The following is a 57,379-nucleotide window of genomic DNA, read 5'->3' as shown; positions in this document are numbered from 1 at the left end:
TCGACGCTGACCGCTTCTGGGACCTCGTCATCGATGCCGTGCGTGCCCTGGGAGAAGAGACGGCATGAGCGCGGCGCTACACATCCTCGATCGTTTTGATCCGCGCGGCGGCCTCGTCGGTGTCGTCGGTTCGATGAACGCCGACTACACGGTGGACACGGCGCGCCTGCCCGGTCCCGGCGAGACAGTTCCCGGCGGCCCCCTGCGGATCCTGCCGGGTGGCAAATCGGGAAACCAGGCCGCGCAGGCCGCCAAGGTCGGTGCCGAGGTGCGGCTGTTTGGCGCGCTCGGGAGGGACGACAACGCGGTATTTTTGCGCCGCTGCCTCGCCGAGGCCGGTGTCGATACCTCGGCGATCCACGAGGTTCCCGGGCCCTCGGGGACGACGATCATCACCGTGGATGAGGCGGGGGAGAACACAATCGTCTATTCGGCAGGGGCAAACGCCGCGCTCGATCTCGACTGGGTCGACTCGATCGCCGATCAGCTGCGAGCGCTCAGCGTGTTGGGGCTGTGCCTGGAGTCTCCCCTCGACGTCGTCACCGCGTGCGCGAGGATCGTCCACGAGGCCGGCGGGCTGGTGGTCCTCAACGATTCGCCGTTCCTCGCCCAACTGCCGCGCGAGTTGATCGACGTCTCCGACTTGTTGCTCGTCAACGAACACGAGGCCGGCCAATTGCTCGGCCTCACCATCACGGCCGAGACGGATTTCGGCGATGTCGCTCGGGAGATGAGCGCGTTCGGCTACGATCGCTCGGTCATCACGCTGGGCGCGCGCGGCTCTGTCGTCATCGACTCCGGCGAGGTCGTGCGCATCGACCCGGTCGCCGTGAGCGCGCGCGACACGACCGGGTGCGGCGACGCCTTCATGGGGACGATCCTCGCCGGACTGGCGGCGGGAGCCTCCCTCGAGGAAGCTGCGCGTCTGGGCACGGTGACCTCGGCCTATGCCGCCACGCGAGCGGGCGCGCAGGCGTCCTATGGGACGCTCGAGGAGGTGCGGGGCTATTTCGCGAATTAGCCTCTAGCGCAGGACGCGGGAGACATCGCGAGCCCCACCCTTGTCGGCGCTCATTGCGCAGGCGGCGTAGAGCTTGAGGGCATCAGAGACCTCGCGCTGCCGCGTCGCCGGCGTGTACGGGTGCTCGCGCTGTTCCTGGGCGGCGCGGCGACGAGCCAGCTCCTCCTCGGCGACGTCCAGCGTCAGCTCGGCCTTCTCGACGTCGATGATGATGCGGTCACCGTCCTCGATGAGCGCGATCAGGCCGCCGTTCGCGGCCTCGGGCGAGATATGGCCGACCGAGATCCCCGATGTGCCACCCGAGAAACGTCCGTCGGTGATGAGCGCGCACGCCTTACCCAGACCGCGGCCCTTGAGGAAGGACGTCGGGTAGAGCATCTCCTGCATTCCCGGCCCGCCCGCGGGACCCTCGTAGCGAATGACGACGACGTGGCCGGGCTGGACCGTCTTATCGAGGATCTTCTCGATGGCCTCGTCCTGTGACTCCATGACGATGGCCTCGCCGACGAAGTGGAAGAGATCGGGCGAGATCCCCGCGGCCTTGATGATGGCACCGTCGGGGGCGAGATTTCCCGTGAGCACGGTGAGGCCGCCGTTGGCCGTGTAGGCGTGGGCGACGTCGCGGATGCAGCCGTTTTCGGCATCGGTGTCGAGTTCGGCCCAGCGCGCGTCCTGGCTCATCGCCTGCGTCGTCCGGCGGCCCCCGGGGGCAGCGGAGAAGAGGGCCCGGGCGCGCTCGCTCGGTTCCTCGCCGCGAATATCCCACGTGCGCAGCCAGGTATCGAGGTCGGGGGAGTGGATCGACCACACCTCGCGCGTGAGCAATCCGGCCCGGTCGAGTTCACCCAGCAGCGCGGGGATGCCGCCGGCGCGGTGGACATCCTCCATGTGGTAGTCGTTGTGATTCGGGGCAACCTTGGACAGGCACGGCACCGTGTGCCCGAGCTCGGCAATGTCGTCGATGCCGAAGTCCACCCCGGCCTCGTGGGCAACCGCGAGCAGGTGCAAGACAGTGTTGGAGGAGCCGCCCATCGCCATGTCGAGGGTCATCGCGTTGACGAAGGCATCGCGCGAGGCGATGCTGCGCGGCAGCACTGTGTCGTCGTCGCCGTCGTAATAGCGCGTGGCGAGCGAGACAGCCAGGCGGCCGGCCTCGGCGAACAGATCGCGCCGGGCCACGTGAGTCGCCAGGGTCGACCCATTGCCGGGCAGCGACAGCCCGAGGGCCTCGGTCAGACAGTTCATGGAATTCGCCGTGAACATCCCCGAACACGATCCGCACGTCGGGCACGACAGGCGCTCGATCTCGTCGAGTTCGGCGTCGGAGATTTCGTCGTTGGCGGTGGCGTTCATGACGGTGATGAGGTTGCCGTGCCCGGTTTCGGCGTCGCCGACGATCGCGCTCGGGTCGATACCACGGCCTGCCTCCATCGGCCCGCCCGAGACGAACACCGTGGGAATGTTGAGCCGCATGGCGGCAATGAGCATGCCCGGGGTGATCTTGTCGCAGTTCGAGATGCACACGAGGGCGTCGGCGCAGTGGGCGTTCACCATGTATTCGACCGAGTCGGCGATCACCTCGCGCGAGGGCAGCGAGTACAGCATCCCCGCGTGCCCCATCGCGATCCCGTCGTCGACGGCAATCGTGTTGAATTCCTTGGACACCCCGCCGGCCTCGGCGATGGCGTCAGCGACGATAGGCGAGACGGTGTCGAGGTGGACGTGACCGGGCACGAACTGAGTGAAGGAGTTGGCGATGGCGATGATGGGCTTGCCGAAATCATCGTCGCCCATGCCCGTCGCGCGCCACAGGGCGCGGGCCCCCGCCATGTGACGGCCGGCCGTCGAGGTCCGTGAACGCAGGGGACGGGGCATGAGACTCTCCTCGCTAGTGGGTACGCGATCAGCCTAAAGACTGAGGCGGCGGCGGGGCGAGAGGTATTGAGATACGGACAGCCTTCAGTGCCGGTCGGTGAACCCGAAATAGCGGGTCCCCGGCGTCATGTCATCGCCAAACATTTGGGGGATGGTGACGAAGTGATAGCCGCGCTGGGTGAAGAAGTCGATGATCTCGCCCGTGGCCTCGGGGCCGTAGGAATGGGAGTCGTGCATGAGGATGATCTGGCCGGCGTGAGGATTCGCCGTGGCGCGTGCCAGCACCGTGCGCGAGTTCTTGTTGCGCCAGTCCTCGGTGTCGACGTTCCACAAGATGATGCCCTGGCCCAGGTTCTTCAACTGGCCGATCACGCGGTCGTTGACCGAGCCGTAGGGCGGGCGAGTGATCGAGGGACGAGTTCCGGTGAGCGAGGCAATCTTATCGGCTGTTGACGTGATCTCCTGTGCGATCTGGGGGTCGGACACCTTGGTCAGATCGGGGTGAGTCCACGTGTGGATGCCGACCGCGTGACCCTCGGCGGCCTCGCGCTTGAGCGCATCGGGGTGGGCCTCGATCTGGCGACCGATCGTGAAGAACGTCGCGTGGACGTCGTGGGCGTGCAAGACATCGAGCAGCTGTGGCGTGTACTCGCTCGGACCGTCGTCGTAGGTCAGGGCGACGCACGGGACGGCCGAGCAATCGACGGCGTCGTCAGCGGCCGGGCGCGGGGCGCGCACGGCCGGGACGGCGCCGTTCGTCAGGCCGGCAAACGAGGCCGGGGCCGCGGCGGCCGTCTCGCCGTTTTTGTCGGCTTTGGACAGGGCGGGCAGACCGGCGACGATGCGTTTCCCGTCGGCAGACAGCGCGGGTTCCACCAGCGCTGCCGGGATCGACACGGCGACCGACTTCTTCGGCGTCAGCGGCGCCGCGTCGGGGGTAATGACGGCGATTGCCTCGTGCTTAGGGGTGAGGATGATGTCGGTGAAGGCCTTGTCGGCGTCGACGCTCGCGTCCTCATCGAGTACCGACTTCTCGCGCAGCGCATCGGTGATGTGGTTGGCCAGCGCGGCGCGGTGCGCCGGCGCGATGAGGTCGGTGGAGGCCACAGTGACGTCGGAGGTGGTCAACGTGTAGAAGGTCTGGGTCTCGTGTGCCGTCGTCTTATCGGCGGCGGTGGCGTCGGCGCTCAGCCGGATCGCCAGTACCTGCCCGGTGGCCGCGGGGATGGACCACGCGAGGTGAAATTCGGTTGTATTGGGGGCGTCATCGACGTGGCGCGTGACGAGGTCGGTGCCGGCGTGTTGCAGCGCCTCGTTGAAGCCGTTGTGGCCGGGCACGGCGACCATCTGGGTCTCCCACGTCAGTGCGGCGGGGCGCTTGGGCGGGGCCGCTGGCACGGTCCCATGCCGGCTGTCGTGACCCAGGCCGGTGACGGTTGCGGTATCGACGGGGCGCGGCATCGAGGCCACCGTGGCTGTCGGGTCGGCGGCGTCGTTCGTGCTGAGCGTACATGCCGAGCACATGAGCGGGACGGAGACGGCACATGCGGCGATCGCGGCGAGGATGCGCCGGTGCGCGCGGGCGTGGCGGATAGTTGAGCGGTGTGTCACGGGCGCTCCCTAGGACCGAGAATGGCTTGACCGATACGAACGATAGTGGCGCCCTCGGCGATCGCGAGGGCGAAGTCGCCCGACATACCCATCGACAGCTCGACGCAGTCGGGGTGGTCGGGATGCAGGCGCGCGCGCAGCTCGCGCAGGGCGGCATAAGAGCGGCGAACAGTAGCTTCGTCGTCGCTGAGCGCCCCAACTGTCATGAGTCCGCGCAGCCGCATATTCGCTACCTCGGCGATGGCGTCGGCAAGCGCGGGCGCCTCGGCGGGACTGATGCCGGACTTTGTGGCCTCGCCTGACGTGTTGACCTGCATGAAGACGTCGAGGCTGCGCTGCGGATCTAGGCGAGCCGCGATCTTGTCGACGAGCCGGACCGAATCGATCGTGTCGATGGCATCGACGTGGGCGAGAGCGAGAGGAATCTTGTTCGTCTGCAGATGGCCGATGAGGTGGATGCTTGTGCCGGGAATCCCCGCGGCACGCACGCTCGGGGAGGTATCGCGCGCCTCTTGGACGTGGTTGTGGCCGAGCAGAACCTGCCGACCAGCGGCCTGGAGGGCGCGTGCAGCCTCGACGCATTCGGCACCGCTGCGTCGTTTCACCGCAAGCATGAGCGCCACGGGACCCGCGCCGTAGCGCGACCGCGCGTCCTCAATTCTCGCCCCGACCTCAGCAAGTCGCTGCGCTACCGAACCTGTCACGCCTCCATCTTAGAACACTGATATGTCCCTAGAACATGCCCACTGGGGCGAGTGCGAGTGTGTGGACGATCGCATGGGACGCGCGCTGTGAGGCCGCGACGTCGACGAGGGCACTCAACTGCCACACGGCCTCCCCCTCGCTATCGAGGATCTGTTGGCGCGCGAGCCAGACGTCGCCGGTGACGAGATCGCCAACGCTCGGATCGGTCACGTCGACGCCGGCCTCGTCCCAGTCGGCGGCCTCGGGTGAGGCGATAATGGTGACGAGCGCGGGCGAGCGCGCGGCCTGATCGATGGCGATGTCGTCGATATCGGCGTAGAGGTCGTCGGCGGCTTCATCCCACGCGGCTGCGTCCCAGCCGGGGTCTCCGAGGTCGGCGAGCGCGTCGATGCGGTCGGTGGCCAGCAGCTCGACGCGACGGAACAGCTCGGTACGCACCTGCGCGCTCAACTGATAGGTGGTGAGCGCCGGCGTCTCTTGATCCGAGTCCTGACCAAAGGCGCGCTCGGCAACGGCGACGTCGTCGCTTGTCTGTGCGCGCTTGCCCTCTGCCAGCGCAGCCCATTCGTCAAGCAGGGAGGAGTCAACGGCGCGCACGAGGTCACCGAGCCACGTGACGATCGCGGTGACCTCGTCGGTCTTGACCGAGGGGGGAAGCACCTGGCGCAGCGCCCGGTAGGCGTCGGTGAGGTAGCGCAAGATGACGCCTTCACAATGGGCGAGATCGAGGCGGGAGACGAGAGAGGAGAACGTATCGGCGTTCTCGATCATCGCGCGCACGACCGATTTGGGGGCCAGCTCGAGGCCGGCGATCCACGGATTCGACGTGCGATAGGTGGCAAAGGCCGGCTCGAGGAGTTCGGCGAGCGGGCGCGGCCACGTGATCTCGTCGAGAGCATCCTTGCGTTCGTCGTAGGGAACCCCCTCGGCGCGCAGGCGCTGATAGGCGGCGTCGCGCAACTCCTTGCGCTGGGCCAGCAGGAGCGGCATCGGGTCGTCGAGAGTCGCCTCGATAATCGAGATGACGTCGAGCGGATACGTCGGCGAGCCGGGATCGAGCAGATCGAGGGCTGCCAGCGCAAACGGTGACAGCGGCTGATTGAGGGCGAAGTCCTCGGGCAGGTCGGCGACGAGTTCGAGGCGACCGGTGGAGCCTGCGCGCCGTGACGGGACGTAGCGCACGACGTCGGCCGTTCGCAGCGAGGTGACGATGTCGGCCAGTTGGCGCAGGGGGGCGTGCTTTGCGGGGGGTGCGGATCGCACGCGCGGGCGAGCCAGACGAGATGCTCGGCAGCGTCGCGCGTGCCCGACAAGACGTTGAGGACCATCGCGTGGGTGAAACGGAAGTGGCTGCGCAGCGGTTCGGGATCGGCCTCGACCAAGCGGGTGAAGGTGGCTTCGGTCCACGAGACCTCGCCGGCGGGGCGTGGGGCCTTCTTCTTGGGCGCCCGCTTGCCGGCGTTGGCCGCCTTGGCTGCGGCTTTGGCCGCCTCGATCGCGTGTTCGGGGGCTTGAACCTCGACGAAGCCGACGGTATCGAAACCCGCGCGTCCGGCCCGCCCGGCGATTTGGTGGAATTCGCGGGCCGAGAGGTGGCGCATCCGGCGTCCGTCGTATTTGACCAACGAGGTGAAGACGACTGTGCGGATCGGCACGTTGATCCCGACCCCGAGGGTATCGGTGCCACAGATGACGGCGAGGAGACCGCGCTGGGTGAGCTGTTCGACGAGGCGCCGGTAGCGCGGGAGCATGCCGGCGTGGTGGACGCCGATCCCGGCCAGCAACAGCTTTTTGAGGATCTGCCCGAATCCTCGCCCGAAGGAGAACCCGCTGATCGCCTCGGCAACCTGGGCGCGGTGATCGTGCTCGACGACGCCGGTGTTGGCGAGGATCTGGGCGCGCGAGAGCGCTTCCTTCTGGGCGAAGTGAACGAGATAAATCGGCCAGCGCCCTGCCCGCAGCAGCCGCGTCAGCAGACGCGGGGTGTCCTCGACGGCGTAGGAGAACTCGAGCGGGACCGGGCGCTCGGCATTGTCGACGAGGACGACCTCGCGACCGGTTGCCTCACCCAGCCGAGCCCGCAAGCCAGAGACGTCACCCAGGGTCGCCGACATGAGGACCATCTGGGTGCGGGTAAGCTCCAGCAGCGGCACCTGCCAGGCCCAGCCGCGTTGGGGATCGGCATAGAAGTGAAACTCGTCCATGACGACGAGTCCCGCATCGAGGTCGGCCCCCTCGCGCAGCGCGAGGTTCGCGAGGATCTCGGCCGTGCAACAGATAATGGGTGCCTCGGCGTTGACGGCGACGTCGCCCGTGACCATGCCAACGTTGTGGGCGCCAAACAGATCCACGAGGTCGAAGAACTTCTCCGACACCAACGCCTTCAGCGGCGCCGTGTAGTACGAGCGCTCCTCGCGCGAGAGGGCATACAGGTGCGCCGCAAGCGCGATCATCGACTTTCCCGACCCCGTCGGCGTCGCCGCGATCACGTGGGAGCCACAAAAGATGTGCTCCGCCGCTTCCTCCTGGTGGGGATACAGTGCCCGCCCAGATGACTCCGCCCACTCGGCAAACCCCGTCAGCACAGCCGCGGGATCGTCCAGGCGTCCCGCATCGGCGAGATCGTCGAGAAGCAGATTGAGGGCAGGAGAACTCATAGGGCCATGCTAGGGCCAACGCGTCCGGCACCCGATGCGCAGGCCCCTTCCGCGATGTGGGCGCCACCGCAGCCGGTGCCTAGCGAGATGACACCATCAACCGATAACCCATCGCATCGATTGACACTTAAGGACTATCCGCGACATGTTCGCCGACCTCGCTAACTCGATCCTCGCTGTCGCCGACTGGATCACCCTCCACATAACCATGTGGATCCTCTTAGGACTTGGCCTCTTCTTCACCGTCGTCACCCGCGGCGTCCAAGTTCGCCTCTTCGCCCACATGTGGCGCGTCGTCTTCTCCTCGCGCCAGGGCGCCAACGGCGGCGTCTCGAGCTTCCAGGCCTTCACCATCTCGCTGGCCGCGCGCGTCGGCATCGGCAACGTCTTCGGCGTCGCAGCCGCCCTCCTCATGGGTGGGCCCGGCGCCCTCGTGTGGATGTGGATCGTCGCCCTCATCGGCATGGCGACATCATTCATGGAATCGACGCTCGCCCAGATCTTCAAGCAAGACAACGGAGACGGGACCTTCCGCGGCGGCCCCGCCTACTACATGTGGCTCGGCCTCAAAGCCCGCTGGCTCGGCGCGATCTTCTCGATCATCGCCATCATCACCTGCGGCTTCGTCATCACCTCGGTCCAATCCAACGCCATCGCCCAAACCGTCTCCTTCGCGGGCAACGTCCGCCCCGGCGTCATCGCGGGCCTCCTCTTCGTCTTCTCCGCCCCCGTCATCCTCGGTGGCATCCGCTCCGTCGCCCGCATCACCGAGATCATGGCCCCGGCAATGGCCCTCGTCTACGTCGTCCTCGCCGCCATCATCCTCATCCTCCACGCCGGCGAGATCCCCGGCATTCTCCTCACCGTCTTCCGCTCCGCCTTCAGCGGCGAAGCCCTCGGCGGAGGAGTCGGCGGCGGCATCCTCGCCGCCATCATCAACGGCACCAAACGCGGCCTCTTCTCCAACGAGGCCGGCCAAGGCACCGCCCCCAACGCCGCAGCTACCGCCACCGTCGCCCATCCTGTGCGCCAAGGGGCCGTCCAATCCCTCGGTGTCTTCGTCGACACCGTCATCGTGTGCACCGCCACGGCCGTCATCATCATCCTCGCCGGACCCGAAGTCTGGGGAGCCGACGACGTCAACCCCGCCACACTCACCACCCGCGCCGTCATGGCCCACCTCGGCGACTGGTCGCTCATCCCCATGACCGTCCTCATCGGCATCCTCGCCTTCTCCTCGATCATCGCCGCCTACGTCTACTCCGACGTCAACATGGCCTTCGCGACCTCCCACCCCGCAGGCACCTGGATCGTCCGCGTCGTCTCGGTCTTCTCCGTCGTCCTCGGCGCCCTCGTCGCCCTCGACGTCGTCTGGAACGCCGTCGACATCGCCATGGCCGTCATGACGATCACCAACCTCATCGCGCTCGCGGCGTTGTGGAAGTGGGGAGTCGGTGCGTTGCGCGACTACGAGGCCCAGCGTCGCGGCGGGTCAGAGCCCGTCTTCGTCGGCCGCGACAATCCCCATCTGCCCGGTGACGTCCCCGGCGACGTCTGGGCGCGGACCCGCTGAGTGGACAAGGAGAACGCTATGACAGCTATCTACACCGCCATTTCGAGCGCACTCGCCACCGTTACGGACTTCCTCTATTCGTGGGGACTCGTCTTCCTCCTCATCTGCGTTGGCATCGGTCTGACCGTGTATCTGGGCGCGCCGCAGCTGCGTCACGCCAAAGCGGTATTCACCTCGATGAAGGGATCGCGCCACGGCGCGGGCACGGGAATCTCGGCATTCCAGGCCTTCGCCATGGGCGTTGCTACACGCGTGGGCATCGGCAATATCGGCGGCGTCGCCCTCGCCCTCATTCTCGGCGGTCCCGGGGCGATCTTCTGGATGTGGATCGTCGCGCTCATCGGGATGGCGACGGCGTTTGCCGAGTCCACGCTGGCGCAGCTGTTTAAGACCCGTCACGCCGACGGGACGTTCCGCGGCGGCCCCGCCTACTATCTGGCCCACGGTGCCGGGTGGAAGAAGATGGGCTGGCTGTTTGCCCTGTTCACGATCTTTGCCTCGGGCATGACCGTCCCCATGGTGCAGATCAACACGGTTTCCGCGACCGCTGCGGCGGCCCATGGGATCCCGACGTGGGTCTCGGCCCTCGTCATCGTCGTCCTCATCGCCCCGGTCATCATCGGCGGCGTGCGCGGGGTCGCGCGCGTGGCCGAACTGCTCGGGCCGGTCCTCGCCGGCGTCTACATTCTCACCACCCTCGTCGTCATCGTCACCTGCCTGTTCAGCGCCCCCGAGCGCATCGGCAACGCCCTGGCCTCCATCGTCACCAACGCGTTCGGCCTTCACGCCGGGGTCGGTGGCGTTGCCGGGGCTATCTTCAACGCCGTCATCATGGGCGGGCGCCGCGGCCTGTTTTCCAACGAGGCCGGCCTGGGGACCGCTCCGAACGCCGCCGGCGCGGCCACGGTCGCGCACCCCGTCTCGCAGGGCTTTATCCAGTCCCTTGGCGTATTCATCGACACGATCGTCGTGTGCACGTGCACGGCGCTGCTCATCCTCATCGCCCACCCGAGCCTGCCCACCGATCCGGGCGCGGCCGGATCGCTGACGGCGTCGTCGGTGGCGGCCGAGCTGGGCGGATGGACCGCCCCGCTGATGACGTTCATCATCTTTATCTTCGGCTATACCTCGGCCTTCGGCGCCTATTCGTACGGCCAGGTCTGCCTCGATCACGTGACCAAGAGTCCGGCCGTTTCGTTGGCCTATCGCATCGTCGTGACGTTGCTGTGTGGAGTCGGCGCTATGGCGGAGTTGACCTTCGTGTGGGCACTGTCCGACCTGATGTTGGGGCTCGCCGGCATCATCAACATGATCGGACTTATCGCATTGGCCCGCTGGGTCAAGGCGGCCTTGGCCGACTGGACGAGTCAGCGACGCGCGGGCGCGCGCGTGCCCGTGTTCGTCGGCCGCGACAACCCGCTCCTGCCTGGCGATATCGTCTCCGGAGTCTGGGATCCGGGGGAGGCCGAGAAGGTCGCGTCGGGCGGACGCTAGCCAGACGCCCTTGTCCGTCACGCGCATCCCGCGCACGCCAACCGCGAGGTGGTGTGCGCGGGATGAACTTTAATCCTTTTTCTCAAGCGTTGAGGAATACCTATGGTAGGTTTGCGTCTATTGGTTCTGACTTTCCCCAGTCTCACACACGGAGCAGCGATGGTAACGGTACCCTTCAGCCCGGCTTCTCAGGCGCCGAGCGCATTTGACCGCTGGAACGATGCGATGTCGAGCGGACTCGACACGGCCTATTCCCATTCGATCGCCTGGGTCCTCATCGTCGTGCTGCTGGGAGCGGGGCTCTACTTCACCGTGACGACGTGCGCACTCCAGGTGCGTATGTTCCCGCGGATGCTCCGGCTCATTTTCTCCTCGCGCCAGGGTTCGCGCGGCGGTATCTCGTCCTTCCAGGCCTTTGCCATCGGCGTTGCCGATCGCGTCGGAACCGGCAACATCGCCGGGGTGGCGCTGGCAATTGTCGCCGGTGGCGCCGGAGCGGTGTTCTGGATGTGGGTCGTCGCCATCTTGGGGATGGCCACAGCATTCATCGAATCGACGCTCGCGCAGGTGTTCAAGATTCGCAACACCGACGGCACATTCCGCGGTGGACCGGCCTTTTACATTCAACGCGGACTCGGCTCGCGCGCCGGCGGGATCATTTTCGCCGTGCTCCTCATCTTTGCCTACGGCTTCTCCTTCCAGATGATCCAGGCCAACACGTTGGCCCAGGTCGCCCAGACGTCGTTCAACGTGGCCCCGTGGGTCAGCGCCGTCGTCCTGCTCATGCTCACCGTCCCGTTCTTCATTGGCGGTGTGCGCCCGGTCGCTCGTCTCGCCGAGTTCCTCGCGCCGCTCATGGCCTGCGCCTACCTGCTCCTCGCGATCGCCGTCGTCGCCATGCACATCGACCAGGTCGGCGCCGTGTTCTCGTCGATCTTCGCCGAGGCGTTCGGGTTGCGCGAGGCGGTCGGCGGAACGGCCGGAGGTCTCTTCGTCGCACTGGAACAGGGCACGAAGCGGGGGCTGTTCTCGAACGAGGCCGGCATGGGCTCGGCACCGAATGCCGCGGCGACGGCCACCGTCAAGCATCCGGTTGCCCAGGGACTCGTCCAGTCGCTCGGCGTGTTCGTCGACACGATCGTCGTGTGCTCGTGCACGGCCTTCATCGTCCTCGTCGGTGGCGTCTATCAGCCGGGAGAAGAAACGCAGATGTCGGGTGCGGCCCTGACGACGGCTTCGGTGGGCGTGCTGGGAACGTGGACGCCGGCGATCATGTTCATCATCATTGCCTCGTTTGCCTACTCGACGCTGCTGGGCAACTACACCTACGCCGAGGCAAACATTAAGTACCTCCTTGGCGTGGGAAACAACGCCGCCATTATTAAGATCTTGTGCATCATCTCGGTCGGACTCGGCGCGATGGTGCCGTTGAAGGTCGCGTGGTCGATTGCCGACTGGGCCACAGCCTTCATGGCGATCGTCAACATCGTCGCGATTTGCCTGCTGGGCAAGTGGGCGATCGGGGCGTTGCGGGACTACGAGGCCCAGGGCGGCAAGCTCGACGACGTCTATTTCTGCTCCACCGATAACCCGCACCTGCCGCGAGCTCTCGACACCGAGGTGTGGAACGCCTCCGCGGTCGCGGAGGCCAAGGAGGCGGACCGGGCCTGGGAGGCTGCACCTCACGAGCACACGGACATTACCGAGGTTCTCGTTACGCACTAGTACAACCGGAAAGAAGGCGATATATGCACGTGCCAGCATCACCATCTACCTTTGAACAGCTGAACTCGAGTATCGGCGGTTTCCTCGCGGACGCGTATTCATCCACGATGGCGTGGGTCATTCTCGCGGTTCTGCTCGCCGGCGGGATCGTTTTGACGCTCACCTCCGGCGGCGTGCAGCTGCGTTATTTCGCTCATATGCTCAAGACTGTCCTCGGCTCGCGCAAGGGGGCCGGCGCCGATGGCATCTCGAGTTTCCAGGCATTCGCCCTGGGCCTGGCCGATCGTGTCGGCACGGGCAACATCGCCGGTGTCGCCATTGCGTTGAGCCTGGGTGGCCCGGGCGCGATCTTCTGGATGTGGGTCGTCGCCTTCCTCGGAATGTCGACGGCGTTCCTCGAGTCGACGCTGGCCCAGATCTATAAGGTGCGCAACCCCGATGGGACGTTCCGCGGCGGACCTGCGTTCTATCTTCGCGACGGGTTGGGGCTGAAGAAACTCGCGACGGTGTTCGCCGTGTGCCTGATCCTTACCAAGGGCTTCGCCTTTGAAATGCTCCAGGCCAACACGGTGGCGACGGTGGCCTCCGACGTCTACGACGTCCCCAAGTGGACGATGGCGCTCATCCTCTTCCTCTTCTCGGCTCCGTTCATCATCGGCGGGGTGAAGCCGGTCGCGCGTCTGACCGAGTTCCTCGCCCCCGTCATGGCAGTCGCGTACCTGTTGCTGGCCGTGGCGATGCTTATCGCCCACGCCTCGATGATCCCGACGGTCATCGGCTGGATCTTCACCTACGCCTTCGGCATCCACTCGATCACCGGCGGCGTTATCGGCGGCATTGTCGCCGCTCTCGTCCAAGGCACACGACGGGGCCTGCTGTCCAACGAGGCCGGCATGGGCACCGTTCCCAACGCCGCTGCCACCGCGACGGTCAATCACCCCGCCAAGCAGGGATTCATTCAGTCGCTCGGCGTCTTCGCCGACACGATGGTCGTGTGCACGTGCACGGCGTTCATCATCATGGTCTCCGGCCTCTACACACCTGGTGCCGAGTCGACGGGCGCCGATGGGGCGACGATGACGCTTCAGGCAGTCGGGACGCTGGGGGAGTGGACGACCCCCCTCATGCTCGTCATCATCATCGTCTTCGGCTATTCGACGATGATCGGCAACTACGCCTATGCCGAGGGAAACATCAAGTTCCTCTTCGGGATCGACTGCCGCTGCCGCAGCCTGAAAACTCTCGTGTTGGCCGGCATCGTCGTCGGCTCGATCATCGAGCTTGATGTCGTGTGGGCCATCGCCGACTGGATGTCCGCGATCTGCGCGATCATGAACATCTACGCCGTCGTTCGCCTCTCCAAGTGGGCGATCGGAGCGCTGCGGGACTATCAGGCCCAGCTGCGCGGCGGAACTCCTATCGACGACATCACGTTCATTGCGCGCGACAATCCCCACCTGCCGGGCAACCTCGCCGGTGACGTGTGGTCACGCGAATCGTGGGCGGCTAGTGTCGATGCGCGGGCGAAAGACGCGCCCGCCGATCACGAGGACTTTCTCGCCTGGCTCGTGCGCCAGCGCGACTGAGAGAGGGGCGACATGCGCATCGTCAGGGTTTCGGCCAGCGATCATCCGACCTACGGCATTCTCGAGGACGCCGGCTCACGGATCATCGGTCTCACCGGGGACCCGCTGTTCCAGCAGGTCGAGCATTCGGGGGCGTTTTTCACCCTCGGCGAGGAGCGTCTGCTCGCCGGTGTTGCCGCGCTCGAAGATGCTCGTCCTCGATGCGCCCGGCTTGGCCGGACCGATCGGTGCCCAGCGCGTCGATATCGTGCCGAACACGGCGATCGCCGGCCCTGACGATCCCGTCGTCGCGCCGTCATGGGCGGGGAAGATCCAGGTTGAGGCGGGGATCGCCATCGTCGTCAAGACGATCCTCAAGGATGTCGCCGCTGAGGCTGCTCGCGACCTAGCGCTGGGGACGTGTCTGGCGGCGCGCTTCACCGCCGCCGATGTCGATCGGGGAGTGGCGAGCACATGGGATCGCGCCTGCCCCATCGGCCCGTGGATCGAGGTCATGTCGCAGGCCGATCCCCACACCGATGCCGTGACGATTGAGGCGGGCGAGACCGTCCGTGAGGTCGAGCCCACGCCGTTCCGTCTCGAGGATGCTCTGGCGCGCGCCAGCGCGATCGCCACGTTGCTGCCCGGTGACATCGTCATGGTTCCGTGGCCGGCACGCGTCGACGTGGCCGCGGGCGAGCACGTGACGATAAGCCACGCGCTGCTCGGCGATCTCCACGCGGTTATTCGAGCGAACTGAGAGCGAGTGAGAGTGAGACCGCCCCTCATAGGGGCGGTCTCACCGTGTCCGCCACTCGGGCGCGGGATCGGTGGGCGTGATGCCTGCGCTAGCGTCGTCCACGCTCATCCCCATGCGTTGAAGAGGTCTCCATGTCCGCATTCACCGATGCCGTCGCCGCGATCGAGGGCTTTATCTCGACGAACATCCTCATCTACATCCTCGTCGGATTGGGACTCGTCTTCACCATTGCCACGCGTGGGGTCCAGCTGCGTCACCTGGGAACGGCCCTGCGACTCATGGTGCATTCGCGGCGAGGCTCGGGCGAGTCGCTCTCGTCGTTCCAAGCTTTCACCGTCGGGCTGGCCTCGCGGGTGGGGACGGGCAACATCGCCGGCGTTGCCCTCGCTCTCATCGTTGGTGGCCCGGGCGCGCTGTTGTGGATGTGGATCGTCGCCCTGCTCGGCATGGCGACGTCGTTCATGGAATCGACGCTCGCCCAGGTGTTCAAGGTGCGCTGGGGCGATCGGATTTACCGCGGGGGACCGGCCTACTACATCGAACGGGGGCTGGGTTCGCGCACGTGGGGCGTCATCTTTGCCGTCCTCCTCGTCTTTTCTTACGGACTTATCTTCCCGATGGTCCAGTCGAACACGATCGCCGTCCAGTTCCACTCGGCGATGGGTCTGTCGCCGTGGGCGACCGCCGTCATCCTCGTGCTCATTTCCGTCCCCATCATGCTCAAGGGGCTGCGCGTCGTCGCACGCGTGACCGAGCTCATCGTTCCTTTCATGGCGATCATTTACCTGGCGATCGCCGTCGTCATCATCGCCGTTAATATCACCGAGCTGCCCGGCGTGCTCTCCGAGGTGTTTCGGGGCGCGTTCGGACTGGATTCCGCGCTCTCGGGGACGGCCGGGGGCGTGTTCGCGACAATCCTCAATGGTGCCAAGCGCGGCCTATTCTCCAACGAGGCGGGGCAGGGATCGATGCCCAACGGCGCCGCCACCGCCGAGGTCGCTCACCCCGTGCAGCAGGGGCTCATCCAGGCGCTGGGAACGTTCGTCGACACGATCCTCGTGTGTTCGGCCACCGGCTTCATGATCTTGCTTGCAGGGCCGACAGTGTATCGACCCGGACAGGAGCTCGACGACTCCCTACTCGCCCAGAGCGCGCTGACCTATCACCTCGACTATGGCACGGGATGGACGATCGGGTTCATGACTCTCATCGTGTTCCTGTTCGCCTACTCCTCGACGCTCGGCTACTCCGTCTTCGCCGAAATCAACATCGACTACCTGGGTGGTGGCAAACGCTCGACTGTGGGGCTGCACGTGCTCATGATCGTCGCCGTGGGTCTGGGTGCTCTGGCCAAGATCGAACTCGCGTGGACGCTTGCCGACCTCGCGCTCGCACTCATGACGATCGTCAACATGTGCGCGCTGTTCCTCCTCATGCGTTACGGCGTGGGCGCGCTTCGCGATTATGACCGCCAGCGTCGGGCGGGAATCGCCCAGCCGATCTTCGTCTCAGCGAGGGTCGGATACGCCCGTGACGTTCCCGACAGCGTATGGACCGAGGAACACGCCGAGGTCTCCAGGCGCCTCAATGCGACTCGGTGAGCGCCTCGATCACGCGGGCGGCGATATCGCGCGCGGGGGCGCGCCCCGTGCCGAAGTTTAGGCGCAGATAGGATTCGTAGCCTCTCCCCACGCCGGCCCCGTCGTTACCCATGACACCGTGGTCCAAGGCCGCGGCAAAGGGGGCATCAGCGCGCGCGGTGTCGCGGCAATCCCACAGGGAGATGTAGGTTGCCTCGGGAACGTCCATGACGATTCCGCTGTCGTCACCAATACTGTCGCGGACCTCGCTCATGACGTCGTCGATGTAGCGACAGGCGGCGTCGAGCCACATCACTCCTTCGGCGTACACGCGCTCGGTGGCGACGATCCCCGGCGTCGAGGCCCCGCCGGCGTACCGGGCGAGGGGATCGCTCATGAGCGCGGCGACGTCGCGGTCTTCGATAATCGCCTGAGCACAGCGCAGTCCGGGCGTGTTGAAGGCCTTCGACGCCGCCATCGCCACCACCGTGCGACCGGCGACGTCGCGGTCGATCGTAGTGAAGGGGACATGGGTGTGACCGGGCAGGGTCAGGGGTGCATGAATTTCGTCGGCGAAGACCCACGCCCCGCGCGCTACCGTCGCATCGGCAAAGGCCTCGAGCTCGGGGTGCGAGAGCACGCGGCCGGTCGGGTTCCACGGGTTGCACAGGATGACGAGACGAGCCCCGGCGTCGACCTCGCGCGCGATCCGATCGGTGTCGAGAACCCAGCGACCACCTTGGCGCAGGCTCGGCACCTCAACGAGGCGCCGATCGAGTTTCTCCGGGATCGTCCGAAACACCCAGTACGCCGGGGTCGGAACGACGATCGCGTCGCCGGGATTCGTCACGGTGAGGATCTGGGCGCGCAGGATCGACAGCACATCGCCCGTGAGCGTCACGGCCTCGGGCGCGACGGTCCACCCGTAGCGAGTAGCGGCAAACCCGCAGAAGGCCTCGATCGCGGCGTCTGCCAATCCCGGCGGGGGATAACCGAGGGTGCCATCCTCGACGAGGCGGTGCAGCGCGACGCGAACCGCCGCGGGAAGGCCCAGGTCGTGCTCGGCAACCCCGGCCCCCAACACGACCTCGCCGGTGTCGGGGTGGCGCTGACTCCACTTGCAGCCCCCACGCGCGTACATGTCAGTGACAGTTAGGCGGTCCCAGGTGGCGACGAGATCGGCGGGGTTATCGGTAGGCGTCATGGTGGTCATTATGCCGCCCCGCGATAGGCTGTGCGGGTGAGTGACACGACTGCTGCTTCCCCGATCCGCGTCCGCTTCTGCCCCTCGCCGACGGGGACCCCTCACGTCGGCATGGTGAGAACCTGCCTGTTCAACTGGGCCTATGCTCGCCATACCGGGGGGACATTCGTCTTTCGCATTGAAGACACCGACGCCAAGCGCGACTCGGAAGAATCCTTCGAGCAGATCCTCGACTCGCTGCGCTGGCTGGGACTGGATTGGGACGAAGGCGTAGGCAAAGGCGGCGACTACGGCCCCTATCGCCAGAGTGAACGCATGGACATCTACGCCGACGTCGCCCGCCGCCTCGTCGAGGGGGGCTATGCCTACGAGTCGTACTCGACGCCCGAGGAAATCCGGGCGCGCCACGAGGCCAACGGCCGTAACCCCAACCTCGGCTACGACGGTTTCGATCGCGACCTCAGTGAGGAACAGAAAGCGGCCTACCGCGCGCAGGGGCGCGAGCCCGTGCTGCGAATGCGCATGCCCGACGACGACATCACCTTCACCGACCTCGTCCGCGGCGAGATCACGTTCAAGGCGGGGTCGGTCCCCGATTACGTCATCGTTCGCGGCAACGGCGACCCGCTCTACACGCTTGTCAACCCCGTTGACGACGCGATGATGCGGATCACCCACGTCTTGCGTGGCGAAGACCTGCTGTCGTCGACCCCGCGCCAGATTGTCCTCTATCGTGCCCTCATCGAATTGGGCATCGCTGAGGCCATGCCCGAGTTTGGTCACCTGCCCTACGTCATGGGGGAGGGGAATAAGAAGCTGTCCAAACGCGACCCTGAATCGAACCTCCTGCTTCACCGCGAGGCCGGGATGATCCCTGAGGGTCTGCTGAACTACCTCGCGCTGCTCGGGTGGTCGATCGCCCCCGACCGCGACGTCTTCAGCGCGGCAGAGCTCATCGAGGCCTTCGACATCACCGACGTCAACCCGAACCCGGCACGCTTTGACCAGAAGAAATGCTTGGCCATCAACGCCGAACAGCTGCGCCTGCTCGACCCGGAGGACTTCGTCGCTCGCTGCACGCCCTATCTGCGCGCTGCCGGCCTCATCGAGGCCGATAGCCTCGACGAGGTTCCCGAGGATGCGCGCCACATGCTCACCGCCGCGGCTAAGCTTGCCCAGACCCGCGTCAAGGTGCTGGGCGAGGTGCCCCAGATGATCGGCTTCCTGCTCGCCGATGACGATGCCGTGACGTACGAGGACAAGCCGGTGGCGAAGCTGCGCGACTCGGCCCCAGACGTCTTGCGCGCGGCCCGCGAGCTCGCCGAGGGCGACGGCCCCTGGGAGGCGGACGCCATCAAGGAAGCCATGCTGGAGCGCGCCGAGGAATTGGGCATCAAGCCGCGCATCGCGTTTGCGCCCCTGTTCGTCGCCATCACGGGAACGAACGTGTCGATCCCCGTCTTCAACTCGATGGAGTTGCTCGGACGCGAGCGCACGGCGACCCGGCTGGCGGCGCTGGAGCGGCACCTACAGGCGTGATGTGTTGCATAAGCGAGGGATTTGGCAACACTGAAAGCCTCCGCTACAGTTGTTGTCTGTGCCCGGAACGGCGAGGAATCGCCGGGGCGCAAACCCTATGGGGTATGGTGTAATTGGCAACACAGCTGATTCTGGTTCAGCCATTCTAGGTTCGAGTCCTGGTACCCCAGCCAGTTCCGTTCGCGAACTGATTTATGAATAACGCGATCTGCCCCTATCGTCTAGAGGCCTAGGACGCCGCCCTCTCACGGCGGTAACGCCGGTTCGAATCCGGCTAGGGGTACAGTGATCGTTGTCCGGCCCCCATCGTCTAGAGGTCTAGGACGCCGCCCTCTCACGGCGGTAACGCCGGTTCGAATCCGACTGGGGGTACACAGGAAACCGCACCTTCGAGTGCGGTTTTTGCATATGTGGCGAGCTGCGTGGCTGCGCCCGATAGCGAAGGAGGCCGCATGCGCATCGCGATGATCTCGGATTGCTATCCACCCCACATGGGCGGCATTGAATCGCAGGTCGCCGGACTTGCGACGCGTCTTGGCGGTGTCGGTCACACGATTGAGGTCGTCACGGCCTCACCCGGTCCCGCCCGCAAGCGCGGCGGTATGGGGGCGGGCGTGCACGTCACGCGTGCCGCCCTGCCGCTTCCCGGCTTTGTTCCCGTCAATCCTTTCGCCGGTCCCACGCTCGCCGCCGCGCTGCGCCGCGCCGACGTTGCCCACATCCACATGGGAGTTGTCTCGCCACTGGCTCTCCAGGCGCTCGCCCGCGTCAAACGTCATCGCTGCCCGTGCGTCGTGACCTTCCATTGCATGCTCGACGGGTGGAAGACGGTGTTTCGGACAACCGGGCTCTACGGAAAGTTGCCCGACCATATCGTGCTTAGCGCCGTCTCGACGACACTCGCCGCGCAGGTCTGCGAGGTCGCCGGTGGCGCGCACGTCGACGTCATTCCGAACGGCGTTGAGCTCTCACGCTGGCGCCACATCGCCGCGTGCCGCCCAACCCCGCCCTCGCCGAATCGCCCACTGCATCTCGTCACCGCCTTGCGCTTCATGCCGCGCAAACGGCCTCTCGCGCTCGTCGCCATCATGGCGCGACTGCGCGCCCGCCTGGGCGAGGACTGCCCGCGGCTCACCATGTATGGCGAGGGAGCGCAGCTGCGGGCGGTGCGCGGCGCCATCCGGGCGGCTCGCCTTGGCGACGTCGTCACGTGCCCGGGGCGCCTGGATGAGGCGGGGCTACAGATGGCGTATCTGGGTGCCGATGCGTTTGTCCTGGCCTCGACGCACGAGTCGTTTGGGATCGCCGCGCTCGAGGCGCGCGCCGCGGGCCTGCCCGTTCTCGCTCGTGCGGGCACCGGGATCACGGATTTCATCACCGATGGCACCGACGGGATCCTTGCTCATTCCGATCGCGAGCTCGCCCGCGTCATCGAGGCGCTCGTGCGCGACGAGCAGCGAGTGATCGGGCTACAGGCAGCGGCACAGGAAAGGGTGTCGCTCAGCTGGAAGGCGAGCATCGATGCCGCGCAGTCTGCCTACGCTCGCGCGGGCGCGCGAGGCTAGGGGAGGGCGTTAGCTCGCGGGGGCGTGATCGGCCTGATCGACCCGGCGCATGAACTCGGTCAGCCGGTTACCGGCTGCCACCAGGGACGGACCGAACATCCGGCCCGGTTGGCGACCCATGCGCTCGATCGGCCCCGAGATGGAGACCGCGGCGACAACCGCACCCGCTCCTGAACGTACGGGAGCCGAGACCGAGGCGACGCCCTGCTCGCGTTCGGATACGGATTGGGCCCAGCCGCGGCGGCGAACCTGAGCGAGTTGGGTTGCGTTAAATGAGGCCCCCTGCAAGCCCAGGTGCATCCGGTCGGGTTCCTCCCACGCGAGCAGCACCTGCGCGGCCGATCCGGCCTTCATCGACAACGTTGCCCCGACGGGAATGGAATCGCGCAGGCCCATGGGAGGTTCGGCCGAGGCCACGCACACGCGGTGCTCGCCCTGGCGCCGGTACAGCTGTGCCGATTCTTTCGTGTGATCGCGCAGAGCTTTGAGGACGGGCAGCGCGGCGGAGAGCAGCTTGTCCTCGCCAACGGCCGAGGCCAGTTCGGCCAGGCGCGGGCCCAGAACGAAGTGTCCCTGCATGTCGCGACTGACGAAGCGCAGGTGCTCGAGGGCGACGGCAAGGCGGTGGGCTGTCGGGCGGGCGAGCCCGGTGGCGTGCACGAGCTGGGCCAGCGTTGCCGGTCCGGACTCGAGCGCGGACAAGACCGCTGCGGCCTTGTCGAGAACGCCCACACCCGAGCTCTCGTTCGGGTTGTCCATAGGCTGATATTCTCATCTCGCCTAGTGAGAATGCAAGTTAGGCTGTCCCGAGCTCAAGACGTTTCGGGAGGAGTCATCGCATGGCCGCAACGCTCGCTGAGAAGGTGTGGGCGGATCACGTCGTCACAAAGGGGCGCGACGGAGAACCCGACCTGCTGTATATCGACCTGCATCTGTGCCACGAGGTGACCTCCCCGCAGGCGTTCGACGGTCTGCGCCTCGCCGGGCGCGCTGTCGCCCGTCCCGACCTCACCATCGCCACCGAGGACCACAACACGCCCACGTGCGACATCGACCAGCCGATCGCGGATGCCGTCTCGGCCGAGCAGATCAACACGCTGCGCGCCAACGCGAAGGAATTTGGGATTCGCCTGCACTCCCTCGGCGACGCCGACCAGGGCATCGTCCACGTCGTCGGCCCGCAGCTCGGCCTGACCCAGCCCGGTATGACGATCGTGTGCGGCGACTCGCACACGGCGACGCACGGCGCATTTGGTGCCCTCGCGTTCGGCATCGGCACGTCTCAGGTCGAGCACGTCTTGGCAACCCAAACCCTTCCGATGGCCCCGTTCAAGACGATGGCCGTCACCATCGAGGGTGATCTCCCGCCGGGTGCGGGGGCGAAGGACATCATTTTGGCCATCATCGCCAAGATCGGCACGGGAGGCGGCGCCGGCTACGTCATCGAATACCGCGGCAAGGCCATCCGCGAGCTGTCGATGGAAGGGCGCATGACGATCTGCAACATGTCGATCGAGGCCGGCGCCCGTGCCGGCATGGTCGCGCCCGATGAGACGACGTTCGCCTACGTCAAGGATCGCCCGCACGCGCCCCAGGGCGAGGACTGGGATCGTGCCGTCGAGTACTGGCGCACCCTCTACACCGACGACGACGCGACGTTCGATCGCGAGGTCGTCATCGACGCCGCCGAGATCGAACCTTTCGTCACGTGGGGGACCAACCCCGGTCAGGGGGTCGCGCTCTCGGGTGAAGTGCCCGACCCGCAGGACATGGCTTCCGACACCGAGCGTGCGGCCGCCGAGCGGGCCCTCGACTATATGGGGCTGGAACCGGGCACGAAGATGCGCGACATCGCCGTCGACGCCGTCTTCATCGGCTCGTGCACGAACGGGCGCATCGAGGACCTGCGCGCGGTGGCCGAAATCATTCGCGGCCGCCGCAAAGCCGACGGCGTGCGCGTGCTCGTTGTCCCCGGCTCGGCCCGGGTGCGTCTTGAGGCAGAGGCCGAGGGGCTGGACAAGGTCTTCCGCGACTTCGGCGCGGAGTGGCGCAACGCCGGCTGTTCGATGTGCCTGGGTATGAACCCGGACAAGCTGGAGCCGGGACAACGCTCGGCCTCGACGTCAAACCGCAATTTCGAGGGCCGTCAGGGCAAGGGGTCGCGAACCCATCTCGTCTCGCCGCCCGTCGCCGCCGCCACCGCGATTCGCGGCACCCTCTCGACGCCCGCCGATCTCGAGCCGATTGCCTAAAGGAGCACCAGCATGGAGAAGTTCACCGTTCACACCGGCACCGGTGCGCCCCTGCGACGCTCGAATGTCGACACCGACCAGATCATTCCCGCCGTCTACCTCAAGCGCGTCACGCGCACGGGATTCGAGGACGGACTTTTTGCCGCGTGGCGGAAGGAAGGCGACTTCGTTCTCAACCAACCGGCCTATCGCGAGGCTTCGGTGCTGATTGCAGGACCCGACTTCGGGACGGGATCCTCGCGCGAACACGCCGTGTGGGCGCTCATGGACTATGGCTTCCGCGTCGTGCTGTCGCCGAAGTTCGCCGACATCTTCCGCGGTAACTCCTCGAAGGCGGGCCTGGTGGCCGGGGAAATCAGCGACGAGGACTGCCACGTGCTGTGGAAGCTCCTCGAGACGACGCCTGGCGCGCAGGTGCGCGTCGACCTCGTCGAGCGCCTCGTCACGTGTGAGGGCTTTACCTGCGCCTTCGACCTCGACGATTACACTCGCTGGCGCCTGCTCGAGGGCCTCGACGACATCGCGCTGACCCTGCGCAAGAGTGACGATATCGCGGCTTTCGAAGCCTCGCGCCCGAGCTTTAAGCCGACGACACTGCCGGCCAAGCACTTGCCCAAGCAGCCCGTCGTCTCGGCGCGCAGTGTCGACCTGCCGATGCCGACGCGTCGCCGGGCCGACTGAGCCGAATGCGGGGTGAGGCCAACGCCTCATGCCTGCCCGCTCGCCGCTATGCCGACACGGGTAGAGTAGGAGCCGATTAGGTCGACAACCAAGGGGTGAGCATGCGAGACGCCGTGCAGGAGACGGTCCGCAAGGGTGCGATTTTGCAGGTGGACGGTGGTCGCCCGCTGACCGGTGAGGTCGAGGTTCGCGGAGCGAAGAACTTCGTGCCCAAAGCCATGGTCGCGGCCCTGCTTGCCGACACCCCCTCGGAACTGCGCAACGTGCCGCAGATTGCCGACGTCGACATCGTCTCGGACATGCTGCGCCTGCACGGGGCCAGTGTGGACTACGACGTCGAGCAGGGGATTTTGCGCATCGATCCGGCGCACGTGTCTTCGCCGACCGTCGAAGCGATGGGAAAGCAGGCGGGCCAGTCACGCATTCCCATCCTGTTCTGTGGCCCCCTGCTGCACCGACTGGGAACGGCGATGATCCCCGATCTTGGCGGCTGCGAAATCGGCGGACGCCCCATCGACTATCACCTGTCGATGCTGCGGTCCTTCGGTGCCGAGGTTGAGAAGGTCACCGACGGCATCCGCATCAGTGCCCCGCGCGGACTCAAGGGGACCCGGTTCACGTTGGAATACCCCTCGGTCGGGGCCACCGAGCAGATGCTGCTCTCGGCCGTGCGCGCCGAGGGCAAGACCGAGCTGCGTGGTGCCGCGATCGAACCCGAGATCATGGACCTCATCAACGTCTTGCAGAAGATGGGTGCCATCATCTCCGTCGACACCGATCGCACGATCCGCATCGAGGGCGTGGAGCAGCTGCGCGGCTACGTTCACCGCTCCCTTCCCGACCGAATCGAGGCGGCCAGTTGGGCCTCGGCGGCGCTGGCGACGGGCGGCGACATCTACGTCAAGGGCGCGATTCAGCCGGATATGACGACGTTCCTCAACGTCTTTCGCAAAGTTGGGGGCGAGTTCGAGGTCCATCACGACGGCATTCGCTTCTACCATCCCGGCGGCGACCTCCATTCGCTGGCCCTGGAAACGAACGTTCATCCGGGATTTATGACGGATTGGCAGCAGCCGCTCGTCGTCGCCCTCACCCAGGCCACGGGAATCTCGATCGTGCACGAGACGGTGTACGAAAAGCGCTTTGGTTTCACCACGGCTCTGAACAAGATGGGCGCGCAAATTCAGGTCTATGCCGAATGTCTCGGTGGCCTGGAGTGCCGCTTTTGGCAGGACAACCACAAGCACTCGGCCGTAATTCTCGGCCCGACTCCGCTTTCGGGTGCCGAAATTACGATTCCCGACTTGCGCGGCGGGTTCTCTCACCTCATCGCCGCGTTGTCGGCATCGGGAACATCGACCGTGTGCGGGGTACACATCATCTTGCGTGGCTACGAAAATTTTATTGGCAAGCTACGCGGTCTGGGAGCCCAGATTCGCATCATCGATAATCCTGCTGGCGCGTAACGAGAAAGGACTCACTGTGGCGCGTACGTTCTCCTGGCCGTATCGAGTGGCGAAAGATATCGCCCGCATTCCCGCGCTGGCCATCACCCGGCGCCATTGGGAGGGCGCGGATAATCTCCCGCACGAGGGCGGATTCATCGCGGCGGCGAATCACATCTCGGAGTTCGACGCGATCACGTTCATGCATTTCCTCGTCGACAACGGCATCCCCGTGCGGATGATGGCGAAGAAAGAACTCTTTGGCGTGCCGGGTCTGGGCTGGCTCATGACTCAGGCCGGTCAGGTTCCCGTTGATCGGTCGAAAGGTAAGGGCGGTGGTGCCCTTGACGCCGCCGAGGAGGCTCTGCGAAACGGCGAGTGCTTGGGGATTTACCCCGAGGGCACGGTGACGCGCGATTCGGAGTCGTGGCCGATGCGCGGTAAGACGGGCGCGGCCCGCCTGGCTCTGCGCACGCGCGTGCCTGTCGTCCCCGTCGCCCAGTGGGGTGCGCAGGACGTCCTCGGTCGCTACCAGCGGGTGCCGAACCTCGCCGGGCGTAAGGACGTGTGGGTGCGCGCGGGCGCGCCCATCGACCTGTCCGACCTCTACGATCGCGCCGACGACCCAGCCGCCTGGCGCGAGGCCACCGACCGCATCATGAGCGAGATCATCTCGATGGTCGAGGACATGCGCGGGGCGACGATGACACACGAACCAATCGCGCTGGATTCGCCCCACGCCCTGACGAAGGCTGACGTCAAGAAGCTCGAGGCGACCCGGCGCTCGATCGACGGCACGGCGCCGTCACGTCGCAAGCCCTTCCCCTCGAGGCACTGACGTGAGCGCGCGGCGGGTATGCGTCCTCGGCGGCGGAGCCTGGGGGAGCGTCTTCGCTCTCATCTGCCGTGACGCCGGAAATGACGTGACCGTGTGGGCGCGCCGCGCCGAGCAGGTCGACGAGATCAACGCCGGGACGAACCGGGCCTATGTTGGCGACGTTCGCCTCGACGGGATTCGGGCGACGACGTCGCTTGAGGACGCCGTGAGTGGCGCCGATCTCGTTGCGGTGGCTGTGCCCTCGGGGAGCGTGCGCGAGTGCGCCGCGGCGTTCGCGCCCTATCTGCGCATGGACGCCTCGGTCCTCTCCCTGGTCAAGGGCGTTGAGGCCGGAACACTGTCGTTCATGACCGATGTGCTCGTCGATGCCCTGGGCTGCTCGCCGCAGCGGGTCCTCGCCGTGTCAGGACCCAACCTGTCCGCCGAGATCGCTCGCCACCAGCCGACGGGAACGGTCGTTGCCGGCAGCGATGCTGAGCGCGCCGGCTACGTCGCGTCGCGTATTCACACGGCCTACTTTCGCCCCTATGTCGGCTCCGACATCATCGGCGCCGAGGTTGGGGGAGTCGTCAAGAACATCGTGGCGATGGCCGTGGGCGCGTGCACGGGGATGAAGCTCGGGGTCAACACGCGCTCCTTCATCATCAACCGCGGCCTCACCGAGATGGCGCGGCTGGGCGTTGCCCTGGGCGCGCGCTCGGAAACGTTCCTTGGGCTGGCCGGCCTCGGAGATCTCGTCGCGACGTGCTCATCAGAGTTGTCGCGCAATTTCTCGTTCGGATACCGCCTGGGGCAGGGCATGAACGTGAGCGAGGCGCTCGAGGCCTCGGCCGGCACGGTCGAAGGTGCGACGTCATGCCCGCACGTTCTCGCCCTGGCGGGTCGTCTCGGGGTAGACATGCCGATTGCCCAGGCGACCCAGGACGTCCTTGATGGTCACGTCGATGTGGAAACCGCTGCGTTGCGGGTCTTTCGTTCTCCGCGCGTGACCGACGGAGTCGATGCGCGCGCCGTGTAAGACCCGGGCGGTGACGTGGCTACACTGGCAGGGATGAGTGAGCATGTGACGTCTTCGCGCCCTCGAGTTCTCGTTCTCTTCGGCGGCCAGAGCGGCGAGCACGGCATTTCGTGCGCCACGGCCGCCGGCGTCCTCGCGGCGATCGACCGCGACCGCTACGACGTCGTGCCCGTCGGCATCGCCCGCTCGGGGGAGTGGGTGCTCATGCCAGATGACCCGCAGCGCTATCGGCTGCGCGGCGAACACGCCTACGAGGTGGTGGCGGACGGGCCCTGCGTCAGCATCGCGCCGGGTGGGCGAGTGAAGGTGAACGACCCGGCTGACGGGTCGGTGAGCGATCTCGGCCGGATCGACGTCGCCTTTCCGCTGCTGCATGGTCCCTTCGGCGAAGACGGGACCATTCAGGGATTGCTCGAGTTGGCGGGAGTCCCGTACGTCGGCTGCGGGGTGCTCGCGTCGGCTGCGGGAATGGATAAGCACGTGACCAATGCGTTGCTTACGCAGGCGGGGCTGCCCGCCGGTGACTGGGAACTCATCACCACGAGGGACTGGATGGGCGATCGCGAGGCCGTGTGTGAGCGCATCGCTCGGCTTGGCTCGCCCGTCTTCGTCAAGCCGTGTCGGGCCGGTTCGTCGCTAGGGATCGCCCGGGTGAGCGATCCTGCCGATCTTGTACCAGCGATCGAGGCCGCGCGCGCTCACGACCCCCGCGTCGTCGTCGAGGCCGAACTGCACGGCCTTGAGGTCGAGTGTGCCGTGCTCGGCGGCGGGGCGGACGCGGCGCCGCGCTGTTCCAGCCTCGGACTCATTGCGGTCAGTGACGCGGCCGAGTTCTACGACTACGAAACGAAGTACGTCGACCACGACGCCGTCGCGCTGACGATACCGGCGCCGCTGCCGCCGCGGCTGGCGGCGCGGGCGCGTGAATTGGCGGGACAGGCATTCGAGGCTCTGGGATGCGAGGGATTGGCGCGCGTTGACTTCTTCGTCGACGTTGACGCGGAGCTGGTGACGATCAACGAGATCAACACGATGCCGGGCTTTACCCCCTATTCCATGTACCCGGCCCTGTGGGATGCCGAGGGTGTGAGCTATACCGACCTCGTCAGCGAGCTGATTGAGCTGGCACTCACGCGCCCGGGGGCCTGCGCTAGCTCTTCGTCACGTAGGGTGGTGAACATGACTAAACCCCGCGTCACTCTGGTGACTAGCCGTGATTATCCCGAGCTCGAAGAGGACGAGCGCGGTTTGCCCGACGCCCTGGCCGAGCGTGGGATGGATCCGCGCATCGCCGTGTGGGATGACCCGGATGTCGATTGGGACGAGGCCAACGTGTGCATCGTGCGCTCGGTGCGTGACTACGCGCGCCGGCGCAAGCAGTTCGTCGAGTGGGCGCACTCCGTCCCGAAGCTGCTCAATCCTGCCGATGTTATCGAGTGGGCCTCGGACAAGCACTATATGCGCGATCTCGCCGACCTGGGAATGCCGGTCGTGCCGACGACGTGGCTGGAACCCGAGCAGGGGTTGAGCAAGCATCAGGTGCACACCCGGTTCCCCGCGCTTGGCGATTTCGTCGTCAAGCCGGCGGTGTCCTCCGGTGGCCGCGAAATGGGGCGCTACACGGCGAACTCGGGGGAGTCACGGATGCGCGCGATCCTGCGTGCCATGAGTCTGCTCGACGACGAACGCGCCGTCATGGTTCAGCGCTACCTCAACCAGGTGGACGAATTCGGCGAGATTTCGCTCGTGTACTTCAACGGGATCCTCTCGCACGCTGTCCAGAAGTCGGCGATGCTCCAGCCTGCGAGGAAACGGGGCAGAGCCTGCAAGACGAGGTCGTCGAGTCGCACGAGCCGACGGCACAGGAGTGGGAGTGGGGAGAGCAGGCGCGCCGGGCCATCCACACCATATTTTCAACCGCGTCAATCACGATCAGCTGTTGCTCTATTGCCGAGTCGACATCGTCGAAGACGGCGAAGGCGGCTGCTACGTCATGGAGATCTCGCCGGTGGATGCGAATCTCTTCCTCACCGAGACCCCCGGGGCGCTCGACCGCTTCGCCGAGGCCATTGCCTCGCGCGTCCTGTGGTGAGGCTCGGCCTTATTCGCGTCGGTCCTGTGTGAGCCACCGCATAGCGGGGCGATTTGAGGGCCGGCGAGTAGGTGGGATACAGTGGCACTCGCCTACGCAATGGTGGCTGTAGCTCAGTCGGTAGAGCGCCTGGTTGTGGTCCAGGAGGTCGCGAGTTCAAGCCTCGTCAGCCACCCGGAGTTCCGCCCCTCGCAGATCCTGCGAGGGGCGGATTGTTTTACTTGGCCTCGGCTCCCAGCCCGGCGGCGAGAGCGCGCGCAGCGGCCTCCTGGCACTCGCGCGACGAGGGACCCTCGTCGTGGGGGAACAGCACATCGCGGTAGTAGCGCAGCTCCTGGATGGACTCGCGGATGTCGGCAAGCGCGCGGTGGCCGCCGTGCTTGGCGGGGGCGTGGTAGAACGTGCGGGGGAACCACCGCTTCGCCAGTTCCTTCACCGAGGACACGTCGATGACGCGGTAATGGAGGTGCTCCATGAGGGCGGGCATGTACTTTTCCAGGAACATCTTGTCGGTGCCGATCGAGTTCCCGGCAATGAGCCCCTTGCGAGCCTCGGGGATAAAGCCCTTGACGTAGTCGAGGATGCGTCGCTCGGCCTCGGCAAGGTCGAGGCCTCCCTCGGCAATGGCATCGAGCAGACCCGAATCCGTGTGCATTTTGGTGACGAAGTCGTTCATGTTCTCCAGCGCCCCGGGCAGGGGAGCGATGATGAGGTCGATGCCGTCGTCGAGGAGGTTGAGCTGGGCATCGGTGACGATGACGGCGACCTCGACCAGGCAATCGCGGTCGAGATCGAGGCCCGTCATCTCACAGTCGATCCACACGAGGGCGTCTTTCGCAGCAGTCATGGCTCCCAGCCTAGTCTTTCCACGCAGTGACCATCCGGGCCGGTGGAGGAGGCCAGGCGAGATAATGGGCTAACCTGCGACTTCTCAGGAGGCCCTCCCATGTCCCTTCCCGTGACCGCGCGCGACGTTGATCGCGCCTCCGCCGTGCTCGCCGACGTCGTGCGCCACACGCCGTTGGAGCTGTCGGATCGGCTGAGCGAAGAGGTCGGTCAGCCGGTCTACCTCAAGCGCGAGGATCTGCAGGTGTGCCGATCGTTCAAGGTCCGCGGCGCCTACACGAAGATGTCGGGCCTGACCGAAGCCGAACGGGCGGGCGGGGTCGTCGCCGCCTCGGCGGGCAATCACGCCCAGGGGGTCGCCTATGCGTGCGCGCGCCTGAACATTTCGGGCACGATCTTTTTGCCAGCCTCGACGCCGCGGCAGAAGCGTCGGCGGATCGCGACGATCGGCGGGACATGGGTCACCCAGGTCATCGTCGCCGGCAACTTCGACGAGACGAACCGCGTGGCCCAGCAACATGCCCGCGACCACGGCTGCGTCTACGTTCACCCCTACGACGACGCCGACGTCATCGCCGGGCAGGGCAGCGTTGCCGTCCAGCTGGGACAGCAGATGCCCGAGGCCACCGACACCGTCATGATTCCCGTGGGCGGTGGCGGTCTCATTTCGGGAATGGCTGTGTGGCTGAAGGAGCATCGGCCCGGCGTGCGGATCGTCGGCGTCGAATCCGAGGGCGCCGCTTCCATGCGCCAGGCGCTGTCGGCGGGCCGGCCGGTGAGCCTGGAGCGCGTCAATTCCTTCGTCGATGGCACGGCCGTGGGGTGCGCGGGAGAGACGACGTTCGCGCTCGTGCGCGACATCGTCGACGACATCGTCGTCGTTCCCGAGGGCGCCGTGTGCACGGAAATGCTCGACCTCTATCACTCTGAGGGCATCATCGCCGAGCCTGCGGGTGCGCTGGCGTCGGCGGCCGCGCGCCGCTACCTGCCCCACATCCCCAATGGTCCACTCGTCTGCGTCATCTCCGGCGGCAACAACGACCTCTCGCGCTACGCCGAGGTGCTCGAGCGCTCGGCGCGTCACGAGGGGCTGCGGCATTACTTCCTCGTGCGCTTCAATCAGGAGCCGGGGGCGTTGCGTGCCTTCCTCAACGACGTCCTCATCGACGGCGAAGACATCGTTCACTTCCAGTACACGAAGAAGAACAATCGCGACACGGGTCCGGCGCTTGTCGGCATCGAGCTGCCCGATCCCCACGAAATCCGCGATCTACGCCGGCGCCTGGCCTCCTCGCCCCTCACGGTCGAGGAGGTGTCGCCGGATTCGGCGATCTTCAACCTTCTCGTCTGAGATGCGCGTGATATCGCGGAATGTGTGTCGTGATGGCCTCGACGCATGAGCGCGGTGAGTGACTAGAGACAACTTCTCGCGCTAGCGATTGCGAGGGGTGCCATGCCGTGATGGACTCATGCGCGACAGAATTACTGACGCACGTAAGGAGCGCCATTTATGGTTATGGACCTGCCCCTCCACCCTCTCGTTGTTCACGCCGTCGTTGTGTTCGTACCGGTGTTCTTCATCGGCATGGTTGCCGTCATGGCGGTTGCACGTTGGCGTGAACGGTTTGGAACGGTCGTCGCCGCGATTGGTGTCGTTGCCGCACTTGCCGCCGTTGTCGCCAAGTATGCCGGTGGCATGCTCGCCTCCGAGTTGGGTGGCGTGCCGAAGCAGCATGCGTCGGTCGGTGCCTACGTGATGTACGCCGCCGTGGTCGCCGGCATTCTCGGTGTCGCGTGGAGGCTGCTGGCCGGGCGTGACGCACAGGCCAAGGTGGCCCGCATCGTCGGCTGGCTGACGGTCCTCGTTGCGGCAATCGCCACGGTGTGCACCGTCATCGCCGGTCACACGGGTGCGCAGGCCGTGTGGAACCAGCGTCTCGAGCCGGCGCCGCAGACCTCTCAGACGTCCGCGCCCTCTGCGGATGCCGCGGGAAAGACGTACACGGCCGCCGAGGTGAGCGCTCACGCGTCCAGCGATGACTGCTGGACCATTATCGATGGTGGCGTCTACGACCTCACGAAGTGGATTGCCAAGCACCCCGGTGGCCCTGACGCCATTCGCTCCACCTGCGGCGTCGACGCGAGCACGGCGTTTAACTCCAAGCACGGCAAGAGCGAGAAGGTCGCCGAGCGGCTCAAGGACTTTGCTATCGGTACCCTCGCCGACTAGGTCGTGATGCGCGGGCGCGGCCGAGTTGGGACAATGGATAGGGACATACACAAGGAGACTGTTCTTATGCGTCACGTACCCTTTGCCACCTCGACCGGCCGCGCCAGCGCCGTTATCAGCGGGATGATGCGGATCTCGACGAGTTCCGATGATGAGATCCGCGACCTGTATGCGTCCGCTCGTGAGGCGGGCGTCGATTTCTTCGATCACGCCGACATTTACGGCCACGCTGAGGGCGGCGTTCACCACTGCGAACGCCGCTTCGGTGAGGCGCTGAACCTCAGCGCCTCCGAGCGCGAGGCCATCACCATCCAAACGAAGGTCGGCATCGTTCCGGGAACCGGCTTCGATTTCTCACGCGAGCACATCCTCGAGGGAGTCAACGGGTCACTGAAGGCGCTCGGCACCGATTACATCGACGTGTTGTTGCTGCACCGCCCCGATGCCCTTGTCGAGCCCGACGAGGTTGCGGCTGCGTTCGACGAGCTGGCAGCCGCCGGGAAGGTGCGGGCTTTCGGGGTGTCCAACCACACGCCGCGCCAGATTGAACTGTTACGCGCGAGTCTCTCGCACGAACTCGTGGCCAACCAGATTCAGCTGTCACTCACGCATTGCCCGGCGATCACGCAGGGCCTGACGATGAACATGGCGTCCGAGGCCGGTTCGGTGACGCGCGACGGCGGCGGCATCCTCGATTACTGCCGACTCACCAACATGACCGTGCAGGCGTGGTCGCCCTTCCAAAAGGGGTTTCTCGACGGAGTGTTTCTCGGCTCGCCCGACTTCCCCGAACTCAACGAGATGCTGGGGACTCTGGGTGCCGACTACAGGGTCTCGCCGGCAGCCATCGCACTCGCGTGGATCACGCGTCACCCGGCGAAGATGCAGGTCGTGTTGGGGACGACGAATCCCACTCACCTCGTCGATGCGGCGGCCGGTGCGGACGTCGAGCTCAGCCGCGAGCACTGGTACGCGCTCTATCGCGCGGCTGGCCACCTGCTTCCCTGAGTCACAGTTCGGCTGCTGCCCCTGAGCGCCGTGGTCCACACGTGGTCCAGCAGGGATGTCAGATAAGAAGGCGTCGGGTAGACTGTCCACGCCTAGCCCCCGTAGCTCAACGGATAGAGCAAGGGCCTTCTAATCCCGAGGTTGCAGGTTCGATTCCTGTCGGGGGCGCGAGTGTGCCACCTCCTAGGATGGGTGGGAAGCTACCGAAGAACGGAAGGTGTCGTGGCAGAGTACATTTACCAGATGGTTCACGCCCGCAAGGCGCTCGGTGACAAGGTCATCCTCGATGACGTCACCATGGCGTTTTACCCGGGTGCCAAGATCGGCATGGTCGGACCCAACGGGGCCGGTAAATCATCGATCCTCAAGATCATGGCGGGCCTCGATCAGCCCTCCAACGGCGAGGCCATCCTCACGCCGGGTTACTCGGTCGGCATCCTCCTCCAGGAGCCCCCGCTCGACGAGACGAAGACGGTTCGCGAAAACGTCGAAGAGGGCGTCGGCGAGATCAAGGCCAAGCTGGATCGATACAACGAGATTTCGGCGCTCATGGCCGATCCCGACGCCGACTTCGACGCGCTGATGGAGGAGATGGGCAGCCTCCAAAGCGACATCGACGCCGCGGACGCGTGGGACCTCGACAATCAGCTCGAGCAGGCGATGGACGCGCTGCGCTGCCCTCCCGGGGACGCCGACGTCAGCGTATTGTCCGGTGGTGAGCGCCGCCGCGTCGCCCTGTGCCAGCTGCTGCTCAAGGCTCCCGATCTGCTGCTGCTCGACGAGCCGACCAACCACCTCGACGCCGAATCGATCCAGTGGTTGGAGAACCACTTGCGCACCTACCCCGGCGCCATCATCGCGATCACACACGATCGCTACTTCCTCGACAACATCGCCGAGTGGATTGCGGAGGTCGACCGTGGCCGCCTCTACCCCTACGAGGGCAACTATTCGACCTATCTCGAGAAGAAGCGCGAACGCCTTGAGGTCCAGGGCCGCAAGGATGCCAAGCTCGCCAAGCGATTGAAGGAAGAGCTCGAGTGGGTGCGCTCGAACGCCAAGGGTCGCCAGGCCAAGTCGAAGGCCCGTCTGGCTCGTTACGAGGAGATGGCCGCCGAGGCCGAGCGCACGCGCAAGCTCGACTTTGAGGAGATTCAGATTCCGCCGGGGCCGCGCCTGGGTTCGGTGGTTCTCGAGGCCACGGACATCTGCAAGGGCTTCGACGGGCGCCAGCTCATCGACAACTTGTCATTCTCGCTGCCGCCCAACGGCATCGTCGGCATCATGGGTCCCAACGGCGTGGGTAAGACGACCCTGTTCAAGTCCATCGTTGGACTGGAAGACCTCGATAGCGGCGAACTATCGATCGGCCAGACGGTGAAGATCAGCTACGTCGATCAGAACCGCGCTGGCATCGATCCGAAGAAGACCCTGTGGGAGGTCGTCTCGGATGGCCTGGACTTCATCGAGGTTGGTAACGTCGAGATTCCCTCGCGTGCCTACGTCGCGTCCTTCGGGTTTAAGGGGCCGGATCAGCAAAAGCCCGCGGGCGTCTTGTCCGGTGGCGAGCGCAACCGCCTGAACCTCGCGCTGACGCTGAAGCAGGGCGGCAACCTGCTGCTACTTGACGAGCCGACGAACGACCTCGACGTTGAGACCCTGGGAAGCCTGGAAAACGCGCTGCTGAACTTCCCCGGATGCGCCGTCGTCATCACGCACGACCGCTGGTTCCTCGATCGCGTTGCCACCCACATCCTTGCGTGGGAGGGCACCGAAGAGAACCCAGCGCAGTGGTATTGGTTTGAAGGAAACTTCGCCTCCTACGAGGCGAATAAGATCGAGCGCCTTGGCGCCGACGCTGCCCGTCCGCACCGCGTGACTCACCGCAAGCTCACGCGCGGTTAGGTGGTACTACAACGGGGCCGGCTGGGAATCTCCCCAGCCGGCCCCGTGTCACAGGTACGGACGAGCACGCAGCTATGAGCGCGTGTCGGCGTTGCCGGCGATCGCCCAAAACCCATCGTCTGAGGAAACGCGCACCAGTCCTTCTTGCGTGAGGCTCGCGACGAGGTCGCCGGCCTCGTTGTAGACCTCTCCGCGTGCGAGCGAGCGCCCGCCGGCGGAGACGGGCGAGCTGAGGTGGAACAGGTGCCAGTCGTTGATGTGGCACGGGCGGTGGAACCACATCGCGTGATCGAGGCTTGCGACTCGCAAATTCGGCGTCGACCAGTTGAGACCGAGCGAGCGCAGCACCGGCTCGAGGATGATCTGGTCGGAGACGTAAGCCAGCAGCGCATGGGACAGGGTCGGTGAAGCCGCGGGGATGTGCGTACGCGGGCGCACCCACACGTCGTGCGTCGTCGCGTCGCCTGCGGGCGTGGACACGTACAGCGATCCCGAGACGTGGCGCAGCGAGAACGCGACGGTCTTGCCAAGGAACTGGGCGACGGGATGACCGCTGGCCTGGAAGATCTCGATGGAGTCGCGCAGTGACGTCGGCGCGGGCACCTGCGGTAGTGGCGCCGAGTGCGCGGGGCCGCCCGAGGTCGGTCGCGCCAGTGACACCATGACGGAGCACACCGTGTCGTCGCCTTGGCGCGCATCGACGCGCCGTGTTGCTGAGGTTCGCCCATCACGAATGCGACCAACGCGATACGTGATCGGCACGTTGGTGAGTGCCGGGCGAATAAACGATGCATGCAGGCTGTGGGGGTAGGTTCCGGCACGCGCCGCGTCGTCGCCTAGCGTTGAGGCCGCTGCGATCGTGGCCTGGGCGAGCATCTGGCCACCGAACACCTGGTGGCGCAGCTGGGGCAGCGAGGTTCCCTCGAATGTGTCGGGACCGGTTGATGCCATGTCGAGGACGCGGATGAGCGAGGCGACAGGCTCGGTGGATAGTGACGGAAGACCAACAGAAACGGCCATATGTCCGATTTTCTCACGCCTGACACGACGGGGCCGCAAGCGAAAACAGAGACCTTGACCACAACGTGGCGGCGTGTGAGGTGAGTGCGCAAATGCCTTTAGGATGGGGGCGCCAGGACCGCGACTAGTAAAGGAGTCAACGTGGGTGAGCAGCGCAGCTACCACCTGCTGAGCGGGCTAGCCGACATGTGCGGTGTCGCCACCGAGTACTGGGACTTTTCCGGGCACCACCAACGGGTATCAGAGGAGACGTTGCGGGCCGTGCTCGCGGCGCTGGACGTCGATACGTCCTCCGACGACGCGATTGCCGCCGCTCATGCTAGGCGCGATGAGGAACCCTGGCGCCACATCCTGCCTCCGTGCACGGTCAACCAAGATGACCACAACACGTGGGTGCCTGTCCACGTTCCCCACGGTGCCGCGGTGCGCTGCCACCTCGAACTCGAAGACGGCGGGCGCGTCGAGCTGAATCAGGTTGACCACTGGGTCGAGCCGCGCGTCATCGACGGCGTTCTCACCGGGCGTGCGACCTTCGACATCCCCGCGGGCCTGCCCCTGGGGTGGCACACGATCGTCGCCGAGATCGAGGGCCAGTCGCGTGCGCAGGCTCCCTTCGCCAACACTCCGGCGCGCCTGGAGCTGCCACGCCTGCGCGATGAGCGCGGCTGGGGCATCATGGCGCAGCTCTACTCGGTGCGCTCAGCCGGGTCATGGGGCATCGGGGACGCCCACGATCTCGCCGATATCGCGCGCTGGGCCGCGGGGCGCGGTGCCGACTTCGTCCTCATCAACCCCGTTCACGCCGGCGAGGCCGTTCCTCCGGTGACGCCTTCGCCCTATCTGCCGGCCTCGCGACTGTTTGCCAGCCCCCTCTATATCCGCCCCGAGGACATTGACGAATACGCCCGCCTGGACGCGGGCACGCGTACGCGCATTGAGCGGTGGCGCCAGCGCGCCTGCGAGGGCCAGGATGAGCTGCTCGATCGCGATCGCGCGTGGCAGTTGAAGCTCGCCGCCCTCGACACGATTTTTGCCGTCGGACGCAGCGAGGAACGAGCGCAGGACTTTGCCGCGTGGCGCAAGGCCCAGGGCGAGGATCTCGAGCGCTTTGCCGCGTGGTGCGCCCTCAACGAGCGGTGGGGCCTGCCTCTGCCCGAACACCTGCGCGACGTCGACTCCGAGGAGGTCGCCGTCGAATGCCGCAAACTTAGCGGTCGCTGTGATTTCTACGCGTGGCTTCAGTGGATCGTCGCCGAGCAATTTGCCGCTGCTCAGGAGGCGGCAACCGCAGCCGGCATGCGCATCGGTATCATGCATGACCTCGCCGTCGGCGTTCACAAGCGCGGGGCCGATACGTGGGCGCGGCCCGAGGCCTTTGCTCAGGGCATCGCCGTGGGCGCTCCCGCCGACATGTATAACCAGCTGGGGCAGAACTGGTCGCAGCCGCCGTGGCGTCCCGACACGTTGGAGGCACAGGGCTACGCGCCCCTGCGCGACATGGTGCGTCGCCTGGCGCGGATGGGTGGCGCGCTGCGTCTCGATCACATCATGGGGCTGTTCCGACTGTGGTGGATTCCCCAGGACGCCGACACCCCTGCTGACGGTACCTATCTGCGCTACCGCTTCGACCACATGGTCGGCGTCATGGCGCTTGAGGCCGCCCGCGCGGGCTGCGTCGTCGTGGGCGAGGACCTGGGAACCGTCGAGCCGTGGGTCCGCGACTACCTCGCCGAACGCGGCGTGCTCGGGACGGCCGTCGCGTGGTTCGAGTACGAGGACGGCAAGCCGCGCCCGCCGGCGCACTACCGGCGCCTCCAACTGGCGGCGGTCAACACACACGACCTGCCGCCGCTGGCAGGTTACCTGCGCGACGAACACGTGCGCATTCGCGCAGATCTCGGCATCCTCGAATTCGGCGAAGACGAGGAATACGCGCGCGCAAAGGCCGAGCGTGACGCGATGGCTGAGGCCCTGCGCGAGGCAGGTGTCCTCGGCGAGGACGATAGCGTGGAAGCGATGACGGATGCGCTCTATCGCTTCGTTGCTGCCGCACCGTCGGCGCTGGTGTCGCTGTCGCTGACAGATGCGACGGGGGAGCGGCGTGCCCAAAACCAACCGGGCACCGACCGCGAATATCCCAACTGGTCGATTCCCTTAGGGGACGGCGATGGCACGGCCGTCATGGTCGAAGACCTGGCTTCGGGAGCCTTCGACCATCTCCTTGACGTCGTGGAGTCGGCGGTGCACGCCTAGGCGAGGATGCGAACATCGGGCCGGTTGCGCGTCGTTGCGCAACCGGCCCGATGAGTACTGGGGTCAGCCGAGGATGTCCTCAATGGCGTCGGCGAGGTTATCGGCAATAGGTCCGACGACGACCTGTACCGAGTCGCCGACCTGGACGACACCGAACGCCCCGGCCTCGGTGAGAGCCGACTCGCTGACCTTGTCGGGGTCCTTGACCTCCACCCGCAGACGGGTGATGCACGGCTCGAGCTCGACGATGTTGTCGCCGCCGCCGAGCCCGGTGATGATTCCTTGAGCCTGGTCCATGGGACCCTCCTTCACAATGCACTGTCGTGTGATGTGTACCATATTACACGACATCGGCGACACGAACGTGTCGCCGATGCCATGAGAATTGTCGCCTGTGCTTACCAGACCGTGGTGTCGCAGGCCTGAGCGCGCTGAGCTCGCTCGGCGTGGTCGAGCTGTTCGGCCATGAGGCGGCGCAGCGCCCGGGGGGCATCCGCGTTGTCATCGAGCCACGCGCGACCGATGGCCACGACGTCGCGGTCTGTGCGTCCCGTCAGGTGCGTCGGATACATGCCGGCGACGATTCGCGAAGCCATGTGATGGGTAAAGGTCTGCCAGACCTCGCGCACCGACGCGAAGTAGCGATCGATGAGGTCCTCGTCGCGCTGGGGATCACGCCAGGCGTGCGAGACAAATCCGCCCATGAGCTCCATGAGGGTCGCGTTCGGCACACTCGTGTCCGTCATGATCCGCTCGAAAACTTCGGTGCGTCCCGTCGGGCTCGCAGCCCGGGCGCCCTCGGCCATCTGCATGCCCGTCAGCGAGGGATCGCGCGCCTCCTCGGCAGCGAGGTCCGTGGCGGGGGCACCCATGGCCGATAGCGTCTGCCGGATCGCCCAGCGCGCCTGCTGGCTAAGTTCGAAGCCCTCGAGCAGGTCGCGGCCCTCGAGCCAGTTCTCGAGCAGGTCGCGATGCGGGTCGACCGCGACGCGAATGAACGCCTCGGCCATTTGCTTCTGTCGATCCGAGCCACCGGGAAGACTCGAGGCGAGCGCGAGCAGCTGCTGAGCAAAGTCGGCGTGCGCCTGAACAGTCACGGCCGGTGAAGTGAACTGATTGAGGGCCGTGAGGGCCTTCGCCAGCGTGCCGCTGACGACGTCGGAATTTGTCTCGACGGCCAGCAGGCGCAGGCAGAAGTCGAGGTAGGCCGGCGCGCTGAGTTCCCCGTCGCGACACATCGACCACATGATCGACGCGATGAGCGCGCGCGGCATGGGATCGGTGAGCTTGTCGACGTTGCGCCCGGCGACGGCGAGCGATGCGTCGTCGAGGCGCGACTTTGCGTACGTCAAGTCATCGTCGTTGACGAGGATGAGTGCCGGGCGAACGAGGCCGGTCGCCTCATCCACGCGTGTGCGCTCGCCGTTCACGTCGACCTCAACGCGCCACACGCGCTCCAGCGCGTCGCCGACCATGTCGTAGCCGCCGATCGCGAGGCGATGGGGGCGGTGGGTCGTGTCGGCCTGGGGGAGCTCCTCGACGACGTCCAGCGACTCGATGGAGCCGTCGGCGGCCTCGGTGATATCGGTGCGCAGCACCGTTATGCCGGCCTGCGACAGCCACACATCGGCCCACGCCGTGAGATCGCGACCCGACGTCGCCTCAAGCTGGCTCAACAGGTCGGTTAGCGTGGCGTTGCCCCACGCGTGCGCCTCGAAGTAGCGCGTGAGTCCCGTCATGAAGTTGTCGCGCCCGACGTAAGAGACGAGTTGACGTAGCACCGCCGCACCTTTGGAGTACGTGATGCCATCGAAGTTGACTTCGACGTCGGCGAGGTCGCGGATTTCGGCCTTGATCGGGTGCGTCGACGGCAGCTGGTCGCACATGACGCCCCATTCCTTGCGGATGTTGAACGCCGTCCACGCATCGGAAAACTCGGTGGCCTCGGCCTCAGACAGGTAGGCCATGAATTCAGCGAAGGACTCGTTGAGCCACAGATCGTTCCACCACTTCATCGTCACGAGGTCGCCAAACCACATGTGGGCCAGCTCGTGAAGAATCGTGTTGGCCCGGCGCACGCGCTCGGCCTGGGTCGGGGTGGAGCGGAAGATGTACTCGTCGCGGAATGTCACGCACCCGGCGTTTTCCATGGCTCCCGCGTTGTATTCGGGAACGAAAATCTGGTCGTAGGTGGCGAACGGGTAGGCGCGAGAGAACTGGGACTCGTAGAAGGCGAATCCCTGCTTCGTGATGGTGAAGATTTCCTCGGCGTCGGCGCGCAGTTCCTCCTCGAGCGACGCGCGCGCCCAGACCGACAGCGGAATCGCACGGCCCTCGGAATTGACGAGCTCGTCGGTCAAGCCGACGTAGGGGCCGGCAACGATCGCCGTGATGTAGGAGGAAATACGCGGATGCGTCTCGAACGCGAAGCGACGGCCACCGTCGGGCAGTGGCGTGGGCGTCGGGGTCGCGGAGTTCGACAGCACCGTCCAGTCCTCGGCGACGTCGACGGTGAAGGCAAAGGTTGCCTTGAGGTCGGGCTGCTCGAAGACGGCGAACACCCGCCGGGCATCGGGTACCTCGAACTGGGTGTAGACGTAGTCGCGCTTGTCGAGGGGATCGGTGAAGCGGTGCATGCCCTCGCCGGTGTGCATATACACGCAGTTGGCCGTGACCTCGAGCGTGTTGTGCTCGGCCAGGTTGGTCAGGCTGATCCGCGAATCCTCCCACGCGCTGACATCGACGTCGGTGCCGTTGAGCGTGATCGAGGTGACCTCGTCGGCAATGAGGTCGACAAAGGTTGCGCTACCGGGGGTAGCGTCGAAGCTCACGCGGGTGCGCGAGAGGAATGTCGGCGCCTCGGCACGCAGGTCCAGATGTACGTCATAGTGGTCAACCATGACGATGGCAGCGCGCTTTCGCGCCTCGTCGTGGGTGAGGTTAATCCCGGGCATATGTCCTCCTCATCGTGTATCAGTACGCAGATTATGTAACTACCAAATGGTGACGCGCTGGTCGGGGTCGAGCCACAGGTCGTCGCCGGGTGTCGTGGAGAAGACCTCGTGGAAGGCGTCGACGTTGCGCACGACGCCGTTGCAGCGGAACTCGTCGGGGGAGTGGGGATCGACGACGAGGAGCTGGCGGCGCATCTCGGGGCGGACCTTGCCGCGCCAGATGCGCGCCCACTGGATAAAGAACTCGCGCACGTCGTCGGCTTCGGGGGCCGCGAGTCCGGCTTTTTCGCGGGCGATATGCCAGGCCTTGAGGGCGATGGAGAGTCCACCGAGGTCGCCGATGTTTTCCCCGATCGTCAAGGCGCCATTCACGTGCTCGTCGGGGTTGAGGCCGGCGGGAACGTAGGCATCGTACTGGCTAATGAGCGCGCGTGTTCGCTCGGTGAATTCAGCGAAATCGCCGTCTTCCCACCAGTTTTCGACCTTGCCGTCTCCGTCGAACTTCGCACCCTGGTCGTCGAAGCCGTGTCCGATTTCGTGGCCAATGACGGCGCCGATGCCACCGTAGTTGCACGGATCGGAGGCCTCGGGAGAGAAGAACGGTTCCTCGAGGATGGCCGCGGGAAAGACGATCTCGTTGCCCAGCGGCGAGTAATAGGCGTTGACCGTTTGCGGCGTCATATGCCATTCTTCGCGATCAACCGCGCCGCCAATCTTCGCCAGCTCGTGATCCGTTGCCGCGCGAGATGACGAGCGCACCATGTCGATGAGCGAGGCATCCGAGGCAAAGACGACGTCTTCGTACGTGCGCGAGCGCGTGGGGTAGGCGATCTTCGTGCGGAACTTCGCGAGTTTGGCCAACGCGCGCTCGCGCGTGGCATCGCTCATCCACGTCAATTCGGTGATCGAGCGGGCGTAGGCCTCCAACAGGTTGGCGACGAGCGTCTCCATCTGGTCGCGCGAGCTCGCCGGAAAATGCCGCTCGACATAACGGCGGCCGAGCGCAAATCCCAGGTGCGATTCGACGACGTCGACGCCGCGCTTCCATCGATCCCGCAGCTGATCGACACCCGCGAGGGTACGCGAATAGAAGTCGAAGGCTTCCTCGACGAACGCGGCCGGCAGATACGACGAATAGCGATCGAGGATGCGGTAGCGCAGCCACGACTTGAGCACGTCGATGGGCAGGAGCGACCACCACCGGGCGCCGGCCACGACGAACGACGGCCAGGCGACGTTAATGCGTTCGAGGTCAGCGCCCAGCGCCTGTGCCCAGCGCTGCCACGCGAACCCGCTGGCCTCGGCGGCGACGTCGGGATACGTTGTCAGATTGATGGTGAGGTCGACGTCGCGTGAGCGCACCGAATCGAGGTGGAAGCGGGCGAAACCGCGCTCGACCTCGAAGACACGAGCGGCTTGAGTGGCCGCGTCGGTGATGCCTGCCAGGCGGAACATGTTGGTCACGTGGGCGAGGAATCGCTGTCGCGTGTGCTCGTGAGCATTGGCGTGATAGTAGACCTCGTCGGGCAGCGAGATGCCAGCCGGGTACAGAGCTGGGCACGTCAGCTCGGGTTCCTCCGGATCGATCCCCACCACCAGGGCCACCCACCCGCCGACGCCATCGCGCTCGAGGTCACCCAGCAGCTCGGCGAGATCACCCTTTGTTCGCGCGTCGTCGACGCGGGCGAGGTCCGCGGTGATGTCGCCCAGTCCGCGCTCCTCGATCGCAGCGGTGTCCATGAAGGCCGCGTAGAGGCGGGCCATTAGGCCGTTTTCGTCCTCGGCATCTGCCTCGCAGGCCTCGATGATGTCGCGGCAGCGCTTTTCGGACGCGTCACGCAGTTCGTTAAAGGCCCCCCACGCTGCGCGATCACTTGGGATCTCAGTCGTCTCTAGCCACTTGCCATTGACGTGGCGAAACAGATCATCTTGCGGACGCGGCAGTGCGGGAGAGGAGGCAGAACTCATAACAGCAAGCCTAGGCGTATCGGGCTCGAGAGGCGACATCGGCGGGGACCGGCACAATAGGGATATGCCGGAAGGACACTCGATCCATCGCCTCGCCCACACGTTCGCCGCGATCGGCGACGATCTGCGCCCACGCGCATCCTCGCCGCAGGGGCGTTTTGCCGCCTCGGCGGCCGTGATCGACGGGCAGCACCTGCGCCGGACATGGGCGTGGGGCAAGCATCTGTTTCTCGATTATGCGCTTGCGGGCGATCACATCGTCCACGTCCACCTTGGGTTATACGGGAGTTGGCGCTTCGTCGGCACCGACGCGTTCGTCGCCCCCTCGCATGTCGGTGCCCCGCGGCTGGCCTACGAACACCTGGGCGAGAAGGTCGAGCGCGTGGCCGGCGCGTGGCAGCCACCCGAGCCGCGACCAACCGTGCGGCTGCGCCTGGAGTTTCCCCACGGTATCGCCGACCTGTCGGGTCCCGCGCGCTGCGAACTCATCGACGATGGCGAGGTCGACGCCATCCTCAACCGACTGGGTCCCGACCCTTTGCGCGCAGACTGCGATGGCGAGGATTTCGTTCGGGCCGCTCGCTCATCGCGCCGTCCGATCGGTCAGCTCGTCATGGATCAGTCGGTCGTCGCGGGACCGGGCAATATCTATCGGGCCGAATGCCTCTTTCGCACGGGGATATCGCCGTGGCGTCCGGGCGAGCGCGTCTCCGTGGACCGCCTGCGCGCGCTCTATGCCGATTTATGCACAACTATGAGCGCCGGGGTGCGCGAGGGACGCATCGTCACGATCGAACCCGCCGACATTCTCGATCCGCTGCCCGATCCCGAGGCCGGACGGTTCTACGTTTATCACCGCGATCAGCGTGCCTGCGTGCGCTGCGGGCATCGCATCGTCGCCGAGGACATGGCCGGGCGCAGGCTGTTCCGCTGCCCCGGCTGCCAGCACTGAGCGAGTACTCAGCGATGGTCGCGCAGGCGCACGGCCGACGTTGAGATGGGCTCGCCCGCGTGACGGCCGCTCGCGTCTCGGCGATGTCGGCTAGTCCGCGCCGACTCGGCGGCGAGTGCGCGAGCGCGTTTGGCTTCGCGCCGCTGGGAGGCGAGGTGGGTGTCCGCAGCGGTGCGCGCGGTGGAGCGCTGTTGCTTGGCCTCCTCGGCCTCGAGGTGAACCAACGCCATGAGCACCTGAATTTGCGACAGCTCGCTCCATACGGGCGCGGTCTGGACGAGGTAGTAGAGCTGATAGGCGAGCCTGGCGTCATCGTCGCGCAACCGATCGCGCAGCTGGCGCCACAGCGCCGGCATGTTCTTGCTGACGCCCAGTGCCTTGCGCTCGGGGCCCGTCACGAGCGGGAACAGCGCGGGTCGAACGCGGGCCAACACCGCCTGGGCACCCTTCCAGCCGAGACCGAGGTCGGCGTCGTCGGCCAGGCGGTGGAATAGCTGCGCCGCGGCTGAACTGTCCCCGATGACGTCGTCGTCAGCATCGACGATGTCACGCTCGCGCGGCAGTGCCGCGATCAGACGGTGAATCTCAGGATCGTCGAGAACGCGTCGAGCCCGCCGCGGCGAGAGCCGGACGCCGACAGCGCTAAGTGCCGCGAGGTCACAGCCCGACAGTAGGCCGTCGTCGGCGTAGGGGTCGCCGGAGCGAATGAGGTCAAATGCAGAACGGTGACCGCCCTCGGGACGGTAGTACGCGCCGAGCATGGTGCATGCGCGCAACCACGCGTGTTCGTCGCCGTGAATAATGCCGGTGATCAGCGGCGGCAAGGTGAGCGTCATTGCCAGGTCTCCCTCCGGGACATCTACCCCTATCAATGTAGCCCGAGCGGGCAGAATATGGGGGCGCGTCCCACGCTAGATGTAGAGCGAGGGGTCAATGATGACATCGTGCTCGCGCTGTTTCGGCGTCGTTTGCTTCAACTGGGCAGGTACTCCGATGGCGACGCAGCCTTCAGGCACGTCTTTGACAACGACCGCATTTGCCGCGATCTTGGCGCCCGAGCCGACGGTAATCGGCCCGAGGACCTTCGCGCCCGCGCCGACCATGACGCGATCACCTAGGGTGGGGTGGCGCTTGCCGGGTGTCATGGCGACGCCGCCCAACGTCACCTGATGAAACAGCACGCAGTCGTCGCCGACTTCGGTGGTGGCGCCGATGACGACGCCGTTGGCGTGGTCGATGAAGAGACGTCGGCCCAGGCGGGCAGCGGGATGGATGTCAACCCCGCTGCCCACCCGAGCCCATGCGGAAATGATGCGGGCGCTCAGGCGGTGTCCGCGTTGCCACAGACAGTGAGCCAGTCGGTAGCACCACACGGCGTGCACTCCGGGATAGGTCAGCGCGATCTCGAGGCGCGACGACGCGGCCGGGTCGTGAGCGAGGACGGCATCGACGTCTTCGCGCATGAGAGCTGCGAGTCCGGGGCAAGCCATGCGATACCTCTCTTAATCAGCCTTCGGCGATTCCCTCAAATAGGGGTGAGGACAGGTAGCGCTCGCCGGTGTCGGGAGCGATGACGACGATCCGCTTGCCCGCCATCTCGGGCCGCGCGGCAACCTCGATCGCAGCGGCGAAGGCCGCTCCGGCCGAGATGCCGACGAGCAAGCCCTCGCGGCGCGCAGCCTCGCGCGACGTGGCAATCGCGTCGGCCGTAGCGACGGTGACGAATTCGTCAACGACATCGCGATCGAGGTTATCGGGCACGAAGTTCGCGCCGATGCCCTGAATGCCGTGGGGTCCCGCGTTGCCCTGGGTGAGCAGCGGCGACTCCGCAGGCTCGACACCGATGATGCGGATGTCGGGGCGGCGCTCCTTGAGAACCCGGCCGACTCCGCTGATCGTCCCACCCGTACCGATGCCGGCAACGATCGCGTCGACCTGGCCATCGGTGTCGGCCCAGATTTCCTCGGCGGTCGCGCGTACATGCGCCGCGGGGTTGGCCGGGTTGACGAACTGCGAGGCAAGGATGGCGCCGTCGCGCTCGGCGACGATGCGTTCGGCGGCTTCGACGGTGCCCTTCATCCCCTCCGAGGCGGGGGTGAGGATGAGCTCGGCGCCAAAGATGCGCATGAGGGCGCGCCGCTCGAGGCTCATCGATTCGGGCATGGTGATGACGACGTTGTAGCCGCGCGCCGCGCCGACCATCGCGAGGGCGATGCCGGTGTTACCCGACGTCGCTTCGACGATCGTGCCGCCGGGGCGCAGCTCACCCGCGGCCTCGGCCGCGTCGACGATACTCGCGGCGATGCGGTCCTTCACGGAGGAAGCGGGGTTGGTCGCCTCGATCTTGGCGATGATCTCGGCTCCGGAGTCGCCGCCGAGGCGGTTGAGGCGGACAAGCGGGGTGTGGCCGATGAGGTCAGTGACAGAAGATGCAATAGCGGACATCGTGTTCTCCTACGAACGATGAAAGGTGGAATGAGGAGGGGGCTTAACGCCGGTGCGGGGCATACAGTCCGTGAGACGTCGCCTGTACGCCCCTATAGACACGACCGACAGCCGCACGCATCCCTGTCAAACGTGCCGTGGCGAAGCTCCATGCGAATGTCCATCGGTGTCATTGTTGCGCGCGACGCCGATCGCGGCCCGTCGGTGGCCCACCGCTTCACCATTAGCGAACAGGAACCTCGACGATATGAGATCCCATCGGCGTGGCGGTCAGTTCGCCGCGGGTAACCTCGCGGGCGAGCCCAATCCACCGCTGGGTCTCGGCGGGCGTCGCGGCGACCGACAGGCCCATGTCTGTGTCCCACGCGGTGTCGACGATGAGCGCTCCCGCCTCGCGCAGGCTCGCCTCCAGGGCGCCGCCGTGGGGGAGAGGCGTGCGCAGGCGTGTGAGGGTGAGGGAACGCAGCTCAACGAGGTTAGCCGCCGAAATCGCCTCGGCCACCGCGTCCGAATACGCACGCACGAGCCCGCCCGTGCCCAGCTTGATTCCACCAAAATAGCGGGTGACGACGGCGACAACGTCAACGAGGTCGCCACCCGTCAGCGTCTGAAGCATGGGCATGCCCGCGGTGCCCGCGGGCTCGCCGTCATCGCTTGAGCGCGAGATGACTCCGTGCTCGGCGCGGATACGAAATGCCGTGCAGTTGTGGCGGGCATCGGCCTCGGCTTTGCGGATGGTCGCGATGACGGCGCGGGCATCCTCCTCGGTTGGGACGCGCTGAAGGTGGGCGATAAAACGTGAACGCTTGATCGTCAGTTCGGCGCGAGCGGGTGTCGATGTGGCCAGGGTCCGCATAGCCCCAGCCTAGAGACTTCGTGCTGGTCGCGGCGCTCGGCGCGGGCCGGGATAGACTCGTGTGGTGCCGGTGAACGCGTGGGCGTCGTTAGGAAGTTCACAGCGTGCCGGTTCGCCAATCGCGGCGCCCGTGTGGGAAAGTTGTCCGTGGTTCATTGTGTCCATCGATAGTTAAGGAGCGTGCTATGGCAGTTCCCAAGCGGAAGATGTCCCGCGCTAACACGCGTACGCGCCGGTCTGCCTGGAAGGCCGACCTTGACGACCTGCAGACGGTGAAGGTGGCTGGTCGCCAGATGACGATGCCGCGTCGTTTCGCCAAGGCTGCGAAGCTCGGCCTGTACGAGCCGCGCGACGAGTATCAGGGCTGACCTGACACACCGAAGATGAACCCCGGGGAGCACGTCCTCGGGGTTCACGCGTATCTCGCGCGCGAGGCCGTCTAGCGTTCGCTTGCCCAGCGGCGCAGCCCATCGGCCAGGGCCTCGGCGTAGCGTTGTTGCCCCTCGGGAGTCTGCATAAGGGCGGCTTCCTCGCCGTTGCGCATTTCGCCGAGCTCCATCATGACCGTCGGGCATTCGGCGAAATTGAGGCCGGCCAGATCGGCGCGATAGCTGATTTGTCCGGCGACAGCTGTGGACGGGCTAAAGCCGGCGTAGCCCAGGCCGGTGAGCAGGTGGCGCGCGAGTGTCTGCGACGGCTCGCCCTGGGCCGGCGTGAGCGCGGGTGAGGACACGAGAGCGAAATATCCCTTCACCGCAGGGTTCGGGGTGCCATTGGCATGGATGGAGACGGCCGCGTCGTAGCCGCTCGCCATCTTGCCACGCTCGTCGACACACGGCCCCATGGATACGTCGTCGGCACGCGTGAGATCGACGCTGGCGCCCTCGTCCTCGAGCAGGGCCTTCAACCGCGTCGCGACTTCCCAGTTGAACGTGTGCTCGGGAAAACCGGCGTTCGACGCTGTGCCGGAATTGTTGCAGTCCTTGAAACCGCCGCGCCCATCGGGTACCTGGCGTGTGGCGCCAACGAGGCCGCCGGAGTGTCCGGGATCGAGCAGAATACGGACACCGCGCAGCGGTGACGCCGGCTCGGGTTGTGAGATCGGCGTCTCGGTGGTGATTGGCGGAGGCAGCGGCGTCTGCGCCTGGCGCGCCTGGCGTGCCTCGTCACGCTGGTGGCAGAGCCCCCACGCACCCCATCCGAGGAGCCCGCCGACGACAGCGACCGCGAGGAACCCGACGAGGAGATGGAGGAGGCGAGACATAGCGTTCAGTCTACGGGCTGGCATTCCCGCGAGGACGTCGATGAGATCGCTAGGCTGGGGCATGGAGAACTACCGAGACCAAGGGGACCACCATGGAACGCCCATCACTACGTACCCGCACAGGGTTTGACGGCTCACTCATCGAGTACGCGGACCATCTCGTCGATGCCGTACGCACCCAGGTCGGTCAGGGGCAAGCGCTGTGTGCGCTCTCGGGCGGCGTCGACTCCTCGGTGTGTGCCGCACTCGTGCACCGAGCGATCGGCGAGCAGCTCACGTGCGTGTTCGTCGACCACGGCCTCATGCGGGCGGGGGAGCCCGAAATGGTGGCCGAACTGTTCGGCAAGCACTTCGGCATGAACCTCATCAGCGTCGACGCAGCCGACCGGTTCTTCGCCAAGCTCGAGGGCGTCGACGATCCCGAACACAAGCGCAAGATCATTGGCGAAGAGTTTATCCGCGTATTCGAAGAAGAAAAGGCCAAGCTCGGAAAGCTCGATTACCTCGTTCAGGGCACGATTTACCCCGACATCGTGGAATCCGATTCGGACAAGGGCGTCGTCAAGAGCCATCACAACGTCGGCGGGCTCCCCGAAGACGTTGACTTTGAGCTATGCGAACCCGTGAAGTACCTGTACAAGGACGAGGTCCGCAAAATTGGTGAGTACCTGGGGCTGCCCCACGAGCTCGTGTGGCGCCAGCCGTTCCCCGGCCCGGGCTTGGGTGTGCGCGTCGTCGGTGCGCTCACGCGCGATCGCGTGCGTATGGTGCGCGAGGCCGATGCGATCTTCCGCGAGGAGATCGCGGCCGCCGGCAAGGAATCCGAGATCTGGCAGTATTTCGCTGTCAATCCGGGGTGCCGCTCGGTGGGTGTCAGCGACGGACGCCGCACCTACGGCGATGCCATCGTCTTGCGTGCCATCTGCTCGACCGATGCCATGAGCGCCGATGTCGCCGACCTCGATATTGCCTTCCTCTCCCGCGTGAGCACGCGGATTGCGACCGAGGTCGCGGGCGTTAACCGCGTCATGTACGACACGACGCCGAAGCCGCCCTCAACGATTGAGTGGGAGTAGGCGCGAGCAGGTAACGCTAACCGCCAGGGGTGTACATCGCCGCCATATCGCGGTGTTCGATGCCTGCGTCGAGGTACGTGTCGCGATGTTCGACGAGTGCGAAGCCGGTGCGCCTGTAGAAGCCAATGGCGTAGACCTGGGCTGATAACTCAAGCATCAGCGCCCCGGGCCCTCGCCAACGCCGGGCGGCCTCGCGCAGGCACCCGGCGACCAACGCTGCTCCGAGGCCCAGGCCGCGCTTATCGTGGCGCACCGCCAGGCGGCCCACGTGGATCGAGGTTGCCGCCGTGGAACCGGGCAGTTCGGTGCCGGTGGGAAAGCCGTCGGCACTGAACTGGGGCAGGTGCAGGGCGGCGAGGTCTGCGGCCACCGTCGCCTCTGGCGGTGTCAGGCGACCGACAGCGACGACGTCGTCTCCGAGCTCACCGATGAGGTGCACGGTTTGCGGATCGAAGTCGGTATCGTCGATCTCGAGGTCGAGGGGAACGCTCTGTTCGTTGACAAATACCTCGCGGCGCAACGCAAACGCGGCGAGCATGTCGTCAGCGGTATCTACGGGGCGCACGTGTAGCGATGTCGTCATTGGTTCACGATAACGGCACGCGCGCGCTGGCGACGCGAGGACTGGCCGCAGGCGGACAGACGGACGCCGCCCGGCTCCAGGAGGGGTGCCGGGCGGCGTTGTCGAGTGGGTTAGGCGGTGCGGGTGTCGACGAGGTCGGGTGCGCCGTCTTTCTTGACGTTGATCCACTGCATGAGCACTGCGGCAACGAACAGGCAGCCGGCGGCGAGCCTGAGTGCGTTACCGGGGCTGGACGAGAGGACGTGGGAGTAGACCCAGCCGAAGCTCAGGGTCTGAATGAGCATAGGAATGACGATCATCATGTTGATGATGCCCATGTACACGCCGTAGCGCTCCTTCGGGATCATGCGCACGGCCATGATGTAGGGCACGCCCATGATGGAGGCCCACGCGATACCCAGGCCGACGATCGGCACGAGCAGCATCTCTTTATTCGGCATCATCGGGAACGCCGCCAGGCCGAGTGCCGCCAGGATGAGACACACCGAGTGGACGTAGCGCGGCCCGATCTTCTTCGCCAACGCAACGAGGCCGAAGGCGCAGCAGAAGGTCACGATGTTGTAGGTGCCGTTGATGACGCCGGTCCACGCCACGGCCTCCTGGTAGGCCTGAGAATGCGGATCGTGGGTGCCCCACGCCGTATCCGCCGCGGCCAGAGTGACGTACTGCCAGTAGATGTTCATGGCGTACCACTGGAAGAGGTAGACGAGGGAAAGCTTGCGCAGGCCCACCGGCATCTCGCGAATGGCGGCGCCGATCTCGCTGACCGACGACAAGAAGCCCTTAGACTCACTACGCAACAGCTCGAGCTCGGCCGGAGTCGGCGGGATTTCCTTGGTCGAGAGCACGGTTACGAGGACCGACGCGATGGAGCAGACAGCCCCGAGCATGAACGAGCCGAAGACCCAGTAGGGAATCCCCGCTGCGGTGCCGCCGGTGATGATCTTCTGGAACACGAAGAGCGACAGGTTCGCCAGGGTGATGCCCAAGCCGGTAAAGAAAGACTGGGTGAGGAATCCGCGTGCGAGCTGCGAATCCGGCAGCTTGTCGGCGATGAAGGCGCGGAACGGTTCCATGGCCGTGTTGTTCGACGCATCCAGCAGCCACAGCAGCAACACCGCCATCCACACGGCGCTGACGAAGGGGAACAGGAACAGGCAGATCGAGCAGCCGACGGCTCCCAGGAGGAAGTACGGCTTGCGTCGACCCCAGCGGTCGGACCACGTGCGATCCGACAGCGCCCCGATGAGCGGCTGGATCAGCAGGCCGGTGACAGGCCCCGCAAGGTTAAGGATGGGCAGCGATTCGGGCGAGGCCCCGAGGAACTGGTAAATGGGGTTGACCGCGGTTTGCTGCATCCCGAAGGAATACTGAATGCCGAAGAACCCGAAGTTCATCAGCATGATTTGCGTCGTGCTCATCAGGGGCTTGCGGGGGACGGAACCCGCTGCCGCGCGTGAGCTAGTCATAGCGCCTCCTGTGTGTGCTCGTCTTTGGGCCATCTCGGATGGTTCGCCCCAACCGTACGGGTGTGAGGAGCTATCTCGGCGCCGTCACGGGATAAGTGCACTGAATTAACGCAGTAGAAGGTTAACGACAGTGGTTAACCGGCGTTAACGGCGTGTGGTCGCGAACCGTGGGATAGCGTAAAGAGGTCAGCGGATGACGATTACGGATCAAAGGAGCTCGCGGGTGGCCTCATCATCATTCACGTTTACTCCGGCCCAGCTGGGCGGTGGTCGGGATAAGACCCAGCTCATTGCCTACGCCGATCGATTCGGCGGCTCGCTGGCCGAGTTGTCGCAGCTGTTGCGCGACGACCTCGACGGTGTCTTCGATGGGGTTCACATCCTGCCGTTCTTCACGCCGTTTGACGGCGCCGACGCAGGCTTTGATCCCGCCGATCACACTCAGGTGGATGAGCGGCTGGGTTCCTGGAGAGACGTCAAAGAACTCTCGCGCACGCATCACGTCATGGCCGACATGATCGTCAATCACGTTTCGCACACGAATCCGGCATTCCGCGACGTCGTCGAGAACGGCGAGGACTCCGAGTACGCCGACATGTTCTTGACGTTTTCGGCGGTGTTTCCCGACGGGGCCAGCGAAGAGGAGCTGGCGACGATCTACCGCCCACGCCCGGGCATGCCGTTCACTCACTACCGGTGGGGCGATAAGACCCGACTGGTGTGGACGACGTTCACGCCGCAGCAGATCGACATCAACGTCGCGACTGGTGCGGGCCGGCAGTATTTGGAGAACGTCCTTGATGCACTCGCCTCGGGCGGCGTGACTCAGGTGCGTCTCGACGCCGTCGGCTACGCCGTCAAGACCCCGGGAACGTCGTCGTTCATGACGCCGCAGACGTACGAGTTCATCGATTCGTTGGCCGAGCGTGCGCGTGAACGCGGCATGAGCGTGCTGGTGGAGATTCACTCGCACTACGAAAATCAGGTTGAGGTCGCCAAGCGCGTCGATCAGGTCTACGACTTCGCCCTGCCGCCGCTGCTGCTGCACGCGATCCATTCGGATGACATCGCGCCGCTGACGAAGTGGCTAGAGCTGCGTCCGCTCAACGCGGTGACCGTGCTCGACACCCATGACGGTATCGGCATCGTCGATATCGGCGGCGACGGCGCTAAGCCGGGGCTCGTCACCGACGAGCAGCTGTCCGCCCTCGTCGAGTCGATTCACGATGCCTCCGACGGTGCCTCGCGCAAGGCGACGGGGTGGGCGGCGTCGAACGTCGACATTTACCAGGTCAACTGCACGTTCGTCGATGCGTGTGGCAGCTCGAAGGCGTATGCGTTGGCGCGTGCCGTCCAGGTGTTTACCCCCGGGGTTGCCCAGGTGTATTACGCGGGGCTGCTGGGCGCCCACTGCGACCTCGAACTGCTGGAGCGCACGGGCGTTGGCCGTGACATCAACCGGCCCTACTTCACTGCCGAGCAGGTGCGCGCGCGCCTGCGCGATGAACTGGTGGCCGACCAGGTCGAGCTGCTGCGGTTGCGGCGCACGCATCCCGCTTTTGACGGCTCGTGCACGATCACCGCTGATCCCGAGGCGGCGAGTCTCGCTATTGAGTGGCGCCAGGGTGAGGATGTGTGCACCCTCACCGCTAACTTTGCGGAAAAGAGCTACGCGATCAGCCATTCATAAGGACCCGACTATGCGCCACGCGGCGCGATGGAGTCGCGTTCGACGAGGTCACAGCGGAAATGCATGGGCCACGTCACGCCCTCCATCGCGTCGGGGTCGCGTAGGTACCGCAAGGCCCACCGCGTCATCTGGCGGTGGGGGAGCTGCATGGTCGTCAGCCCCGGGTCGAGGTTGGCCGAGATGAGCAGCAGATTGTCGAAGCCGATGACCGACAGATCGGTGGGGATGCGGACGCGGGCACGTCGCGCCGCCCGGTAGAGGCCGGCGGCGATCCCGTCGTTGAAGCAGAAGATTCCCGTCGGACGCTCGGGTAGGGCGAGCATGGCGGCAGCGGCGGCGTCGCATGTGCCGGGGTGAGGGCGCGTGCCCATGACGACGCCGGCGGATTGGGGCAGGCCGGCGTCGCGCAGGGCCCGACGGAATCCTTGCAAGCGCAGGGGAGCGGCGTAGCGCGATTCGGCGTCGTTGAGAAAACCGAGACGATGGTGGCCTGCCTCGATGAGGGCGCGGGTGGCATCGTAGGCCCCCTGGACCTCGTTGGGGACAACGGCGGGCACGGCGGTGTCGGGGCTGTAGCCGTTGACGATGATCGTTGGCCGCTCGAGCGCGCGGGGCAGGCGGACGGCGCGGTGCTTCATGCACACGATGGCGATGTAGTCGACCTTGCGCGCTTTGAGATTGGCAACGGCCAGGGCTTCGGAACGCGGATCGCCGTTGGATGTTGTGATGACGAGACCGGCGTCTTCGGCGGCGACGCTTTGGGCCGCCTCTGCCAGCAGATCGACAGCATAGGGCTTCGTCACCACGGTGTCCGTGATGAATCCATACGTCGCGTTACGGCGATGATCGGCGCCACGCGCGGTGTCGTGGTGGCGAGCGACGTACCCGAGATCGGCAGCGGCCTGGCGGATACGTTGCGCCGTCGCCTCGGAAACGCGCCCGCGCGAGTGTCCGGACAATACGAGGGAGGCGGAAGCGACGGAGACGTCGGCCAGGGCGGCGACGTCTTTGAGGCGCGGGGTCGTGTCCATATGGCCAGTATGCCGCGTCGCCTTGTGCTCGTGTGTGACGTGCTCCATCGCGGCGCTAGTGTGGCGGGCTTAGGAACAGTATCTTGGCATGTCGGTCTCTTGTATGTTGAGAACATGAGGATCGAACACGTTGCGGTGTATGTGACTGACCTCGAGCGGGCACGAGACTTCTTTGAAGTCTTTTTCGAGGGGCAGGCAGGTGATAGGTATGTCAACCAGCGCACCGGTTTCTCGTCGTACTTTATATCGTTTTCGGACGGTACTCGTCTTGAATTGATGAACCGAGCTGATCGCACGCTGGCTGTAAGGGAGCAGCAGGTGGGCTACCATCATCTCGCTTTTAGTTGTGGCTCCAAACAGGCAGTCGACGATAAAACTCGAGAACTCGTCGAGGCCGGTTATCGCCTTATCAGTGGGCCGCGGACGACGGGAGATGGCTACTACGAATCGGTCATTCGCGACAGCGAAGGCAACCACATCGAGATCACCGTCTGACATCAACATGACATTGTGCGTGGTCTGAGGCACCCAGCTCTTGCGCATCGCGAGGAGACAGTGATGAGCTCGCGGAAATCCGGTATTTTCGTCGCGGCAGCTGTCATTACGCTTGAACTGATTGGCGGCATCCAGAGCTACCTCAATCAGCTGATTTTGCCTATTTTGGCGAAGGAGTTGGGTGCGCAGCACCTCTATGGCGCGATCTTGGGCGTTTCGTCTACTGCGGCTACCACTGGTTTGCCGATAGGGGCGACCCTCCTTGGCAGGTTGCGGCTATCGAAGCTTTTGCTGGGTGCCACCTTCTTTCTGGTGCTCGGGTCGCTGACGAGTGCGCTTGCCCCAAATGTTGGTGTTTTTATCGTCGGGTCAGCATTGCGGGGCTTGGCAGGCTCGATTCTTGCCATGACATCGATTGGCGCAGTAGCGCTTGGACTGTCTGGGCGAGCGCGACAACTGACTCTCGCCTTCGCTTCGGCGAGCTGGGTGATCGCCTCGGTGGTGGGTCCAACCTACGCTGCTTGGGTCACTCATCTCATGTCGTGGAGATGGGCTATGGTGCTATATCTTCCCTTCCTAGTGGTTGCTCGACTTGCGGTGGCTGTTAATATCGTGTCGGAAGACGGCACGGGAAAAGGAACCATCTCGTATAAGGCACTCATTCTGATCGTCCTCGGTGTGACGGCTACCGTGCTGCCGGTGACCGGGATGGCGAAAGTAATCTTGCTTTGTGGCGGCGTCGCGCTTTTGGGGCGCGTTGTCGTTTTGCTCTTGCCTGCGCAGACGTTCTCGCGCAGATCGCCGCGAAGAGCTGCGTTGGCGGGCATGTTTTTCTTAACGGGAAGCTACTTTGCCGCTAATGAGCTGGTTGGTTTGACCGCGCATGATATTTATGGTGCTCATGCTGAATCGCTCGGCTATATCCTGACAGGAGGCGGCCTCGCCTGGGCGATTCTCGGCGTGGTGTGCGGATATCGCCTGCACGAAGTCCGCTGATCTACCGGGTGAGATCGACGATCGGCACGGTCCTGCTCATAGTCACGTCCTTTGCCATGAGTGCCATGAGCGTCTCGGAATCCCGAGTCGGCGTGCCCGTGTTGTGGTGTGCGCTGTTGTGGACAGTTGCTGGAGTAGGTATGGGACTCACGTATCTCGACACGCTCAACGTGTTCTTTGACGACCCGGATGAGCCTGATGGGATTGCGATCGAAGAAATGGCCAGCTCCTCAGTGATCGTTGAGTCGCTATCTTCGACGATGTTCGTCCCGCTGACCTCGTCGATCGCGGCCGTGGCGTTCGTAAATGGCCGGCTGGCTTCCGCTGTCCCTTACGGCATATCGTGGTCAATCGTCGCTGGGTTGGCTTGCGCGGCTTTGTATTACCTGAGACGTGTGTGGCCCGCGGCCGCTTTCCTGTGACGAGATCGTGCAAACAACTGAACAAGCGGAGCGAGTGACGGGAATCGAACCCGCATTATCAGCTTGGAAGGCTGAAGTCCTACCATTGAACGACACTCGCGGCAGCACCGGTTGGCGGCGCTCGACCAGCATAGCGTATCCTGCTTGCTGGTCGCCAACGCGGCGACGGGGCGTGGCGCAGTTTGGTAGCGCACCCGCTTTGGGAGCGGGGGGTCGCAGGTTCAAATCCTGTCGCCCCGACTGAGTTGATCGCGAATGGCAGTCGATAAACGGTTTCGGGACTTTTGTCCTTCGTTTGCCCGCGCGTAGCGGGCCTCGTCGATACGATGATGACCAACGACATCGACCGACAAAGAGGTATCCGATGGCCCAGTCATCACGTGTCGCATCCCCGGCCCGCAAAGCTCGCGTGCGCGGCAAACGACCCCAACAACACCAGACAAAACTCCAGATCGTCGGCCAGATTCTGGCGGTCATCGGCTTTATCATTCCGTTCTTTATCGACATCCCCGGACTGGGCGAGCCGGGGGAGCGGATGCTCTCGATCTTCATCGCCGCCATCATCCTGTGGGTCACCGAAGCGATCCCGCGTGGCCACGGCCGTCTTCGTCATCTTGGCGGAGATCCTTCTCGTCTCCGATAAGGCGCTGCTGCCCGTCGCCAAGGATGCCCCGGCCTACCAAGACTTCTTTTCCGCGTTGGCCAACCCCGTCGTC

Annotated in this window: 47 protein-coding genes, 7 tRNA genes and 4 pseudogenes (2 of these 58 cut by a window edge); 37 read left to right on the top strand and 21 right to left on the bottom strand. The window is 65.5% G+C overall.

What is annotated here, in order from left to right:
* Positions 1-68, top strand: the 3' portion of a protein-coding gene (gene uriH, locus H8R18_RS05055; protein ID WP_191071007.1) for a uridine-preferring nucleoside hydrolase UriH. The gene continues 883 nt to the left of window position 1, outside the view; the window shows 68 of its 951 coding nt (coding positions 884-951); its start codon lies off the left edge, out of view; it ends in the stop codon at positions 66-68.
* A complete protein-coding gene (locus H8R18_RS05050) occupies positions 65-1,021 on the top strand; it encodes a ribokinase (RefSeq protein ID WP_191071006.1) in 957 nt (318 codons plus the stop codon). Before uriH ends, H8R18_RS05050 begins: the two co-directional genes overlap by 4 nt.
* Before the next feature lie 3 nt (positions 1,022-1,024).
* Here the strand turns inward: H8R18_RS05050 and ilvD are convergent, their stop codons facing one another.
* The 5 genes and pseudogenes from ilvD to H8R18_RS09745 form a co-directional block, all read right to left on the bottom strand.
* Complete coding sequence (gene ilvD, locus H8R18_RS05045; protein ID WP_191071005.1) at positions 1,025-2,896, bottom strand: dihydroxy-acid dehydratase; 1,872 nt, start codon at positions 2,894-2,896, stop codon at positions 1,025-1,027.
* 84 nt (positions 2,897-2,980) lie between these two features.
* On the bottom strand, positions 2,981-4,507 hold the full coding sequence (locus H8R18_RS05040; protein ID WP_191071004.1) for a polysaccharide deacetylase family protein: 1,527 nt from the start codon (positions 4,505-4,507) through the stop codon (positions 2,981-2,983).
* Positions 4,504-5,211, bottom strand: coding sequence for a YggS family pyridoxal phosphate-dependent enzyme (locus H8R18_RS05035; RefSeq protein ID WP_191071003.1), 708 nt, complete (start codon positions 5,209-5,211; stop codon positions 4,504-4,506). The genes H8R18_RS05040 and H8R18_RS05035 overlap by 4 nt, the downstream gene beginning before the upstream one ends.
* A gap of 28 nt (positions 5,212-5,239) precedes the next feature.
* Positions 5,240-6,394 (bottom strand): DUF3516 domain-containing protein, encoded by a 1,155-nt coding sequence (locus tag H8R18_RS09750; protein WP_420846886.1) that lies wholly within the window; start codon positions 6,392-6,394, stop codon positions 5,240-5,242.
* A 137-nt stretch (positions 6,395-6,531) separates the two neighbouring features.
* A pseudogene (locus H8R18_RS09745) lies at positions 6,532-7,869 on the bottom strand (DEAD/DEAH box helicase); the annotation flags it as partial.
* A gap of 145 nt (positions 7,870-8,014) precedes the next feature.
* On the opposite strand from H8R18_RS09745, the gene H8R18_RS05025 reads away from it, so the two are divergent.
* The 7 genes from H8R18_RS05025 to H8R18_RS04995 all read left to right on the top strand — a co-directional run bounded on the left by H8R18_RS05025 (position 8,015) and on the right by H8R18_RS04995 (position 16,587).
* Positions 8,015-9,442, top strand: coding sequence for an alanine/glycine:cation symporter family protein (locus H8R18_RS05025; protein WP_191071001.1), 1,428 nt, complete (start codon positions 8,015-8,017; stop codon positions 9,440-9,442).
* Between the two features lie 18 nt (positions 9,443-9,460).
* Positions 9,461-10,936, top strand: a complete 1,476-nt coding sequence (locus tag H8R18_RS05020; RefSeq protein WP_194189170.1) for an alanine/glycine:cation symporter family protein — start codon at positions 9,461-9,463, stop codon at positions 10,934-10,936.
* A 159-nt stretch (positions 10,937-11,095) separates the two neighbouring features.
* Positions 11,096-12,661, top strand: a complete 1,566-nt coding sequence (locus H8R18_RS05015) for an alanine/glycine:cation symporter family protein (protein WP_191070999.1) — start codon at positions 11,096-11,098, stop codon at positions 12,659-12,661.
* Positions 12,662-12,768: 107 nt separating this feature from the next.
* Positions 12,769-14,247, top strand: a complete 1,479-nt coding sequence (locus H8R18_RS05010; RefSeq protein ID WP_191070998.1) for an alanine/glycine:cation symporter family protein — start codon at positions 12,769-12,771, stop codon at positions 14,245-14,247.
* A gap of 12 nt (positions 14,248-14,259) precedes the next feature.
* A complete protein-coding gene (locus tag H8R18_RS05005; protein WP_194189169.1) occupies positions 14,260-14,523 on the top strand; it encodes a DUF2437 domain-containing protein in 264 nt (87 codons plus the stop codon).
* Positions 14,459-14,986, top strand: a complete 528-nt coding sequence (locus H8R18_RS05000; protein WP_194189168.1) for a fumarylacetoacetate hydrolase family protein — start codon at positions 14,459-14,461, stop codon at positions 14,984-14,986. Before H8R18_RS05005 ends, H8R18_RS05000 begins: the two co-directional genes overlap by 65 nt.
* A 131-nt stretch (positions 14,987-15,117) precedes the next feature.
* Positions 15,118-16,587, top strand: a complete 1,470-nt coding sequence (locus H8R18_RS04995; protein ID WP_191070996.1) for an alanine/glycine:cation symporter family protein — start codon at positions 15,118-15,120, stop codon at positions 16,585-16,587.
* Here the strand turns inward: H8R18_RS04995 and H8R18_RS04990 are convergent.
* A complete protein-coding gene (locus H8R18_RS04990) occupies positions 16,571-17,770 on the bottom strand; it encodes a MalY/PatB family protein (RefSeq protein WP_191070995.1) in 1,200 nt (399 codons plus the stop codon). The two genes, H8R18_RS04995 and H8R18_RS04990, sit on opposite strands and share 17 nt — an antisense overlap.
* Before the next feature lie 36 nt (positions 17,771-17,806).
* On the opposite strand from H8R18_RS04990, the gene gltX reads away from it, so the two are divergent.
* From gltX to H8R18_RS04965, 5 genes are all read left to right on the top strand, one after another.
* Positions 17,807-19,309 (top strand): glutamate--tRNA ligase, encoded by a 1,503-nt coding sequence (gltX, locus tag H8R18_RS04985; RefSeq protein ID WP_191070994.1) that lies wholly within the window; start codon positions 17,807-17,809, stop codon positions 19,307-19,309.
* A 98-nt stretch (positions 19,310-19,407) separates the two neighbouring features.
* A tRNA-Gln gene (locus H8R18_RS04980) sits at positions 19,408-19,482 on the top strand.
* A gap of 37 nt (positions 19,483-19,519) precedes the next feature.
* Positions 19,520-19,592, top strand: a tRNA-Glu gene (locus H8R18_RS04975).
* A 16-nt stretch (positions 19,593-19,608) separates the two neighbouring features.
* Positions 19,609-19,681 (top strand) — tRNA-Glu (locus H8R18_RS04970).
* Positions 19,682-19,761: 80 nt separating this feature from the next.
* A complete protein-coding gene (locus tag H8R18_RS04965) occupies positions 19,762-20,874 on the top strand; it encodes a glycosyltransferase family 4 protein (protein ID WP_191070993.1) in 1,113 nt (370 codons plus the stop codon).
* A gap of 9 nt (positions 20,875-20,883) precedes the next feature.
* Here the strand turns inward: H8R18_RS04965 and H8R18_RS04960 are convergent, their stop codons facing one another.
* Positions 20,884-21,633, bottom strand: coding sequence for an IclR family transcriptional regulator (locus H8R18_RS04960; protein ID WP_191070992.1), 750 nt, complete (start codon positions 21,631-21,633; stop codon positions 20,884-20,886).
* Between the two features lie 80 nt (positions 21,634-21,713).
* Here H8R18_RS04960 and leuC point away from each other — a divergent pair, with 80 nt between their 5' ends.
* From leuC to H8R18_RS04920, 8 genes and pseudogenes are all read left to right on the top strand, one after another.
* The gene (leuC, locus tag H8R18_RS04955) at positions 21,714-23,126 is read left to right on the top strand and encodes a 3-isopropylmalate dehydratase large subunit (protein WP_191070991.1); all 1,413 of its coding nucleotides are present in this window, start codon (positions 21,714-21,716) and stop codon (positions 23,124-23,126) included.
* A gap of 12 nt (positions 23,127-23,138) precedes the next feature.
* Positions 23,139-23,807: a 3-isopropylmalate dehydratase small subunit gene (gene leuD / locus H8R18_RS04950; protein ID WP_191070990.1), complete on the top strand. Its 669-nt coding sequence runs from the start codon at positions 23,139-23,141 to the stop codon at positions 23,805-23,807.
* 101 nt (positions 23,808-23,908) lie between these two features.
* Complete coding sequence (murA, locus tag H8R18_RS04945) at positions 23,909-25,273, top strand: UDP-N-acetylglucosamine 1-carboxyvinyltransferase (RefSeq protein ID WP_191070989.1); 1,365 nt, start codon at positions 23,909-23,911, stop codon at positions 25,271-25,273.
* A gap of 16 nt (positions 25,274-25,289) precedes the next feature.
* Positions 25,290-26,090, top strand: coding sequence for a lysophospholipid acyltransferase family protein (locus tag H8R18_RS04940; protein WP_191070988.1), 801 nt, complete (start codon positions 25,290-25,292; stop codon positions 26,088-26,090).
* A gap of 1 nt (position 26,091) precedes the next feature.
* Complete coding sequence (locus H8R18_RS04935; protein ID WP_191070987.1) at positions 26,092-27,108, top strand: NAD(P)H-dependent glycerol-3-phosphate dehydrogenase; 1,017 nt, start codon at positions 26,092-26,094, stop codon at positions 27,106-27,108.
* Between the two features lie 33 nt (positions 27,109-27,141).
* Positions 27,142-28,248: pseudogene (locus H8R18_RS04930) on the top strand (D-alanine--D-alanine ligase family protein); the annotation flags it as partial.
* Between the two features lie 39 nt (positions 28,249-28,287).
* Positions 28,288-29,200: pseudogene (locus tag H8R18_RS04925) on the top strand (ATP-grasp domain-containing protein).
* A 102-nt stretch (positions 29,201-29,302) separates the two neighbouring features.
* A tRNA-His gene (locus H8R18_RS04920) sits at positions 29,303-29,375 on the top strand.
* A gap of 42 nt (positions 29,376-29,417) precedes the next feature.
* Here the strand turns inward: H8R18_RS04920 and orn are convergent.
* The gene (gene orn / locus H8R18_RS04915) at positions 29,418-30,047 is read right to left on the bottom strand and encodes an oligoribonuclease (protein ID WP_191070984.1); all 630 of its coding nucleotides are present in this window, start codon (positions 30,045-30,047) and stop codon (positions 29,418-29,420) included.
* A 99-nt stretch (positions 30,048-30,146) separates the two neighbouring features.
* Between orn and ilvA the strand changes: the two genes are divergently transcribed.
* From ilvA to ettA, 5 genes are all read left to right on the top strand, one after another.
* Positions 30,147-31,397 carry a threonine ammonia-lyase IlvA gene (ilvA, locus tag H8R18_RS04910; protein ID WP_191070983.1) on the top strand — a complete coding sequence of 417 codons (1,251 nt, stop codon included), beginning with the start codon at positions 30,147-30,149 and terminating at the stop codon, positions 31,395-31,397.
* A 165-nt stretch (positions 31,398-31,562) separates the two neighbouring features.
* Complete coding sequence (locus H8R18_RS04905; RefSeq protein WP_191070982.1) at positions 31,563-32,276, top strand: cytochrome b5 domain-containing protein; 714 nt, start codon at positions 31,563-31,565, stop codon at positions 32,274-32,276.
* A 66-nt stretch (positions 32,277-32,342) separates the two neighbouring features.
* Entirely contained in the window at positions 32,343-33,284 is a 942-nt protein-coding gene (locus tag H8R18_RS04900; protein WP_191070981.1) for an aldo/keto reductase, read from the top strand.
* A gap of 95 nt (positions 33,285-33,379) precedes the next feature.
* Positions 33,380-33,452 (top strand) — tRNA-Arg (locus H8R18_RS04895).
* A gap of 54 nt (positions 33,453-33,506) precedes the next feature.
* A complete protein-coding gene (gene ettA / locus H8R18_RS04890; protein WP_191070980.1) occupies positions 33,507-35,189 on the top strand; it encodes an energy-dependent translational throttle protein EttA in 1,683 nt (560 codons plus the stop codon).
* Positions 35,190-35,261: 72 nt separating this feature from the next.
* Here the strand turns inward: ettA and H8R18_RS04885 are convergent, their stop codons facing one another.
* Positions 35,262-36,209: an acyl-CoA thioesterase gene (locus H8R18_RS04885; RefSeq protein ID WP_191070979.1), complete on the bottom strand. Its 948-nt coding sequence runs from the start codon at positions 36,207-36,209 to the stop codon at positions 35,262-35,264.
* Between the two features lie 141 nt (positions 36,210-36,350).
* Here H8R18_RS04885 and malQ point away from each other — a divergent pair, with 141 nt between their 5' ends.
* Complete coding sequence (gene malQ, locus H8R18_RS04880; protein WP_227712757.1) at positions 36,351-38,462, top strand: 4-alpha-glucanotransferase; 2,112 nt, start codon at positions 36,351-36,353, stop codon at positions 38,460-38,462.
* 63 nt (positions 38,463-38,525) lie between these two features.
* Here malQ and H8R18_RS04875 read toward each other — a convergent pair whose 3' ends face one another.
* The 3 genes from H8R18_RS04875 to H8R18_RS04865 form a co-directional block, all read right to left on the bottom strand.
* Positions 38,526-38,759, bottom strand: coding sequence for a PTS sugar transporter subunit IIB (locus tag H8R18_RS04875; protein WP_191070978.1), 234 nt, complete (start codon positions 38,757-38,759; stop codon positions 38,526-38,528).
* A gap of 101 nt (positions 38,760-38,860) precedes the next feature.
* Positions 38,861-41,416, bottom strand: coding sequence for an aminopeptidase N (gene pepN, locus H8R18_RS04870; RefSeq protein WP_191070977.1), 2,556 nt, complete (start codon positions 41,414-41,416; stop codon positions 38,861-38,863).
* 39 nt (positions 41,417-41,455) lie between these two features.
* Positions 41,456-43,384 carry a M13 family metallopeptidase gene (locus tag H8R18_RS04865; protein ID WP_194189167.1) on the bottom strand — a complete coding sequence of 643 codons (1,929 nt, stop codon included), beginning with the start codon at positions 43,382-43,384 and terminating at the stop codon, positions 41,456-41,458.
* Between the two features lie 64 nt (positions 43,385-43,448).
* On the opposite strand from H8R18_RS04865, the gene H8R18_RS04860 reads away from it, so the two are divergent.
* The gene (locus H8R18_RS04860; protein ID WP_191070975.1) at positions 43,449-44,336 is read left to right on the top strand and encodes an Fpg/Nei family DNA glycosylase; all 888 of its coding nucleotides are present in this window, start codon (positions 43,449-43,451) and stop codon (positions 44,334-44,336) included.
* Between the two features lie 8 nt (positions 44,337-44,344).
* Here the strand turns inward: H8R18_RS04860 and H8R18_RS04855 are convergent, their stop codons facing one another.
* The 4 genes from H8R18_RS04855 to H8R18_RS04840 form a co-directional block, all read right to left on the bottom strand.
* Positions 44,345-45,172, bottom strand: a complete 828-nt coding sequence (locus H8R18_RS04855; protein WP_191070974.1) for a DUF6308 family protein — start codon at positions 45,170-45,172, stop codon at positions 44,345-44,347.
* Positions 45,173-45,247: 75 nt separating this feature from the next.
* Positions 45,248-45,826: a serine O-acetyltransferase gene (gene cysE, locus H8R18_RS04850; RefSeq protein WP_191070973.1), complete on the bottom strand. Its 579-nt coding sequence runs from the start codon at positions 45,824-45,826 to the stop codon at positions 45,248-45,250.
* Between the two features lie 16 nt (positions 45,827-45,842).
* Complete coding sequence (gene cysK / locus H8R18_RS04845) at positions 45,843-46,781, bottom strand: cysteine synthase A (RefSeq protein ID WP_191070972.1); 939 nt, start codon at positions 46,779-46,781, stop codon at positions 45,843-45,845.
* 223 nt (positions 46,782-47,004) lie between these two features.
* On the bottom strand, positions 47,005-47,637 hold the full coding sequence (locus tag H8R18_RS04840) for an IMPACT family protein (RefSeq protein ID WP_191070971.1): 633 nt from the start codon (positions 47,635-47,637) through the stop codon (positions 47,005-47,007).
* 185 nt (positions 47,638-47,822) lie between these two features.
* Between H8R18_RS04840 and rpmF the strand changes: the two genes are divergently transcribed.
* On the top strand, positions 47,823-48,005 hold the full coding sequence (gene rpmF / locus H8R18_RS04835; protein ID WP_191070970.1) for a 50S ribosomal protein L32: 183 nt from the start codon (positions 47,823-47,825) through the stop codon (positions 48,003-48,005).
* 71 nt (positions 48,006-48,076) lie between these two features.
* On the opposite strand, the gene H8R18_RS04830 is transcribed toward rpmF, so the two are convergent.
* A complete protein-coding gene (locus H8R18_RS04830; protein ID WP_191070969.1) occupies positions 48,077-48,901 on the bottom strand; it encodes an N-acetylmuramoyl-L-alanine amidase in 825 nt (274 codons plus the stop codon).
* A gap of 92 nt (positions 48,902-48,993) precedes the next feature.
* Here H8R18_RS04830 and guaA point away from each other — a divergent pair, with 92 nt between their 5' ends.
* On the top strand, positions 48,994-49,977 hold the full coding sequence (guaA, locus tag H8R18_RS04825) for a glutamine-hydrolyzing GMP synthase (RefSeq protein ID WP_191070968.1): 984 nt from the start codon (positions 48,994-48,996) through the stop codon (positions 49,975-49,977).
* A gap of 16 nt (positions 49,978-49,993) precedes the next feature.
* Here guaA and H8R18_RS04820 read toward each other — a convergent pair whose 3' ends face one another.
* Both H8R18_RS04820 and H8R18_RS04815 read right to left on the bottom strand, forming a co-directional pair.
* Positions 49,994-50,560 carry a GNAT family N-acetyltransferase gene (locus H8R18_RS04820; protein WP_191070967.1) on the bottom strand — a complete coding sequence of 189 codons (567 nt, stop codon included), beginning with the start codon at positions 50,558-50,560 and terminating at the stop codon, positions 49,994-49,996.
* Between the two features lie 110 nt (positions 50,561-50,670).
* On the bottom strand, positions 50,671-52,029 hold the full coding sequence (locus H8R18_RS04815) for an MFS transporter (RefSeq protein WP_223875084.1): 1,359 nt from the start codon (positions 52,027-52,029) through the stop codon (positions 50,671-50,673).
* A gap of 223 nt (positions 52,030-52,252) precedes the next feature.
* Between H8R18_RS04815 and gtfA the strand changes: the two genes are divergently transcribed.
* A complete protein-coding gene (gene gtfA, locus H8R18_RS04810; RefSeq protein ID WP_227712756.1) occupies positions 52,253-53,719 on the top strand; it encodes a sucrose phosphorylase in 1,467 nt (488 codons plus the stop codon).
* A gap of 8 nt (positions 53,720-53,727) precedes the next feature.
* On the opposite strand, the gene H8R18_RS04805 is transcribed toward gtfA, so the two are convergent.
* Positions 53,728-54,750: a LacI family DNA-binding transcriptional regulator gene (locus tag H8R18_RS04805; RefSeq protein WP_191070965.1), complete on the bottom strand. Its 1,023-nt coding sequence runs from the start codon at positions 54,748-54,750 to the stop codon at positions 53,728-53,730.
* Between the two features lie 114 nt (positions 54,751-54,864).
* Here H8R18_RS04805 and H8R18_RS04800 point away from each other — a divergent pair, with 114 nt between their 5' ends.
* The 3 genes from H8R18_RS04800 (at position 54,865) to H8R18_RS09225 (ending at position 56,663) form a co-directional block, all read left to right on the top strand.
* Entirely contained in the window at positions 54,865-55,245 is a 381-nt protein-coding gene (locus H8R18_RS04800) for a VOC family protein (RefSeq protein WP_191070964.1), read from the top strand.
* Between the two features lie 63 nt (positions 55,246-55,308).
* Complete coding sequence (locus tag H8R18_RS04795; RefSeq protein WP_227712755.1) at positions 55,309-56,241, top strand: MFS transporter; 933 nt, start codon at positions 55,309-55,311, stop codon at positions 56,239-56,241.
* A gap of 140 nt (positions 56,242-56,381) precedes the next feature.
* Positions 56,382-56,663, top strand: coding sequence for a hypothetical protein (locus H8R18_RS09225; RefSeq protein ID WP_227712754.1), 282 nt, complete (start codon positions 56,382-56,384; stop codon positions 56,661-56,663).
* A gap of 29 nt (positions 56,664-56,692) precedes the next feature.
* Here the strand turns inward: H8R18_RS09225 and H8R18_RS04790 are convergent.
* A tRNA-Gly gene (locus H8R18_RS04790) sits at positions 56,693-56,763 on the bottom strand.
* A gap of 66 nt (positions 56,764-56,829) precedes the next feature.
* On the opposite strand from H8R18_RS04790, the gene H8R18_RS04785 reads away from it, so the two are divergent.
* Together H8R18_RS04785 and H8R18_RS04780 are read left to right on the top strand one after the other, a co-directional pair.
* Positions 56,830-56,903, top strand: a tRNA-Pro gene (locus H8R18_RS04785).
* Positions 56,904-57,027: 124 nt separating this feature from the next.
* Positions 57,028-57,379: pseudogene (locus tag H8R18_RS04780) on the top strand (SLC13 family permease) (it continues 1,095 nt past the right edge of the window).

The organism is Nanchangia anserum (assembly GCF_015240065.1).
GTDB classification, from domain to species: Bacteria; Actinomycetota; Actinomycetes; order Actinomycetales; family Actinomycetaceae; genus Nanchangia; species Nanchangia anserum.
The sequence above is the reverse complement of the archived record's forward strand: the minus strand, read 5'-3'. Positions and strand labels throughout refer to the sequence as shown.

Excerpts from the sequence above, each read along its gene's own strand:
- rpmF (WP_191070970.1), top strand. The coding sequence starts at position 47,823 with ATGGCAGTTCCCAAGCGGAAGATGTCCCGCGCTAACACGCGTACGCGC.
- ilvA (WP_191070983.1), top strand. The coding sequence starts at position 30,147 with ATGTCCCTTCCCGTGACCGCGCGCGACGTTGATCGCGCCTCCGCCGTG.
- H8R18_RS05020 (WP_194189170.1), top strand. The coding sequence starts at position 9,461 with ATGACAGCTATCTACACCGCCATTTCGAGCGCACTCGCCACCGTTACG.
- H8R18_RS04805 (WP_191070965.1), bottom strand. The coding sequence starts at position 54,750 with ATGGACACGACCCCGCGCCTCAAAGACGTCGCCGCCCTGGCCGACGTC.
- H8R18_RS04995 (WP_191070996.1), top strand. The coding sequence starts at position 15,118 with ATGTCCGCATTCACCGATGCCGTCGCCGCGATCGAGGGCTTTATCTCG.
- H8R18_RS04990 (WP_191070995.1), bottom strand. The coding sequence starts at position 17,770 with ATGACGCCTACCGATAACCCCGCCGATCTCGTCGCCACCTGGGACCGC.
- H8R18_RS04965 (WP_191070993.1), top strand. The coding sequence starts at position 19,762 with ATGCGCATCGCGATGATCTCGGATTGCTATCCACCCCACATGGGCGGC.
- H8R18_RS04865 (WP_194189167.1), bottom strand. The coding sequence starts at position 43,384 with ATGAGTTCTGCCTCCTCTCCCGCACTGCCGCGTCCGCAAGATGATCTG.
- H8R18_RS04795 (WP_227712755.1), top strand. The coding sequence starts at position 55,309 with ATGAGCTCGCGGAAATCCGGTATTTTCGTCGCGGCAGCTGTCATTACG.
- H8R18_RS04820 (WP_191070967.1), bottom strand. The coding sequence starts at position 50,560 with ATGACGACATCGCTACACGTGCGCCCCGTAGATACCGCTGACGACATG.
- H8R18_RS04815 (WP_223875084.1), bottom strand. The coding sequence starts at position 52,029 with ATGACTAGCTCACGCGCGGCAGCGGGTTCCGTCCCCCGCAAGCCCCTG.
- H8R18_RS04885 (WP_191070979.1), bottom strand. The coding sequence starts at position 36,209 with ATGGCCGTTTCTGTTGGTCTTCCGTCACTATCCACCGAGCCTGTCGCC.
- H8R18_RS04840 (WP_191070971.1), bottom strand. The coding sequence starts at position 47,637 with ATGCGGACCCTGGCCACATCGACACCCGCTCGCGCCGAACTGACGATC.
- cysK (WP_191070972.1), bottom strand. The coding sequence starts at position 46,781 with ATGTCCGCTATTGCATCTTCTGTCACTGACCTCATCGGCCACACCCCG.
- H8R18_RS05025 (WP_191071001.1), top strand. The coding sequence starts at position 8,015 with ATGTTCGCCGACCTCGCTAACTCGATCCTCGCTGTCGCCGACTGGATC.
- H8R18_RS05015 (WP_191070999.1), top strand. The coding sequence starts at position 11,096 with ATGGTAACGGTACCCTTCAGCCCGGCTTCTCAGGCGCCGAGCGCATTT.
- H8R18_RS04960 (WP_191070992.1), bottom strand. The coding sequence starts at position 21,633 with ATGGACAACCCGAACGAGAGCTCGGGTGTGGGCGTTCTCGACAAGGCC.
- H8R18_RS09225 (WP_227712754.1), top strand. The coding sequence starts at position 56,382 with ATGGGACTCACGTATCTCGACACGCTCAACGTGTTCTTTGACGACCCG.
- H8R18_RS05010 (WP_191070998.1), top strand. The coding sequence starts at position 12,769 with ATGGCGTGGGTCATTCTCGCGGTTCTGCTCGCCGGCGGGATCGTTTTG.
- orn (WP_191070984.1), bottom strand. The coding sequence starts at position 30,047 with ATGACTGCTGCGAAAGACGCCCTCGTGTGGATCGACTGTGAGATGACG.
- cysE (WP_191070973.1), bottom strand. The coding sequence starts at position 45,826 with ATGGCTTGCCCCGGACTCGCAGCTCTCATGCGCGAAGACGTCGATGCC.
- H8R18_RS04800 (WP_191070964.1), top strand. The coding sequence starts at position 54,865 with ATGAGGATCGAACACGTTGCGGTGTATGTGACTGACCTCGAGCGGGCA.
- pepN (WP_191070977.1), bottom strand. The coding sequence starts at position 41,416 with ATGCCCGGGATTAACCTCACCCACGACGAGGCGCGAAAGCGCGCTGCC.
- guaA (WP_191070968.1), top strand. The coding sequence starts at position 48,994 with ATGGAACGCCCATCACTACGTACCCGCACAGGGTTTGACGGCTCACTC.
- H8R18_RS05005 (WP_194189169.1), top strand. The coding sequence starts at position 14,260 with ATGCGCATCGTCAGGGTTTCGGCCAGCGATCATCCGACCTACGGCATT.
- murA (WP_191070989.1), top strand. The coding sequence starts at position 23,909 with ATGCGAGACGCCGTGCAGGAGACGGTCCGCAAGGGTGCGATTTTGCAG.
- ilvD (WP_191071005.1), bottom strand. The coding sequence starts at position 2,896 with ATGCCCCGTCCCCTGCGTTCACGGACCTCGACGGCCGGCCGTCACATG.
- H8R18_RS04860 (WP_191070975.1), top strand. The coding sequence starts at position 43,449 with ATGCCGGAAGGACACTCGATCCATCGCCTCGCCCACACGTTCGCCGCG.
- H8R18_RS04875 (WP_191070978.1), bottom strand. The coding sequence starts at position 38,759 with ATGGACCAGGCTCAAGGAATCATCACCGGGCTCGGCGGCGGCGACAAC.
- H8R18_RS04855 (WP_191070974.1), bottom strand. The coding sequence starts at position 45,172 with ATGACGCTCACCTTGCCGCCGCTGATCACCGGCATTATTCACGGCGAC.
- leuC (WP_191070991.1), top strand. The coding sequence starts at position 21,714 with ATGGCCGCAACGCTCGCTGAGAAGGTGTGGGCGGATCACGTCGTCACA.
- H8R18_RS04905 (WP_191070982.1), top strand. The coding sequence starts at position 31,563 with ATGGACCTGCCCCTCCACCCTCTCGTTGTTCACGCCGTCGTTGTGTTC.
- H8R18_RS04830 (WP_191070969.1), bottom strand. The coding sequence starts at position 48,901 with ATGTCTCGCCTCCTCCATCTCCTCGTCGGGTTCCTCGCGGTCGCTGTC.
- leuD (WP_191070990.1), top strand. The coding sequence starts at position 23,139 with ATGGAGAAGTTCACCGTTCACACCGGCACCGGTGCGCCCCTGCGACGC.
- H8R18_RS05050 (WP_191071006.1), top strand. The coding sequence starts at position 65 with ATGAGCGCGGCGCTACACATCCTCGATCGTTTTGATCCGCGCGGCGGC.
- H8R18_RS04900 (WP_191070981.1), top strand. The coding sequence starts at position 32,343 with ATGCGTCACGTACCCTTTGCCACCTCGACCGGCCGCGCCAGCGCCGTT.